Origin of the sequence: Novosphingobium sp. (genome assembly GCF_020852455.1) — a bacterium.
In the GTDB taxonomy this organism is placed as follows: domain Bacteria; phylum Pseudomonadota; class Alphaproteobacteria; order Sphingomonadales; family Sphingomonadaceae; genus Novosphingobium.
On sequence record NZ_JADZAT010000001.1, the window covers coordinates 1 to 57,671 of the forward strand.

General features: G+C 63.5%; 43 protein-coding genes (1 of these 43 running past the window's edge). 13 read left to right on the top strand and 30 right to left on the bottom strand.

Annotation, left to right across the window (positions count from 1 at the left end; genetic code table 11):
- The first annotated feature begins 250 nt into the window (after positions 1 to 250).
- Both IT549_RS00005 and IT549_RS00010 read left to right on the top strand, forming a co-directional pair.
- Positions 251 to 2,440: an alpha-ketoacid dehydrogenase subunit alpha/beta gene (locus IT549_RS00005; RefSeq protein ID WP_292968955.1), complete on the top strand. Its 2,190-nt coding sequence runs from the start codon at positions 251 to 253 to the stop codon at positions 2,438 to 2,440.
- On the top strand, positions 2,437 to 3,465 hold the full coding sequence (locus tag IT549_RS00010) for an ACP S-malonyltransferase (protein ID WP_292968958.1): 1,029 nt from the start codon (positions 2,437 to 2,439) through the stop codon (positions 3,463 to 3,465). The genes IT549_RS00005 and IT549_RS00010 overlap by 4 nt, the downstream gene beginning before the upstream one ends.
- A gap of 2 nt (positions 3,466 to 3,467) precedes the next feature.
- Here IT549_RS00010 and IT549_RS00015 read toward each other — a convergent pair whose 3' ends face one another.
- Both IT549_RS00015 and IT549_RS00020 read right to left on the bottom strand, forming a co-directional pair.
- Positions 3,468 to 5,027 (bottom strand): trimethylamine methyltransferase family protein, encoded by a 1,560-nt coding sequence (locus tag IT549_RS00015; protein ID WP_292968961.1) that lies wholly within the window; start codon positions 5,025 to 5,027, stop codon positions 3,468 to 3,470.
- A gap of 70 nt (positions 5,028 to 5,097) precedes the next feature.
- Entirely contained in the window at positions 5,098 to 6,255 is a 1,158-nt protein-coding gene (locus IT549_RS00020; protein ID WP_292968963.1) for an MFS transporter, read from the bottom strand.
- 72 nt (positions 6,256 to 6,327) lie between these two features.
- On the opposite strand from IT549_RS00020, the gene IT549_RS00025 reads away from it, so the two are divergent.
- Entirely contained in the window at positions 6,328 to 7,662 is a 1,335-nt protein-coding gene (locus IT549_RS00025) for a TauD/TfdA family dioxygenase (protein WP_292968965.1), read from the top strand.
- Positions 7,663 to 7,677: 15 nt separating this feature from the next.
- On the opposite strand, the gene IT549_RS00030 is transcribed toward IT549_RS00025, so the two are convergent.
- From IT549_RS00030 to betB, 6 genes are all read right to left on the bottom strand, one after another.
- Positions 7,678 to 9,222: a trimethylamine methyltransferase family protein gene (locus IT549_RS00030; protein WP_292968969.1), complete on the bottom strand. Its 1,545-nt coding sequence runs from the start codon at positions 9,220 to 9,222 to the stop codon at positions 7,678 to 7,680.
- 20 nt (positions 9,223 to 9,242) lie between these two features.
- Positions 9,243 to 10,943 carry a formate--tetrahydrofolate ligase gene (locus IT549_RS00035; RefSeq protein WP_292968970.1) on the bottom strand — a complete coding sequence of 567 codons (1,701 nt, stop codon included), beginning with the start codon at positions 10,941 to 10,943 and terminating at the stop codon, positions 9,243 to 9,245.
- 183 nt (positions 10,944 to 11,126) lie between these two features.
- On the bottom strand, positions 11,127 to 12,098 hold the full coding sequence (locus IT549_RS00040) for a LysR family transcriptional regulator (protein ID WP_292968971.1): 972 nt from the start codon (positions 12,096 to 12,098) through the stop codon (positions 11,127 to 11,129).
- A gap of 96 nt (positions 12,099 to 12,194) precedes the next feature.
- Positions 12,195 to 13,559 (bottom strand): FAD-dependent oxidoreductase, encoded by a 1,365-nt coding sequence (locus IT549_RS00045; protein ID WP_292968972.1) that lies wholly within the window; start codon positions 13,557 to 13,559, stop codon positions 12,195 to 12,197.
- Positions 13,556 to 15,223 (bottom strand): choline dehydrogenase, encoded by a 1,668-nt coding sequence (gene betA / locus IT549_RS00050; RefSeq protein ID WP_292968974.1) that lies wholly within the window; start codon positions 15,221 to 15,223, stop codon positions 13,556 to 13,558. The genes IT549_RS00045 and betA overlap by 4 nt, the downstream gene beginning before the upstream one ends.
- Entirely contained in the window at positions 15,210 to 17,231 is a 2,022-nt protein-coding gene (gene betB, locus IT549_RS00055) for a betaine-aldehyde dehydrogenase (RefSeq protein ID WP_292968976.1), read from the bottom strand. The genes betA and betB overlap by 14 nt, the downstream gene beginning before the upstream one ends.
- Before the next feature lie 357 nt (positions 17,232 to 17,588).
- Between betB and IT549_RS00060 the strand changes: the two genes are divergently transcribed.
- Both IT549_RS00060 and IT549_RS00065 read left to right on the top strand, forming a co-directional pair.
- Positions 17,589 to 20,042, top strand: a complete 2,454-nt coding sequence (locus IT549_RS00060; RefSeq protein WP_292968978.1) for a TonB-dependent receptor — start codon at positions 17,589 to 17,591, stop codon at positions 20,040 to 20,042.
- A gap of 88 nt (positions 20,043 to 20,130) precedes the next feature.
- Complete coding sequence (locus IT549_RS00065; RefSeq protein WP_292968979.1) at positions 20,131 to 21,750, top strand: APC family permease; 1,620 nt, start codon at positions 20,131 to 20,133, stop codon at positions 21,748 to 21,750.
- Positions 21,751 to 21,754: 4 nt separating this feature from the next.
- Here the strand turns inward: IT549_RS00065 and tdh are convergent, their stop codons facing one another.
- From tdh to IT549_RS00130, 13 genes are all read right to left on the bottom strand, one after another.
- On the bottom strand, positions 21,755 to 22,801 hold the full coding sequence (tdh, locus tag IT549_RS00070) for an L-threonine 3-dehydrogenase (RefSeq protein WP_292968981.1): 1,047 nt from the start codon (positions 22,799 to 22,801) through the stop codon (positions 21,755 to 21,757).
- A 2-nt stretch (positions 22,802 to 22,803) separates the two neighbouring features.
- A complete protein-coding gene (locus IT549_RS00075) occupies positions 22,804 to 24,021 on the bottom strand; it encodes a glycine C-acetyltransferase (protein WP_292968983.1) in 1,218 nt (405 codons plus the stop codon).
- A 124-nt stretch (positions 24,022 to 24,145) separates the two neighbouring features.
- Positions 24,146 to 25,447 carry an FAD-dependent oxidoreductase gene (locus tag IT549_RS00080; protein WP_292968984.1) on the bottom strand — a complete coding sequence of 434 codons (1,302 nt, stop codon included), beginning with the start codon at positions 25,445 to 25,447 and terminating at the stop codon, positions 24,146 to 24,148.
- 4 nt (positions 25,448 to 25,451) lie between these two features.
- On the bottom strand, positions 25,452 to 27,026 hold the full coding sequence (locus tag IT549_RS00085) for a BCCT family transporter (protein WP_292968985.1): 1,575 nt from the start codon (positions 27,024 to 27,026) through the stop codon (positions 25,452 to 25,454).
- A 77-nt stretch (positions 27,027 to 27,103) separates the two neighbouring features.
- On the bottom strand, positions 27,104 to 27,958 hold the full coding sequence (locus tag IT549_RS00090; RefSeq protein WP_292968987.1) for a tetrahydrofolate dehydrogenase/cyclohydrolase catalytic domain-containing protein: 855 nt from the start codon (positions 27,956 to 27,958) through the stop codon (positions 27,104 to 27,106).
- Between the two features lie 13 nt (positions 27,959 to 27,971).
- On the bottom strand, positions 27,972 to 29,507 hold the full coding sequence (locus IT549_RS00095) for a trimethylamine methyltransferase family protein (RefSeq protein ID WP_292968988.1): 1,536 nt from the start codon (positions 29,505 to 29,507) through the stop codon (positions 27,972 to 27,974).
- 13 nt (positions 29,508 to 29,520) lie between these two features.
- A complete protein-coding gene (locus IT549_RS00100) occupies positions 29,521 to 31,470 on the bottom strand; it encodes an ASKHA domain-containing protein (protein ID WP_292968989.1) in 1,950 nt (649 codons plus the stop codon).
- On the bottom strand, positions 31,467 to 31,880 hold the full coding sequence (locus IT549_RS00105; protein ID WP_292968990.1) for a GFA family protein: 414 nt from the start codon (positions 31,878 to 31,880) through the stop codon (positions 31,467 to 31,469). The genes IT549_RS00100 and IT549_RS00105 overlap by 4 nt, the downstream gene beginning before the upstream one ends.
- Positions 31,873 to 32,778: a dihydropteroate synthase gene (locus IT549_RS00110; protein WP_292968991.1), complete on the bottom strand. Its 906-nt coding sequence runs from the start codon at positions 32,776 to 32,778 to the stop codon at positions 31,873 to 31,875. Before IT549_RS00110 ends, IT549_RS00105 begins: the two co-directional genes overlap by 8 nt.
- 10 nt (positions 32,779 to 32,788) lie before the next feature.
- On the bottom strand, positions 32,789 to 33,820 hold the full coding sequence (locus IT549_RS00115; RefSeq protein ID WP_292968993.1) for a methylenetetrahydrofolate reductase: 1,032 nt from the start codon (positions 33,818 to 33,820) through the stop codon (positions 32,789 to 32,791).
- Entirely contained in the window at positions 33,813 to 34,265 is a 453-nt protein-coding gene (locus tag IT549_RS00120; RefSeq protein WP_292968995.1) for a methylenetetrahydrofolate reductase C-terminal domain-containing protein, read from the bottom strand. The genes IT549_RS00115 and IT549_RS00120 overlap by 8 nt, the downstream gene beginning before the upstream one ends.
- Positions 34,258 to 34,974, bottom strand: coding sequence for a DUF1638 domain-containing protein (locus tag IT549_RS00125; protein WP_292968996.1), 717 nt, complete (start codon positions 34,972 to 34,974; stop codon positions 34,258 to 34,260). Before IT549_RS00125 ends, IT549_RS00120 begins: the two co-directional genes overlap by 8 nt.
- The gene (locus tag IT549_RS00130) at positions 34,974 to 35,660 is read right to left on the bottom strand and encodes a corrinoid protein (protein ID WP_292968998.1); all 687 of its coding nucleotides are present in this window, start codon (positions 35,658 to 35,660) and stop codon (positions 34,974 to 34,976) included. The genes IT549_RS00125 and IT549_RS00130 overlap by 1 nt, the downstream gene beginning before the upstream one ends.
- Before the next feature lie 134 nt (positions 35,661 to 35,794).
- Here IT549_RS00130 and IT549_RS00135 point away from each other — a divergent pair, with 134 nt between their 5' ends.
- Entirely contained in the window at positions 35,795 to 36,778 is a 984-nt protein-coding gene (locus IT549_RS00135) for a GlxA family transcriptional regulator (RefSeq protein ID WP_292969000.1), read from the top strand.
- Here IT549_RS00135 and IT549_RS00140 read toward each other — a convergent pair.
- Genes IT549_RS00140 through IT549_RS00175 form a run of 8 tightly spaced genes read right to left on the bottom strand, consistent with a single transcriptional unit; the run spans position 36,775 to position 45,171 of the window.
- Positions 36,775 to 36,981, bottom strand: coding sequence for a formate dehydrogenase subunit delta (locus IT549_RS00140; RefSeq protein WP_292969002.1), 207 nt, complete (start codon positions 36,979 to 36,981; stop codon positions 36,775 to 36,777). The genes IT549_RS00135 and IT549_RS00140 overlap by 4 nt on opposite strands.
- Positions 36,982 to 36,985: 4 nt before the next feature.
- Entirely contained in the window at positions 36,986 to 39,829 is a 2,844-nt protein-coding gene (gene fdhF / locus IT549_RS00145) for a formate dehydrogenase subunit alpha (RefSeq protein ID WP_292969004.1), read from the bottom strand.
- Positions 39,819 to 40,349 carry a molybdenum cofactor guanylyltransferase gene (locus IT549_RS00150; protein WP_292969006.1) on the bottom strand — a complete coding sequence of 177 codons (531 nt, stop codon included), beginning with the start codon at positions 40,347 to 40,349 and terminating at the stop codon, positions 39,819 to 39,821. The genes fdhF and IT549_RS00150 overlap by 11 nt, the downstream gene beginning before the upstream one ends.
- A complete protein-coding gene (locus IT549_RS00155) occupies positions 40,346 to 41,860 on the bottom strand; it encodes an NADH-ubiquinone oxidoreductase-F iron-sulfur binding region domain-containing protein (RefSeq protein WP_292969007.1) in 1,515 nt (504 codons plus the stop codon). Before IT549_RS00155 ends, IT549_RS00150 begins: the two co-directional genes overlap by 4 nt.
- Positions 41,857 to 42,279, bottom strand: a complete 423-nt coding sequence (locus tag IT549_RS00160) for an NAD(P)H-dependent oxidoreductase subunit E (RefSeq protein WP_292969008.1) — start codon at positions 42,277 to 42,279, stop codon at positions 41,857 to 41,859. The genes IT549_RS00155 and IT549_RS00160 overlap by 4 nt, the downstream gene beginning before the upstream one ends.
- 30 nt (positions 42,280 to 42,309) lie before the next feature.
- Positions 42,310 to 43,239 carry a LysR family transcriptional regulator gene (locus IT549_RS00165; protein WP_292969009.1) on the bottom strand — a complete coding sequence of 310 codons (930 nt, stop codon included), beginning with the start codon at positions 43,237 to 43,239 and terminating at the stop codon, positions 42,310 to 42,312.
- A 58-nt stretch (positions 43,240 to 43,297) separates the two neighbouring features.
- Positions 43,298 to 44,677 carry an L-serine ammonia-lyase gene (locus IT549_RS00170; RefSeq protein ID WP_292969010.1) on the bottom strand — a complete coding sequence of 460 codons (1,380 nt, stop codon included), beginning with the start codon at positions 44,675 to 44,677 and terminating at the stop codon, positions 43,298 to 43,300.
- Positions 44,674 to 45,171 (bottom strand): prolyl-tRNA synthetase associated domain-containing protein, encoded by a 498-nt coding sequence (locus IT549_RS00175; protein ID WP_292969012.1) that lies wholly within the window; start codon positions 45,169 to 45,171, stop codon positions 44,674 to 44,676. The genes IT549_RS00170 and IT549_RS00175 overlap by 4 nt, the downstream gene beginning before the upstream one ends.
- A gap of 321 nt (positions 45,172 to 45,492) precedes the next feature.
- Between IT549_RS00175 and IT549_RS00180 the strand changes: the two genes are divergently transcribed.
- The 7 genes from IT549_RS00180 (at position 45,493) to IT549_RS00210 (ending at position 56,929) form a co-directional block, all read left to right on the top strand.
- Positions 45,493 to 48,249 (top strand): TonB-dependent receptor, encoded by a 2,757-nt coding sequence (locus IT549_RS00180; protein WP_292969013.1) that lies wholly within the window; start codon positions 45,493 to 45,495, stop codon positions 48,247 to 48,249.
- A gap of 139 nt (positions 48,250 to 48,388) precedes the next feature.
- Complete coding sequence (locus IT549_RS00185; protein ID WP_292969015.1) at positions 48,389 to 50,413, top strand: tetratricopeptide repeat-containing sulfotransferase family protein; 2,025 nt, start codon at positions 48,389 to 48,391, stop codon at positions 50,411 to 50,413.
- 11 nt (positions 50,414 to 50,424) lie between these two features.
- Entirely contained in the window at positions 50,425 to 51,726 is a 1,302-nt protein-coding gene (locus IT549_RS00190; RefSeq protein WP_292969016.1) for an MFS transporter, read from the top strand.
- A complete protein-coding gene (locus IT549_RS00195) occupies positions 51,719 to 53,152 on the top strand; it encodes an aldehyde dehydrogenase family protein (protein WP_292969018.1) in 1,434 nt (477 codons plus the stop codon). The genes IT549_RS00190 and IT549_RS00195 overlap by 8 nt, the downstream gene beginning before the upstream one ends.
- Positions 53,149 to 54,336: a mandelate racemase/muconate lactonizing enzyme family protein gene (locus IT549_RS00200; RefSeq protein ID WP_292969020.1), complete on the top strand. Its 1,188-nt coding sequence runs from the start codon at positions 53,149 to 53,151 to the stop codon at positions 54,334 to 54,336. The genes IT549_RS00195 and IT549_RS00200 overlap by 4 nt, the downstream gene beginning before the upstream one ends.
- On the top strand, positions 54,336 to 55,949 hold the full coding sequence (locus IT549_RS00205) for a GMC family oxidoreductase N-terminal domain-containing protein (RefSeq protein ID WP_292969258.1): 1,614 nt from the start codon (positions 54,336 to 54,338) through the stop codon (positions 55,947 to 55,949). The genes IT549_RS00200 and IT549_RS00205 overlap by 1 nt, the downstream gene beginning before the upstream one ends.
- A gap of 68 nt (positions 55,950 to 56,017) precedes the next feature.
- Entirely contained in the window at positions 56,018 to 56,929 is a 912-nt protein-coding gene (locus IT549_RS00210; RefSeq protein WP_292969022.1) for a LysR substrate-binding domain-containing protein, read from the top strand.
- Here the strand turns inward: IT549_RS00210 and IT549_RS00215 are convergent.
- Positions 56,916 to 57,671, bottom strand: the 3' portion of a protein-coding gene (locus tag IT549_RS00215; RefSeq protein WP_292969024.1) for an aldehyde dehydrogenase family protein. It continues 738 nt past the right edge of the window; the window shows 756 of its 1,494 coding nt (coding positions 739-1,494); its start codon lies off the right edge, out of view; its stop codon occupies positions 56,916 to 56,918. The two genes, IT549_RS00210 and IT549_RS00215, sit on opposite strands and share 14 nt — an antisense overlap.

Consider the following 57,671-nt stretch of genomic DNA (forward strand, 5'->3'; position numbering starts at 1 on the left):
GGAATTCAGGCGATTCAGGGCGACCGACCGCGAACACGTTACAAGATAAATCGCTGATTTTACAGAGTAGTTGGAGACGCTCTGAAATTGCCTGAGACGAAAGTTATAGCGCCTCCTCCGCTACCATAATTTTTCCATCGAAATTGCTGTCTGCCGTAACGGCCATTGTTGACAAGCGGGCCATTCAAGGTCTTGCACATGATGCTTGTCGTTCACCAACCGGGCTTCCGGCTTCAAGCAGAGTTCTCGCATGCCGCGCGTCGCAATCGTTCACGAAAACCTTGTCCGCAGCCTTGGTGAAGGCGAATTTCCGGACGGACGGGCCCCTTCCGGCCCGCTCGAAAATCACGACGCGATTGAGATATTTCGGTCGCAATGCCTGTCTCGGTCGCTCGACCGGATCAGCCGACCGATGCAGGCCCGGGGCAAGGGTTTCTACACAATCGGTTCTTCGGGACACGAAGGGATGGCGGCCGTGGCGGCGGCACTGCGGCCCAGCGATATGGCTTTCCTGCATTACCGCGATGCCGCGTTCCAGATCCAGCGTTCCAGCCAGGTTCCGGGGCAATCGATAACCTGGGACATGCTGCTGTCCTTCGCCTGTTCATCCGAAGATCCGATTTCGGGCGGGCGGCACAAGGTGCTGGGGTCAAGGGCGCTGAATATCCCGCCGCAGACCTCGACGATTGCCAGTCATCTGCCCAAGGCGGTTGGCGCGGCCTATTCGGTCGGCCTGGCCCGGCGCCATCCGCCTGAGCATCAGGTGCTGGGCGATGATGCGATCGTGGTCTGTTCGTTCGGCGATGCCTCGGCCAACCATGCGACTGCGCAAGGCGCCTTCAACGCCGCGCAGTGGACTTCCTACCAGTCATCGCCGCTGCCCTTGCTGTTCGTCTGCGAGGACAATGGCATCGGCATCTCGACCAAGACCCCCAAGGGCTGGATCAACGCCACCTTCTCCAATCGTCCGGGGCTGAAATACTTCAGCTGCGACGGGCTCGACATTTACGACACGTTCCGCGTGGCGAGCGAGGCGGCAGAATACGTCCGCACCCGCCGCAAGCCGGCCTTCCTGCACCTGGGCTGCATTCGCCTTTATGGCCATGCCGGGGCCGACCTCGCGCTCAGCTATCTCTCGCGCGACGAGGTTGAGGCCGAAGAGGCGCACGATCCGCTGCTGCATTCCGCGCGGTTGCTGATTGAGGCGGGGGCGCTGACCAAGGAACAGGCGCTCGACATCTATCTTGGCACTGAAGCGCGCGTGCAACGCGTGGCCGCAGTCGCCGAAGAGCGCCCCAGGCTGGGCACTGCGGCAGAGGTCATGGCCTCGCTGATCCCGCCCAAGCGGGCCTGCGCACCCACCAACGGGCCCGATCAGGATCAGCGCGCGGCGCTGTTCGGCGATGACCTGAAGGCTATGCAGACGCCGCAGATCATGTCGCGCCTGATCAACTGGGCACTGGCCGACCTGATGCTAGCGCATGAAGAAATTGCACTGATGGGCGAGGATGTCGGCCGCAAGGGCGGGGTCTATGGCGTTACCCAGAAGCTCAGCAACCGATTTGGCCGGGCCCGGGTGATTGATACCCTGCTGGACGAACAGACCATCCTGGGGCTGGCGATCGGCATGGCCCACAATGGTTTTGTGCCGATGCCGGAGATCCAGTTCCTGGCTTACCTGCACAACGCGGAAGACCAGTTGCGCGGCGAAGCGGCGACCTTGCCGTTCTTCTCCAACGGGCAATTCACCAACCCGATGGTCGTCCGGATCGCCGGGCTTGGTTACCAGAAGGGGTTCGGCGGGCACTTCCACAACGACAATTCGGTAGCGGTGCTGCGCGACATTCCCGGGCTGATCCTGGCCTGTCCGTCGAATGGCGCGGATGCGGCGATGATGCTGCGCGAATGTGTCCGGCTGGCGCGTGAGGAACAGCGCCTGGTGGTTTTCCTCGAGCCGATCGCGCTTTACCCGATGCGCGACCTGCATGAGGCCGGCGATGGCGGCTGGATGAACCTCTATCCCGAGCCTGACCAACGCATTCCGCTGGGCCAGGTCGGCCAGTACGGCAATGGGCAGGATCTGGCGATCGTGAGCTTTGCCAATGGCGCCTACATGGCCCGCCAGGCCCTGCCGAAGCTGGCAGAGAAGGGCGTGTCAGCGCGGGTGATCGACATTCGCTGGCTTTCACCGTTGCCGGGCGAGGGGATCATCGACGCGATCAAGGGGTGCAAGAACGTGCTGGTGGTGGATGAAACGCGCCGTTCGGGCGGGGTGGCCGAATCGCTGATGACACTGCTGGCCGAGGCCAAGGTCCCGTCCTTCGCGAGACTTAGTTCGGAAGACAGCTTCATCGCCACGGGGCCGGCCTATGCGGCAACGATGCCGTCAGCTGAAAGTATCGTTGATGCGGCCCTCGCACTGGTGGGAGGCGGCCAATGAAAAGCGCGGTCGTCATCTGCCCGGGGCGCGGCACCTACAACAAGACCGAGCTTGGCTATCTGCGGCAGCATTTCCCCAATGCAGGCATGCTTGCCGATTTCGATCGTCAGCGGAATGAGCGCGGGCAAGTTCCGGTCACTGAACTAGACGGAGCGGAGCGCTTTTCGATGGCGGTGCACACCCGCGGCGACAATGCCTCGGCACTTATCTATGCCTCGTCGCTGGGCGACTTCCTGTCGATTGACAGGAACGAGATCGAAGTGGTTGCGGTAACCGGCAATTCGATGGGCTGGTATACCGCGCTGGCCTGTGGCGGCGCGCTCTCGGCCAGCGACGGGTTCCGCGTTGCGAACACGATGGGCACGCTGATGCAGGCCTCGCTGATCGGCGGGCAGCTGGTCTATCCGTTCAGCGATGAAGAATGGAACCCGCGGCCCGCGCGCCGGGCCGAATTGCTGACCTTGGTCAGCGAGCTGGCAGCCCGTCCGGAATGCGAGCTGTTCGTCTCGATCGAGCTGGGCGGCATGCTGGTGCTGGCCGGCAATGAGGCCGGGCTGGCCGCCTTCGAAACGGCGGTCGAGCCGGTACAACAGCGCTTTCCGATGCGGCTGGGCAACCATGCCGCTTTCCATACTCCGCTGGTCACGCCGGTGGCCGAGGCGGGCCGGGCTGAACTTCCGGCCAGCCTGTTCCGATCGCCAGACCTGCCGATGATCGACGGGCGCGGCAAGGTCTGGTGGCCGCAGGCCAGCGATCCCGCCGCGATCCATGCCTACACGCTCGATACCCAGGTGGTGCAAACCTATGACTTCACGCGCGCCATCACGGTGGCCGCGCGCGAATTCGCGCCGGACCTGTTCATCGTGGTGGGGCCAGGCAACACTCTGGGTGGGGCGGTGGCGCAGTCGCTGGTCCAGGCGGGCTGGCTCGACATGAGGTCGAAGGCGCAGTTTGCCGCGATCCAGCAGGAGCGTGGCCTGCTGGTCTCGATGGGCCTGCCCGAACAACGCGGGCAGGTTGCCTAGGCTTAATAGTTCGCGTCGGGCATCTGCCCCTTGCGCCTGGCGATATAGTCCTTGAGGCCATCGAGCACACCTGGATCGAGCGCCGGATCCTCATGTTCCGCAAGGGTTTTCTTCCAGGCCGCATTGGCGCGCTGCTGGATGTCTTGCGCACCTTCGGCTTCCCACTGTTCCCAGCTGGCATAGTCGGCCAGCGGAGAGCGGTAAAAGGCGGTTTCGAAATTGGCCTGGGTATGCGCGCAGCCGAAGAAGTGCTTGCCCGGGCCGACCTCGCGGATTGCGTCCATCGCCTGGCCGTTTTCGCTCAGGTCATAGCCGTTCAGCAGGACATGCATCATACCCAACTGGTCGCAGTCCATCATGAACTTCTCGTACCCGGTCACCAGCCCGCCTTCGAGCCAGCCGGCCGATTGCAGCACAAAATTGGCCCCACCCAGTACGGTAGTCTGCAAAGTTTGCGCGCTTTCGAAGGCGGCCTGGGCGTCGGCGATCTTGGACGCGCAGAGGCTGCCGCCAGTACGCGAGGGCACGCCGAGCCGGCGGGCGAGCGCCAGCAGCGCGTTCTTCATCAGGCTGGTTTCGGGCGTTCCATAGGTCGGTGCGCCGCTCTGCATCGAGAGTGTGGTGACGAAACTTCCGAAGATGACCGGGGCGCCAGGCTTGACCAATTGGAGGAAGGCCATGCCGGCCATGGCTTCGGCCAAAGTGACTGCTATAGCGCCCGCAAGACCGGTGGGCGCCATGGCACCAGCCATAATGAAAGGGGTGATCAACGTACCCTGATTGGCACGTGCGAGTACCTTCGCGGCACCCAGCATGGTGGCATCGAAGGTCAGCGGCGAGTTGCCGTTGATCACGCCCATCAGGCAGGTGTTGTTCTCACCGGTCAGCGGATCGACGAAGCGGTCGCCGAACAGGATCTGCGCCATTTCGACGCAGTCCTCGCTGCGGCTGGGCTGCGACACCGCGCTGAAGAACGGCTTGTCGGTGTGGACCGCGTTGCCCAGGAACATGTCGAAGTGGCGCTTGTTCACCGGCAGGTCGACCGGTTCGCACATCGCGGTGGCCGAGCTGTGCAGCCAGGGGCTGGCCTGGGTCAGCTTAGCGAAATTGTAGAAGTCCTCGATAGTGCCATAGCGGCGGCCCTTGTCGAGGCAGCGGACGAATGGCGGACCGGCGGTGGGGGCAAAGACCGTGCGTTTACCGCCAATGATGGTGCTGCGCGCCGGATTGCGGGCCTGGTGGGTGAATTCGCGCGGCGCATGGTCCTGGATCAGCTTGCGGCACATGCCGCGCGGCATCCGCACCAGTTCGCCGGTTACTTCCGCGCCGGCAGCCTTCCAGATTTCGAGCGCTTCGGGATCGTCGCGGAATTCGCAGCCGATCTCCGACAGGATCCGCTCGGCATTTTCCTCAATCAGGCTCAGCCCCTCTTCGTCGAGCAGTTCGACATAGGGCAACTTGCGGCTGATGAAGGGGGCGGAAGCGCTGGGGCCGGCCAGGCGCGCGGCCCGCTTGGCCTCACGCCCGCCGCGCCCACGGGAAGGGGGGGACATGTCGTTCATGGCGACTGTCTATCCGAAGCTTTCGCCGCCCCAGCATGTCAAATCTTCATGCTGGCATAACCGGCAGCGCTCAATGCGTTGTCACGGCAGCCTTGCTGCGATCCTTCGCCGGATCCTTGTCGAAACGCCGGGCGAGCGGCCAGGCAACCGCGATTGCGGCGACACAGGTCAGTGCCCCAAGCGGACCGATCGGGGCATAGCCGCCAAAGCCCTGCGCAATCGCTCCTGCTGCAAGCGAACCGAACGACTGGGCGAGCAGCCAGGTGCCGGTGGTCATCACCGCCAGCCGGCCGCTGCTGTCACAATCATAGGCCAGGCCCAGCAACATCGGATAGGTCAGGAACCAGCTGACGTTGTAGCCGATGAAGGCGGCGGCGAAGGCCGGAGCGGTCCCGACTGTGGTCAGCAACGCGCAGGCGATGCCGCAAGCGCCCAGCACGGTGGCCATCGGCACTGCGCGGGTCAGGCGGGTGCTGATCGCGGCCAGGCCGGCCGTGCTCAGCGCAGAGGCGAGCGTGGCAAGCGACTGGTAGCGCCCGAATTCGGTTGCAGGCACACCGATCGCGTTGGCGGTGCGCTCTATGAACGGCCACAGCGCCAGGGTCCCGAACGCAAACAGCGCCATCGCGGTCAGCACCCGCAGACCATCGGCGCCGATCGGCGGGTTTGGCTTGGAAACGTGCTCGCCAGTCAGGTCCTTGCCGCCGGGCAGCAGCAGCGACATCAACCCTAGCAAGGCAGATATACCGCCCAGCGCCAGGAACATGCCGGTCACCCCGTGGCTTGCGCCGACTTGCGGCAGGCCCAGTGCGATAGCGGCGAACAGCACGGTCTGGAATGCGATTCCCAGCGAGATCCAGCGCGCCGGATGCTCGGTGCGGCCGGCCGCGAGGTTGACCGCCGAATTGAGAATGCCAAAGCCCAGCCCGGTGCCGATCCGTCCGGCGAACAGCAGTGCGAAATTGCCGGTCAGCGCCGAACCCGCCTGCGCCAGCACCACCAGTACGCTGGCCACCAGGGCCAGAACGCGGGCATCAAGCTGGCGCGCGCGGGGGGCGATCAGGAACATCGCCGCTGCATAGCTCAGCGTCTCGGCCATGTTCCACGCGCCCATCGCAAAGGGCGTGAACTGGTACCGGTCGATCAGCCCCCCGACCAGGTAGGTGGTGAAATTGTTGCCCAGGTGCGCGGCGGTTGACGCCGCACCAATCCCGATAAGGGTAAACATGAACGGGCGTGAGTCTTCGCCGGAAGGTCTCGTTGCAGCCATGTTTCCCCCCTCAAGTGCCGATCAGATCGCATGTTTGGCAAGGGCATGCAATTGGGGCTCCTTCGCGGTTGCCAGGTGCTGGGCACTCGGTTAGCCTTCCCGCATGGATCGCAAGCTGAGGAACTTCAAGCCTGGGCAGCGTATGCGCGCGTATGCGCATGGCAAGCCGCAGGCGTGGTGGCCGCCGCCGCGCGAGAAATAGCGCGTTTCGCCCCTGCCAATCCAACATCTGTACTGGAATTCCCCATGGCCGCACCTCGGCTGGACCTGCGCGACAACGCGCTGGTCGTATCGTTCGCTGACACCGACGGTGTCACCTATCCCGCCATCTGGCTGCGCGACAACTGCCCTTCGGCTCTGCATCCCGATACTCATGAACGCGTGCTCGACCTGCTTTCGCTTGCTGAGGCGCCGAGGCTCGACGAGGCCCGGATCGAGGGCGATGCTGTGCTTCTGAGCTATGCTGACGGCCATGTAAGCCGCATGCCGCTGGCTCTGCTGGATGCCCATCGCCCGGGCCGCCCTGCGACTGATCCAGCGGCGATCGTGCCAGAGTTGTGGCGTGCCGATCTCGGTGTTTCAGGAATTCCACGCTTTGCCGCAGAAGCTGTCATGGACAGCGATGCCGAGCTTGAGGCCTGGATGCGCGAAACGGCTCGCTTTGGTCTTTCGATCATCGATGGCCTGGCGGACTCGGCCGACGCCGGAATGGCGGTTGCCCAGCGGATCGGCTTTTTGCGGCGCACCAATTTCGGCCAGGAATTTGAAGTGATCAGCGTGCCCAAGCCCAACAATCTGGCCTACACCGCAATTGCCCTGCCGCTGCACACTGACCTGCCCAATCAGGAGGTGCCGCCAGGATTCCAGTTCCTGCACTGTCTTGCCAATGCGGCCAAGGGCGGCGAATCGATCTTTGCTGACGGATTCATGATCGCTGAAGACCTGCGTTCGCTGGACCCGGCTGCATTCGAACTGCTCTCAACAGTGCCGATCCCGTTTCGCTTTCACGATGAGGACTATGACATCCGCGTGCGCGAACCGGTGATCATCCGCGATCGCGCCGGGGCGGTGACCGAACTACGCTACAACGCCCATATCGCCGGGGTTTTCGATATGCCGGCCGAAGTCATGCCCGAGTACTACCGGGCATATCGGGCTTTGATGACCCTTACGCGGGATGCCCGGTATCGCCTGACATTTATGCTGCAACCGGGTGAAATGGTGGTCTTCGACAATCGGCGCGCGCTGCACGGGCGCGAGGCATTCGATCCCGCGACGGGCTATCGTCACCTCCACGGTTGTTATGTTGATCGAGGCGAATTCTTGTCGCGGCTGCGGATCCTTGCGCGCGGACCAGCGGGTTAGCCGGAACCAGTCCGATCAAGCTGCAAACGCGATGTTGAACTTCTCGCGGATCGCTGCATCGATCGCCGGATCGATCACGCAGCGCGCCTCACGCAGGATCGCGCCCATGCGGGCCCGGGCACCATCCAGCAGCATCGGCTTCTGCGCCTCGTTCCATTCCTTGGGGCTCATCCGGTTGCCGACCGTGGGATAGACGTAGTCGGTCTGCATCAGGCTCATCGTCTGCTCAGAGCCGAGGTAGTGACCGGGACCGCCCAGGCAAACTGCCTTCATCACGTCCAGATCCATCTTGTCCTCGGTCACCTCGATCCCGCGCACCGCGCGCTGGGCCTGGCCCAGGATATCGTCGCCCAGGATCAGGCTCTCGAACGAGAAGCCCAGTAGCGAGGCCTGCATGCCTACCGATTCATAGACCATGTTGAGGCCCGCCAAGCCCGCCATGACGTTGATGATGCCCTGTTCCCAGCCGCACTGCATATCGGGCAGCTTGCTGTCGGTCATCCCGCCGGCGGCTCCGCCGGGCAGGCCGTAGAAGCGGTGCATCTGCGCGCAGCCAGCAGTCAGCAGGCCCTGTTCGGCGCTGCCGCCGGACATGGAACCGGTGCGCAGGTCCGAAACGAACGGCCAGGTGCCGAAAATCGCCGGGGCGCCGGGCTGGATTGCATTGACATAGACCACGCCCGCCAGACACTCGGCCACCGCCTGGGTGATCGCCAGCGCGATTGAGGCGGGGGCAGTGGCCCCGGCCTGTCCGGCTGAAAGCAGCAGCATCGGCATACCGGCGCGGACGCAGGCTTCCATCGTGATGCAGCTTTCCTCGGCGAACTTCATCGGCGGGACCACGAAGCAGTTCGAATTGGAAACGAACGGGCGCGCGCGCCATTCGGCTTCGCCGCCGGCGACCATGTGCAGCATCTCGAAGCCCGGAGCGACGCTGATCGGATCGGAGAACGAAGTGCCGACGTGCTTGGTGGTGCCGGACAGGCACGCGTAGAGCGTGTTCATGTCCATATCGACCAGGTCCGTCACATCGCGGCAGACCATCATCCGCTGGAAGAAATGGACGTTGTCGAGATTGTCGACGATCTTGGCGGCGTCGTAGAGGTCCTTCGAGGTTGAATCGCGATAGTCGTTGGTTTCAAGGTCAACCACGTGGACGGCAGCACCGGCGGTGCCGAAATGGACCTTGCTGCCCGACAGGTGCATGTCATGCTTGGGATCGCGGGCGAACAGCGTGATATCGCGCGCGGCAATCGCCAGCATGTCTTCCACCAATGCGCGCGGGAAGCGGATCCGGCCATCATCGCCCAGGATCGCCCCGGCACCGGTCAGGATCTCAACGCCTGAAGCTGGCGCATTGGCCAGCCCGATCTGCTCCAGCGCATCAAGCGCACCCTGGTGGATGCGCTGCACCCCGGCATCGGTCAGCGGCTTGTACCAGCCGCCTTCCAGGCCCGGACGGATCGGGCGCAGATCTTCAGCGAGTGGGGCGGCGCGGAGCGCTTGGCGGGCGGCACGGCCGCCCGCACGGCGAGAGGGGGACGCAGTTTGATCGTTCATTCAGGTCCCCCACTCATTCCTTATGCAAGCCCGACGATGTTGCCGCTGTCGTCGAGGCCGATTTCGTTGCTGGCCGGGCGGCGCGGCAGGCCCGGCATGGTCATGATGTCGCCGCAGACCGCGACGATGAAGCCGGCGCCGGCCGAAAGGCGCACTTCGCGCACTTCCAGCGTGTGCCCGGTGGGGGCACCGGCGTTGGCCGGATCGGTTGAGAAGCTGTACTGCGTCTTGGCGATGCAGACCGGCAGCTTGCCATAGCCCAGCTTCTCATAGTCCTTGAGATTGCTGGCGGCCGAGCTCGACAGTGCGATCCCGTCGGCGCGATAGATTTCGCGCGCCACCGTGGCGATCTTGTCGGCCAGCGGCATGTCGTCGGGGTACAGCAGCTTCACTTCGGCCTGGCCTTCGTCGAGCTGGGCCTTGACCTGGCGGGCCAGTTCTTCCGCGCCCTTGCCGCCTTCGGCCCAGTGCCTGGCCAGCGCAACACGCGCACCGTACTTGGCGCAGACCGCCTTCAGCGCTTCCAGTTCTTCCTCGGTGTCCTTGATGAAGTGGTTGATTGCCACCACCGGGGTCAGGCCGAACTTCTGCAGGTTCTGGATATGGCGTTCCAGGTTGACCGCACCGCGTTCCAGCGCGGCGACGTCGGGCATGCCGAGGTCGTCCTTCTTGACGCCGCCCTGCATCTTGAGCGCGCGGACGGTGGCCACCAGCACCACGGCATCGGGGCGCAGGCCCGAATGACGGCACTTGATGTCGAGGAACTTTTCGGCGCCAAGGTCGGCCCCGAAGCCAGCTTCGGTAACGACTACATCGGCCAGCTTGAGCGCGGTCTGCGTTGCCATGACCGAGTTGCAGCCGTGGGCGATGTTGGCGAAGGGGCCGCCGTGGATGAAGGCCGGGTTGTGCTCGATCGACTGGACCAGGTTGGGCTGGATCGCATCGCGCAGCAGCACGGCCATCGCGCCATCGGCCTTGAGGTCGCGCGCGGTGACCGGGGTCTTGTCATAGGTACGGGCAACGATGATGTCGCCAAGGCGGCGCTGCAGGTCCTTGATGTCGGTCGCCAGGCACAGGATCGCCATGATTTCCGAGGCGACGATGATATCGAAGCCGGTTTCACGCGGCACGCCGTGAGTGACGCCGCCCAGGCCGATCGCGATGTTGCGCAGCGCGCGGTCGTTCATGTCGACCGCCCGGCGCCAGACCACCCGGCGCGGATCGATGTTGAGCTCGTTACCCCATTGCAGGTGGTTGTCGAGCAATGCAGCGAGCAGCGCGTGGGCCGAGGCGATGGCGTGGAAATCGCCGTTGAAGTGGAGGTTGATGTCCTCCATCGGGATCACCTGGGCGCGGCCGCCACCAGCGGCGCCGCCCTTCATCCCGAAGCACGGACCCAGCGAGGGCTCACGCAGGCAGACGATCGACTTGACCCCGATCAGGTTGAGCCCGTCGTTGAGCCCGACCGAAGTGGTGGTCTTGCCTTCACCCGCCGGAGTGGGGGTGATTGCAGTGACCAGCACCAGCTTGCCGTTGGGCTTGTCCTGCAGCGATGCAATGTAATCGAGGCTGACCTTGGCCTTGAAGTGGCCGTACGGCACCAGCGCTTCGGGCGCGATGCCCAGCCGGTCTTCTGCCAGCGGCAGGATCGGCGCCATCTTCGCAGCGCGGGCGATCTCGATATCCGGGGCACCCGGGGGCGGAAGTTGATTCTCTTGCATCCCGTTCTCAAGAGCGCAAAGGCCCTTGCCTCTCAATTTCAGAGTTTTTGCCGACCGGTAAACGACACGCGAAATGCGCCCCGGCGTGGTGGATTTCCGCCATGTGAAACAATTGCACAAGTCGCGTGCGGAAAATGATCGCTACCATGTCTTGCGGTAATACAGTGCTGGTCGCTCTGGCGATCAGTCATCGCCAACCTTGAACGACCCTTCAAGCCAGGGCAGGTGCCCTAAGAGCTGAGGGAACACCTCCTCCTCAAGGATTGCGCGGCATTCATCGACCAGCACCCGCGGCGCGGACCCCAGCATTTGCGGGCGAGCCAGCAGGGTCATGCGCCGCCCGAACTTGCCGCGCAGGATCGGATGGATCGACAGTTGCTCGAACGCCCAGGGCACCTGGAACAGGCACAGCGGCGTGGTGATCCCCCAGCCCAGGCCATAGGAAACCGCCGTGGCATGGCCGACGATCGAATCGAACTCGATGTGCGAGGGGTATTTCAGCTGCAACCGGTTGAGCTGCGCCTCGGTCTGCCGTCCCATCGAACTGCGCAGCGAGAAACGGATGAACGGGCTGTCGGCCAGGTGCGGCCCAAGTTCGGGAGTGAGGCCGAATTTTTTCGGAAAAATAAGCACATAAGGTTCGGTAAACAGGTTGAACCGTTCAACGTCGAGCATGTCCGAGGTGTTGCTTTCCTCGGTGATCATGATGTCGGCGGCGTGGGTGTTGAACTTGGCGCGCTGGTCCGGCATCAACCCGTTCGAAATCCGCCAGTTGCGAGCGATATCGCCCTTGCGGCGATAGAGGCGGGGGCCCAGCACGTTGGCCAGACTTTCGGGCATGGCAATGCTGAGCGAGGCCAGTTCGCCGCTGTCGCTCTCGGTCGCCTCGACGAAGGCGGAATTGAGATCGCCCAGGATCTTCTGGCTCTGGCGCAGCAGCACCTGACCGACCTTGGTCAGTACGATCGGCCGGATCGAGCGGTCGAACAACTGGCGGCCCACCGAATCCTCAAGCCCGGCGATGATCTGCGAAACGCCCGACTGGGTCAGCCCCAGGACCTTGGCGGCCTGGGTCATGCTGCCCTGTTCGGCCGTGACTACAAAGACTTGCAGCGCCCGGAATTCGAAGCTGGAGGGGATCTGACCCTTGTTCATACGCGCGCATCTCCCTCAATCGCGCGGATTGGCGCATATTATTAGCGCTGCTTATACACCACGCGCGCTGGTGCTCAAGCTTGATGATGTGCGATGTCAGTCGATCCGCGCGCCCTGGCGGCGCAATTCAGCCTGGACCCGGACAATATCGACCGATTTGAAGTCGCTGCCGGACTTGATCGCAATAGCCGCCGCCGCACCCGCGCCCTGTCCGGCGACCGCGCAGCACATCATATTGCGCACTGCCGCGTGGCTGACCTTGTCGCCGCCAATCGTCCGGCCGGTAACGATCAGGTTTTTCACCTGCTTTGGCAGCATCGCGCGGTAGGGGACGTGGAAATAGCGTCCGGTGGTCGGGATGATCAGCAGGCCATAACCATCGATGAATTCGGGGAAGATGCCGATCGAATCCTCGAACCGCGCTTCGCCCTGAACATCGGCGGCGGTCAGGTTGTAGGCAGCGTCGATCTTGCGGGTATCGCGGATCCCCAGCGTCATTCCGAAATTGCGCAGTTTGGCGCTTTCACAGCCCGGCTGAAAGCGGCGCAACGCCTCGATCGCCTGCATCGCCTGACGGCGACCTTCGATTTCCCCTTGGGTCAGGTCATCCGGGTCGGTTCCGTCGAGCGTCATGTGAACCATGTTGAGGTAGGTCAGATCGCCCTGATCGCTGACCGTACCCCATGTCCCGGCGATCGTTTTGAGGCTGTCGGGCAGCAGCCCGGCCTTGTGCGCCTGCTGGAACGGTTTGCGCAGGAAGGGCGAGAACATCTCGTCTTCCTTGCCCGATGTCGTCACCGACCATTCGCCGTCCTTGGCCCAGTCAGCATAGGTCTGCGGATCGGCCTTGACCGCATCGATGAACCGGCGCTTTTCCACCCCGCACATCGAGAACATCACCGAGACGCTCATCATCTCGGCCTTGGGGTGCATGTGGGTGGGGGCGCCGGCGCGGTGGGCCAGATCGGCATCGCCGCTGGCATCGATCACGAGCTTGGCCAGGATTGCCTCACGCCCGGCCTTGCTCTCGACAATCACGCCCGTGATGCAATCACCTTCCATGATCGGCGCTACGAACATCCGGTGCAGCATCGGGATCACGCCGGCTTCGGTAACCAGGCAGTCGGCCACGTACTTGAAGGCTTCGGCATCGAGCGCGTGGCTGATCGATTGCGGCTCGGGCAGCGCCGCGCCCATCTCGCGCGCGCGGTCCTCGAACTCGCGGCCAATGCCCTCGCTGTCGATCGTGGCCGGATGACGATACCAGGCAAAGCCTTCAACCCCGACTTGGGTGATATTGCCGCCAAAGCAGCCATAGCGTTCAACCAGCGTGGTTTTTACGCCCGCCCGCGCCGATGCCAGGGCCGCTGCAAGGCCGCCCGGGCCCGAACCGATCACCAGAACTTCGGTTTCGTGGACTACCGGAACCTCGCGGGCGGGTTCGCTGATGGAGCGGATCATCGCTGCGCAGTCTCCCAGTTGGGTGGGATGTAATAGGGCGCGTTCGAAGGCGGCAGCAGGCCCTTGCCAAGGATATGATCGGCACCCTTTTCGCCGATCATGATCGTCGGCGCGTTGAGGTTCCCGGTAGTGATCGAGGGCATCACCGAACTGTCCACCACGCGCAGGCCCTCGACCCCGATGACCTTGAGTTCAGGATCGACCACCGCCATCGGATCGTTGGCCGCACCCATCTTGCAGGTGCATGAAGGGTGCAGCGCGCTTTCGACGTGATCGGCGATGAAGGCGTCGATCTGTTCGTCGGAAATGCAGTCGGCGCCGGGCTGGATCTCGCGCCCGCGCCAGGGGGCAAAGGCATCCTGCTGGAAGATCTCGCGGGTCAGACGCACGCAGGCGCGCATTTCGGCCCAGTCGTCCGGATGGCTCATGTAGTTGAACAGGATCTTGGGATGCTCGCGCGGGTCCTTGCTGCGCAGGGTTACCGTGCCACGGCTCTTGGACCGCATCGGCCCGACATGGGCCTGAAAGCCGTGTTCGGTGGCCAGCGAGGAACCGTCGTAATTGATCGCCATCGGGAAGAAATGGTACTGAATGTCGGGATACTTGATGCCCGCCCGGCTGCGGATGAAGCCGCAGCTTTCGAACTGGTTCGACGCCCCGATCCCGCTGCGCAGGAACAGCCACTGCGCCCCGACCATGGCCTTGCCCAACAAGTTGGCCTTACCGAACAGGGTGATCGGCTGGGTACAGGCCATCTGGAAATAGAATTCCAAGTGATCCTGCAGGTTGGCGCCCACCCCGGGGCGGTCGGCCAGCACGTCGATCCCCACGCTCTTCAGCTCTTCCGCCGGGCCGATCCCTGAAAGCTTGAGCAATTGCACCGAATTGATCGAGCCGCCCGACAGCACCACCTCACGGCTGGCGCGGGCCTGGTGAACCGTGCCGTGCTGCTCGTATTCGATCCCCACCGCGCGCCTGCCTTCGAACAGCACCCGGCTGGCCAGCGCGTGCTGGACCACGGTCAGGTTCGAACGCTTGCGCGCTGGATAGAGATAGGCCTTCGCTGCCGAACAGCGCGTGCCCTTGCGCACGGTCATGTCCATCCGCCCGAAGCCTTCCTGGCGGAAGCCGTTGTAGTCTTCGGTCAGGTCATAACCGGCTTCCCGGGCAGCATCGAGCCAGGCCTGATTGAGCGGATTGGCGAGGGTGCCGTAGGTGGTCGAGAGCGGGCCATCGCCGCCGCGGTATTCGTTGCCACCTTCGGCCCGCGTTTCGGCACGCTTGAAGTAGGGCAGCACATCGGCATAGCCCCAGCCGCGCGCGCCATCCTCGTCCTGCCAGCGTTCGAAGTCGAGCGGGTTGCCGCGCACGTAAACCAGCCCGTTGATCGAGCTTGATCCGCCCAGGCCCAGCCCGCGCGGGCAATGCAGGCGGCGATTGTTGAGGTGTGGTTCGGGCTCGGAATGATAGCCCCAGTTCCACCGCTTGGTGTTCATCGGATAGGCCAGCGCCGCAGGCATCTGGATGAAGATCGACCGGTCAGACCCGCCCGCTTCAAGCAGCAGCACCTTGTTCTGTCCATCCGCACTCAGCCGGTCGGCCAGAACGCAGCCGGCTGATCCGGCGCCGACAATGATAAAATCGTAGGTGTCAGTATGGGGCATCGATCGGCTCCATGGCGACGTAGACGCTCTTGAGCTGGGTGAAATATTCGATCGCGGCCTTGCCGTTCTCGCGGCCCAGACCCGATTGCTTGTTGCCGCCGAACGGCAGTTCGATCGGGGTGATGTTGTAGGTGTTGATCCAGCAGGTCCCGGCTTCAAGCGCGGCAATCACGCGGTGCGCGCGGGTCAGATCGTTGGTAAAGATACCGGCGGCCAGGCCCAGTTCGGTCGCATTGGCGCGGGCGACGACTTCGGCCTCGTCCTCGAAATCGAGCACCGACATGACCGGGCCGAAGATCTCTTCGCGCACGATCGCCATTTCATCGGTGCAGCCGGTAAAGATGGTCGGTTCGACAAAGGCGCCCCTGGCCAGTGCACCCGTAGTTACCCGCTTGCCGCCGGTCAGCAGCGTGGCACCCTGTTGCTGGCCGAGCTGGATATAGCCCAGCACCTTTTCCATGTGATCGTGCGAGATCAGCGCACCCATCTGCGTTGCCGGATCGAGCGGATCGCCCACGATCATTGCCTCGGTTCGGGCCTTCAGCTTGGCGAGGAACTGGTCACGCACCTTGCGGTGGACGAATACCCGCGTGCCATTGGTGCAGACTTCGCCCGCCGAATAGAAATTGGCGAGCAGTGCACCCGCAACCGCCTCGTCCAGATTGGCGTCCTCGAACACGATCAGCGCTGACTTGCCGCCCAGCTCCAGTGTGACCACCTTCAGGGTCGAGGAGGCGTCGGCCATGACCTTCTTGCCGGTGCCGACTTCGCCGGTCAGTGAGACCTTGGCGATCCCGGGATGGCGCGACAGCAGCCGGCCGGTGTCGGCCTTGCCCTGGACCACCTGGAACAGCCCATCGGGCAGCCCGGCGTCGCGATAGGCCTTCTCCAGCTCAATGGCGGTCAGCGGGGTCAGTTCTGCCGGCTTGAACAGCATGGCGTTGCCGCAGGCAAGCGCGGGGGCGCTCTTCCAGCAGGCGATCTGGATCGGATAGTTCCACGCCCCGATCCCTGCGACCACGCCCAGCGGTTCGCGCCGGGTGTACCCAAACGCTCCGGAGCCGAGGTCGAAATGTTCGCCCGAGAGTGTGCGGGCCAGGCCCGCGAAATATTCGATGCAGTCCGCGCCCGACAGGACATCGACCGCCACCGTTTCCTGGATCGGCTTGCCGGTATCCCGGGCTTCGATCCGGGCCAGGTCTTCGTTGCGCTCAACCAGCAGCTGCGCAGCGCGGTTGAGGATCCGCCCGCGTTCGGCGCCCGGCGTACGAGCCCACAGCTTTTGCGCTTCGGCGGCGCGGGCCACGGCCTTGTCGACTTCGGCCTTGCCGTCGATCCGGATCGTGGCCAGCACTTCACCGGTTGCGGGGTTAAGCGTATCGAACGTGCTACTGGCCGCTTGCTGCCCGGCTTCGCCGCGCGGCAGGCGGGCTGCGGCGACTTCGCGGTCGATCACTTCGAAGATCCAGTCAACCGGGATCTGTGCATCGTCCTTCCAGGCCCCGGCCAGCGCGGCGCGCAGCCAGAAGCCATCGATCAGCGCGCCGATCGTTTCGGCGATCCGGGTGACTTCGCCCGGCACGACCATGGCCCTGAGTTCGTGCTTGAGGTTTGAGACCATGCGTTCCTGGTGAACGCGCTGGAGCCGGGCGAGGGCGGGCGTGTAAAGCGCCAGGCCCCAGAATGAGAGCCAGGCGCGCGAGGCTTCGGAGCTGAGCTCGTTGGGATTGAGATGGGCGATGACGAAGGCGCGCAGGCGATCTTCCGGCTCTTCGCCGCCGGCCAGGGCCTTCATTGGCAGGGTGGTGACGCGCTCGACCAGTTGGCGGAAAGTCGCCTCGATCAACCGATCGCGGTCACCAAAGTAGTGGACGATCAGGGCCGGGGAAACGTCGGCACGGCGCGCAACCTCGGCCATGGTGAATTGTTCGATGCCGGTTTCGGCAAGCGCGGCGAGTGCTGCCTTGAGCAGCTGTTCGCGCCGATCCTCAGGTTCGCGTCGCCCCATTAAGCGCGTCCTCTTTCGTTTGATTGAATGGCCGTTCAATAGCATCGCTTCGAAGTGTCGCCTACGGGAAAATTCTCAATGCTGGAGCGATATAAGCCGTTCTGATGGATAGCATTAGCGCCATCCGTTGCGGCAAATATCGCAGAAAAAGTCCTGAAATACTGCGAATTGCGCGCGAATCCTGAACGAACGTAGCGCTGCTGACGGCAACCCGGCGGCCGCGGCGCGGTAAGTTTGTGAGGGGTTGCACGCGCGTTCAATATCGATCATTCTGCTTCGCATCGAAAAAGGTCGATCGGCGGCCACCCAATCGGCGCAAGTCTAGCCAGGGGCCGCCCAATAATCGGGAGGGTTACCATGGCCGTTCGTTTGCATTCACCCCGGTTCGCAGCCTTGCTGCGCGCTACCGCTTCCCTGGCGATCGTTGCGGGAGGCTTGTCCGCCGGTGCCGCCCAGGCCCAGTCCGCACCAGAGGCGAGCGAGGAAGCCAGCGAAGACACCACCGACATCGTTGTCACCGCGCAAAAGCGTGAGCAGAAGCTGCAGGATGTTGGCATCGCGGTATCGGTGCTGGGCAAGGAAGAGCTGAAGAACCGTTCGATCACCAGTGCGATCGATGTCGTTTCGGCCATCCCGAACCTGAAGTACAACGCCTACTCATCGTCGCAGGTCGTGTTCAATATGCGCGGGGTCTCGCAGAACGACTATGGCGACCAGCAGGAGCCGCCGGTCGCGGTCTATCAGGATGACAGCTATGCCAGCTCGATCACCACGGCGAGCTTCCCGGTGTTCGACCTTGCCCGGGTCGAGGCGCTGCGCGGCCCGCAAGGCACGCTGTTCGGACGCAATGCCACCGGCGGCGCGGTTCAGTTCATCTCCAACCAGCCGACCAGCGTAACCGAAGGCTACGTGAAGGCCACCTATGGCCGCTTCAACCAGACCATCCTGGAAGGCGCGATTTCAGGACCGCTTGGCGACACGCTCAGCGCGCGCATCGCCGGGATCTATGATGCCGACGATGGGTATATCAAGAACATCACGCCTGGTGAAAAGGATCGCGGGGCGAACAACCACTGGGCGCTGCGCGGGATTCTGGCCTATGAGCCGTCGAACAGTTTCAAGGCCAAGCTGACGCTGCGCTATTCGCAGGCTGACAAGGAACGCCAGGCGGGCGTTTACAACTATGCCCCCACCTGTCCCAATGCCCAGTTCCAGGGCGAATTCATGTCGCCGACCGATAGCTGCGGCTACTGGGGCACGGTGGGCACCGCGGGTAACGGCTATTTCGATCCCTCGATCGCGGCTTCGCAGGGCGGCAGCCCGTGGAAGACTGCGGGCACCGGACCGGCCTATGTCGATCGCAAGATGTTTGGCGCAACGCTGCGGATTGATGCCCAGCTGGGCTCGCTGGATGTCACTTCGATCAGCGATTACCAGCACCTCAAGAAGTTCTACATCGAAAGCGGCGATGGCCCGCCCGAAATTCCCTATGTCGAGAATGTGACGCCGCCGGCCACCGCACCGTGCCCGTCGCCCAATGCCAGCCTGACCTGCTATGCTTCGGGGACCGTGTTCTATCAGGACGCCAAGGTTGAGCAGTATTCGCAGGAACTGCGCGTGGCCCACACCACTGATCGCAATTTCCTGACTTTCGGTGGTTTCGGGATGATCATCGATGGCGAATACGAGGCGAAGTATGCCGTGCCGTTCATCGCCTATGATCCGCTGGTGAACTTTACCCAGCGGACGGAGAGCTTCGCCTTCTTCGTGCAGGACGAATTCAAGGTCACCGACCAGCTCAAGCTGATCGGCGGCCTGCGGTACTGGCATGACAGCAAGCGGGGCGTCTATGATGCCGTTCACGTGCTGCCGTCCTATGCGCTGTCGCTGCATTTCGGGCCGGACAATGTGTCCTACACCGACCTGACCGGAACCACCGTTCCCGGTTCGTGGAGCTATAACAGCAACCTGCCGTCCGGGGTGACCATCACTCCTGCCGATGCCGAACCGAGCTATAGCGGGGTCACCGCCCGGCTTCAGCTGGACTACAAGCCCAGCGACAACGTGCTGGTCTATGCCAGCTACAACCGCGGTTCAAAATCGGGCGGGTTCACCTTCTCGACCGGCACCCCGTTCCCGGCGGCGCTGACCGACACGCTCAACAATCTGGCCTACAAGCCTGAAACGCTCAACTCCTACGAACTGGGCCTGAAGTCCACGCTTGCACCGGGGACCACTTTCAACGTCGCGGCGTTCTATTACGACTACCAGAACTATCAGGCCTTCGTGCAGGTTGGCTTTACCCAGGTGGTCCGCAACCTGCCGGCGACGGTGAAGGGGATCGAGGCTGACTTTACCGCCAAGCCGGCCAAGGGCCTGACGCTGCAGCTGTCGGGTGCCTGGCAGGACAGCGAGGTCAAGGGCGTGCTGCTGCCTGATGGGGTGACCCTGGTGAACCATGACCTGCCGCAGGCGCCCGAGTTTTCGGGCAGCGCGATGGCGCGGTATGAGTTCGGGCTGGCTGGCGGCACCGCATCGGTCCAGGCCGATGCGATCTTCCAGAGCTCGATGTGCTTCACCGTGATGTGCGCCCCGGTTGAGCAGGAGAAGGGCTATGCCGTGGCCAATGCCCGGATTGGCTTCACCACTGCCGATGACCGGGTTGAGATTGCAGCTTTCGTCAGCAACCTGTTCGACCGGGCTTACCGGGTCTATGCCTTCGACGGCTCGCTCTACTGGGGCGACACGCTGGGGGTTTATGCCAAGCCGCGGACCTGGGGCGTGAGCGTTCGCTACAACTTCGGCAAGTGAGACCGAAGCATAGCTGATTGGCGCGGGCCTGCCTTTGGACGCAATCCGAAGGCGGGCCCGTCGCACGATGGGGGAAGGGGACTGAAAGGTGGCAAGCCAGGCCGAAGCAATTGATGTAACCGACCAGCTGCAGCTGCGGCGCCAGCTGGACTGGAAAGACGCGTTCTGGGCATCCAGCGGGGTTCCGGCCGGCGTGCTGCTGACCATGGGCGGGATCGCGGCGATGATCGGCCAGCCCAGCTGGATTATCTGGATCGCCTCGATCCTGATGGGGTTCATCCAGAGCTTCGTCTATGCCGAGATTGCCGGGCTTTATCCTGACAAGTCGGGCGGTGCCTCGGTCTATGGCGCGGCGGGCTGGCTGCCCTACGGCAAATTTATCGCGCCGATATCGGTGTGGTGCAACTGGCTCGCCTGGTCGCCGGTGCTGGCATTGGGGACGGGCCTTGCCGCGGCCTATGTCACCGTCAGCCTGTTCCCGGCTGATGCGGCCATCCGCACCTGGGAACTGAGCCTGCTCAACCTCGACTTCATCCGTGACGGGCTGCACCTGCGGATCAATCTGATCTCGATCATCGCAACGCTCTTCCTGCTGCTGACCTTCTTCCTCCAGCACCACGGCGCAGCGCGTGCGGCCAACTTCCAGAAAGTGCTGGGGCTGCTTTGCATGACCCCCTTGCTGCTGGTCGGGCTGGTGCCGTTCATCACCGGCGATCTGCCGCGTGAGAACCTGTTCCCCTTGCTGCCGATGCTGCGCGACGCGGCGGGCAATCCCGGTTTCGGAACCTGGGACACTGCCGGGCTGACATTGCTGGCGGGGGCGATGTTTGGGGCGGGTTGGTCAACCTATGGGTTTGAAACCGCGGTCTGCTACACCCGCGAATTCCGCGATCCGGCGCGTGATACCGCCCGGGCGATCATTGCTGCAGGCTTGCTCTGCATCGCAATTTTCGTGCTGGTGCCGCTGGCCTTCCAGGCCTCGCTCGGCCTTCAGGGCATGCTCGATCCAAGCATCAACGACGGTTCGGGCGTGGCCCGGGCGCTGGCGCAGATCGTCGGGGGCGGGGCGGTGATCGGCAACCTGCTGATTGTCATGCTGGTGCTGTCGCTGTTGCTGATCGTGATGACTTCGATGCTGGGATCGTCGCGCACGCTGTACCAGGCGTCGGTCGATGGCTGGCTGCCGCGCTATCTTTCGAAGGTCAACGAACATGGCGCGCCAACCCCGGCGATGTGGACCGACCTGCTGTTCAACCTCTTCCTGCTGCTCGCGTCGGACTACTTCGCGGTGCTGATGATTTCGAACGTCTGCTACTTCGTGTTCAACTTCCTGAACCTGCAGGCCGGCTGGATCCACCGGATCGATCGCAAGGACTGGAACCGGCCCTACCGCGCACCAACCTGGCTGCTGGCGACTGGGGCAGTGTTCGGTTTCGTCAATATGGCCTGGATGGGCGCGGGGGCCGACGTTTGGGGCGAAGGCACGCTGCGCAATGGCTTGTTGGCAGTGCTGCTGATCGTGCCGGTCTTCGCCTATCGCCACTACGTCCAGGACAAGGGCAAGTTCCCGGTCAGCGAGGGGACAGACGAGGATCCGTTCGAGCGGCAGCACATCACGCCGCGCGCGGGTATCCTGCCCTACCTGTCGCTGGTCGCTAGTGCAGCGCTGGTCTGGGGAGCGCACATCTGGGCGCAGCCGCCCGGCTGACCGGTCAGGCGGTGGTCCAGTCCAGGACCACCTTGCCCGATTTGCCGCTGCGCATCACTTCAAAGCCCTGTGCGAACTGCGTGTGGTCAAGCCGCTCGGTAATCAGCCCCGAAACGTCGAGGCCCGATCCGAGCATGGCGAGCATCTTGTACCAGGTCTCGAACATCTCGCGGCCATAGATCGTCTTGATGGTCAGCGCCTTGAAGACGATCTTGCTCCATTCGATCTTTGTTTCGCCCGGCGGGAAGCCCAGCATGGCCACCTTGCCGCCCATCACCATGTTGTCCACGATCTGGTCCAGCGCGGGCCCTGCGCCCGACATTTCCATGGCGACGTCGAACCCTTCGGTCATGCCCAGCTTGTGGCGCACCGAAATCAGGTCTTCCTGGGCGACGTTGACCGGCAGGCAATCAGCAATCTTGCCGGCCAGTTCAAGCCGGTAGGGATTGATATCGGTGATCACCACGTGGCGCGCGCCGACATGCCGGGCCACCGCAGCGGCCATGATCCCGATCGGGCCGGCGCCGGTGATCAGCACGTCTTCACCGATCAGGTCAAAAGCCAGCGCCGTGTGCACCGCATTGCCCAGCGGATCGAGCATCGCCGCCACGTCCATTTCGACGTGATCGGGCAGGGCGATCACGTTGAAGGCCGGAATGCACAGGTACTTGGCAAAAGCCCCGGGCCGGTTGACGCCGACGCCCTGGGTTTCGGGATCAAGGTGGAAGTGCCCGGCACGCACCGCGCGGCTCTTTTCGCCGATCAGGTGGCCTTCGCCCGAAACCCGCTGGCCGATGCTGAGCGGACGCCGGACGTTTGATCCGATCGCCGCAATTTCGCCGCCAAATTCGTGGCCCACGATCATCGGCACGGGAATGGTGCGCTGGGCCCAGTCATCCCAGTTGTAGATGTGGATATCGGTGCCGCAAATCGCGGTGCGGTGGACGCGGATCAGTACTTCATCGGGGCCGGGTTCGGGGATCGGCTGCTGCTGCAGCCAGATGCCGGGTTCGGCCTTGGCCTTGACCAGTGCGGGCATGGTCTGGGTCATGATCAGATCACCTTCAGTTCGCGGCCGACCTTGGTGAAGGCGGCAATTGCCTGGTCGATATGGGCGAATGTGTGCGCGGCGCTCATCTGGGTGCGAATCCTGGCTGCCCCGCGCGGAACCACCGGGAATGAGAACCCGGTCACATAGATCCCTTCATCAAGCAGCGCGGTGGCCATCTGCTGGGCCAGTCGGGCATCGCCCAGCATGACTGGGATGATCGGATGCTCACCGGGTTGCAGGGTAAAGCCCGCCGCCGCCATCCCCGCGCGGAACCGCGCGGCATTGGCGAACAGCTGCTCGCGGAACGGATTGCCGGCCTCCAGCATGTCGAAAACCTTCAGGCTGGCCCCGACCAGCCCCGGGGCGAGCGCGTTGGAGAACAGGTAGGGCCTTGCGCGCTGGCGCAGCAGATCGACCACTTCCTGCCGGGCGCAGATATAGCCGCCCATACCGCCACCCAGCGCCTTGCCCAGCGTGCCGGTGAGCAAGTCGATCCGGCCCATCACTCCGCAATGCTCGATCGTGCCGCGGCCGGTTTCGCCCATGAAGCCGGCGGCGTGGCAATCATCGACCATCACCAGCGCGCCATACTTGTCGGCCAGATCGCAGATTGCGCCCAGCTGGGCGATGTAGCCGTCCATCGAGAAGACCCCGTCGGTCACGATCACCGTGGTGCCGCTGCCTTCGCTGGCGGCCAGTTGCAGCTGCTGCTCCAACGCGGCCATGTCGTTGTTGTCGAACCGATAGCGCCGCGCCTTGCTGAGCCGCACGCCATCGATGATCGAAGCATGGTTGAGCGAATCCGAAACGATCGCATCGTCTGCGCCGAACAAAGGCTCGAACACCGCACCATTGGCATCGAAGCAAGCGGCAAATGTGATGCTGTCATCGAAGCCGAAAAAGCCAGCGATCCGCCGTTCAAGCTGGCGGTGGATGTCCTGCGTGCCGCAGATGAACCGCACCGAAGCCATGCCGAAACCATGGCTGGTGGAATAGTCATGCGCTGCCTGGATCAGGTCGGGGTGGTCAGCCAGGCCCAGGTAATTGTTGGCGCAGAAGTTGATCACACGCTTGCGCCCGGCGGGGGTATCGACTTCAACCTCTACCGCCTGCGGGGAGGTGAGGGGGCGCTCATGCTTGGTCAGCCCCTGGCTGTCGATTTCGCCCAGGGTTTCACGAACCCGTTCGTAGAATGCCGCGCGCATACCAAATGCCTCCATCAGGAGGCCCTGAATTGGCAGTCGTGGACGCCAGGTTCAAGACCATGCGGATTTCATATGAAACCATATCCGCAAGAATCTTTGTTAATCGCCTAATTAAATTTCTCGACGAACGGGTCGTTGGTCAGACCAGTGGCATGTCCCCGATGCCTTTGACGCCGCGCTGGACCAGCGCCGCGACCAGTGCGTCAGAATTGACCTGCTGTACCGTCAGCCCGGCCATGAGTGCCATCGTTGCGGCAATCCCAACCGCCTCGCCCATTGCCATGCACTGCGGCATGCCGCGGACCGAGGCAAAGGCAATCGGATCTGCGCAGATCAGGCGCCCCGCGAACAGCAGGTTGTCGATCGCGGCGGGGACGAGCGTACGGAAGGGAATGGTATAGTAACTGCCAGACGCCACTGCCGCAGCGTGAGTCATCTCGCCTTCGCCGCGCATCACATCGTCGATCGGATTGTCACAGGCGACGATGCCGTCGGGAAACTTGGTAGCAGCGGCGATTTCAGCCCCGGAGATGCGATGCAATGCCTCAAGCCGCCGGGTTTCCCGTACGCCGACGGTTGGCCCGAGTTCGACCATGCGGGCGTTCTCGAACCCAGGAACGCATTCGATCAGGAAACGCGACAGTTGGTGGCAGCGTCTTCGCCCTTCCTGGGTCGCCGCCGTGACTTGCTGAGGATCGGTGCCGTCAACGCCTCGGATGTGCACCGAATTGCAGAACACGCTGTCGGGATGGAAACCGCGCATCAGGTAAAGCTTGGCAAGATCGGGATGAAGCCGGCCCTCAGCCACGCCCACGGCGGCTTCGGCCTGAAAATAGGGGTCGTCCTTGGCAAAGACGCGCACCCACGGTGCATTGATCATGGTGAAGGACAGGGTGACCCCCATCATGTTGCCGTGCCCGTCGCCCAGGCTGTAGGGTACTCCGGCCTTTGCAGAGATATCGCCATCGCCGGAAGCATCGATCACCATTCCGGCCTCGATCACCAGCGGACCGCGGCGGTCATAAAATTCGATCGCCGCGATCCGCTTGCCGTCCATTACCGGCTGTCCGGCGAAGGTGCCAAGGTGGCAGACCACGCCAGCCTCTTCCAGCATCTGGAACATGGCGAAGACTGCGGCTTCGTGATCATAGAGCACTTCGCGCCCGAAGTTTTCCAGTGTGCTGGGGCGAACTTGGGCACAAGGCGGATTCATTCCGGCCAGGCGATCAGTCAATTCCGCAAAAATTCCGCCGATACTGGTGCCCAGGGGATAGCCACCGCCCCACGGCATGCCCGGGCAGAAAGACATTACCCCACCGATCTTGCTCCCGGCTTCAACCAGCCGCACGCTTGCACCCTGGCGCGCGGCGGAACAGGCCGCAGCGAAACCGGCGGTTCCGCCGCCGATCACTACGACATTGCAAGTCTCGCGGCGGGACATGCAATCAGTCCTGGCGTTGGCGGCGGTGGATTGCCAACAACCCCCGCAGGGTTCCCGCGCACATCAACACCAGTACCAGCCCCAACGGCAGACCAGTGGCGATCGATCCGGCCTGGAGCGAATTGAGCCCGCCGCTGAGCAACAACACAACACCGATCCCGCCAACCGCGAACAGCCAGAAGGTCTTCTGCGCAAGCGGGGTTTCGGTCTGACCGCCGGACGTCATCGTGTCGATCACCAGCGTGCCCGAATCCCAGCCGGTCACGAAGAACACCAGGATCAGGCAGATCGCGACGAACGAAGTGATCGGAGCGATCGGCAGTGTTTCCAGCAGGACAAACAGCTGGGTTTCAAGGCTGACCTGGCTGAAGCCCTCAACCTTGCCCGAGACGATCGCTGAAATGCTGGCATCGCCGAAAATCGTCAGCCAGATAATTCCCAGCAGGCTGGGGGCGATCATGGCCCCGGCGATGAATTCGCGCACGGTGCGGCCCAGCGAGATGCGGGCCATGAACATCCCTACGAACGGCGCCCAGCTGATCCACCAGGCCCAGTAATAAACTGACCAGTCACGGTAGAAGCCGCTGTCCTCGCGGCCGACCGGGTTGGCCAGCGCGGGCAGGTTGGCAAGGTAGGTCCACACGTTGCGGACCAGATCACCCAGCAGTTCAACCGCCGGACCCATTGCGAGCACGAACAGCATCAGTGCGAAGGCCATCAGCATGTTGAGTTCGCTGAGGATCCGAATTCCGCGGTCGATCCCGCCGCGAACCGATAGGAAGGTCACCGCCGCCATGACCATGATCAGGCAAAGGATCGAGAAGGGCGTGCTGGTGATGTGGTAGAGAAAGGATATCCCGGCCATGGCCTGCTGTGCGCCCAGGCCGAGCGAGGTGGCGAGGCCGAAGATCGTCGCAAAGACCGCCAGTACCTCGATCCCGTCGCCCAGCCGTCCCCAGACAGCTTTGCCGAACAGCGGGTAAAAGGCCGACCGCATCGACAGCGGCATGCCAAAATCATAGGCAAACAGCGCCAGCGCCAGGCCGGTGACCGCGAACATCGCCCAGGGATGCAGCGCCCAGTCGAAAATCGTCGCGGCCATGGCCAGATCGCGCGCGCCCGCGTGGTTGCCGATAGCACCACCCAGCGGCGCTGCCGGTCCACCCGCCATCGAAGTGGTGAAATGCGAAACCGGCTCTGACACGCCATAGAAGATCAGGCCGATCCCCATCCCGGCGCCGAACAGCATCGAAAACCACGACATCCGCGAATAGTCGGGCGTCGCGCCCTTGCCGCCCAGACGGATCCGGCCGAGCGGAGACAGCGCGATCACGACGCAAAACAGCAGCAGCAGGTTGCCGGCCGACATGAAGAACCAGTCGAAGCTGGTGGTTGCATTGACGCGGACGTCATTGAACAGTTTGGCCGACTGCTCGGGGGCGATCAGCGAATAGACGATCACCGCCAACGAGATCACTGCGGTGGGAAAGAACACCAGCGGATCGACCTGCAGGCCCATGATCGTCCGGGTCGATTTGCCATAGTTGCCCGTATCGATATTGTCTGCCCAGTCGGCCATGCGCTTCTCCCCTTCGAGGGGAGGCTAGACCGCCGCTTCCGAGGTGGCGAGTCCATTGCCGGGATTAATGACAGATATCAGGCCATTCGCGCCTTGGCGGCAATCAGGGTATTTTCCATCAGGCAAGCGATCGTCATCGGCCCGACCCCGCCCGGGACCGGGGTGATTGCCCCAGCCACCTTCACCGCTTCATCAAAATCGACATCGCCCTTGGTCAGCACGGTACCGTCCGGCTGCTCAACCCGGCTGGTGCCGACATCGATCACCACCGCGCGCGGTTTGATCCAGCTGCCCTTGACCAGCCCGGGCTTGCCCACAGCGCTGACCAGGATGTCGGCGCCGCGGCAGATGAACTGGGTGTCGCGGGTGTGGATGTGGGTCTGGGTGACGGTCGCGTTCTCTTCCAGCAGCAAGGCAGCCATCGGCTTGCCGACGATGTTCGACGCGCCGATCACCACCGCATGGCAACCTGTGAGATCGGGAATGACCGACCTGATGATCTTCAGGCAGCCCATCGGCGTGCAGGGGATCAGCGCCCGGCTGCCCTGGGTCAGCTTGCCGGCGTTGAGCGCATGCAGCCCGTCAACGTCCTTGGCAGGATCGACTGTGGCCATCACCCGCAGCGTGTTCAGCTGCGGGGGCAGCGGCAGCTGGACCAGGATCCCGTCGATATCCTCGCGGCTGTTGAGCCAGTTGATCCGGCCCAGAACGTCGGCCTCGCTGGTATCGGCGGGCAGGCGGATGGTTTCCGACTTGAAGCCCACGCGCTCGGCCGTGCGGACCTTGTTGCGCACATAGAGATGGCTGGCCGGGTCATCGCCGACGATGATCACCGCCAGACCCGGCTTGCGCGCCATCGTCGCGACTTCGGCGGCGACGGCATCGGTCACCTCGCGCGCCAGGCGGCGCCCGTCGATTACTTCGGCTTGCATCGATCTGTCCGGTTCAGCTGATGTTCGAATCCGGGAAGCTCGCCTTGGCCGTTTCCATGAACGAGACCAGCTTGGCGTCGATATCGGGATCGAGTTCAGGACCGGTGTAGCTCGCCAGCATTTCCTTGTAGAGCTTCTCAGCGCGCTGTTCGGCGTCCTGCTTGCCGTCTTCCACCCACTGTTCGTAGCTGTTGTTGTCGGCAACGGTCGAGCGATAGAACGCAGTCTTGAAGTTCGCCTGGGTGTGGCTGCAACCCAGGAAGTGCTGGCCCGGGCCGACTTCGCGCATCGCGTCGAGCGCCTGACCGTTCTCGCTCATGTCCACGCCTTTGGCGTAGATCGCCATCATCGCCGCCTGATCGCAGTCCATCACGAATTTTTCATAGCCCATCGCCAGCCCGCCTTCGAGCCAGCCGGCGGTGTGGAGCATGAAGTTGACGCCGGCGAGCAGCCCCTGCTGCAGCGTGTTGGCGCTTTCGTAGGCGGCCTGGGCATCGGGCACCTTCGAGGCGTTGAACCCGCCCGCGCTGCGGAACGGCACGCCAAGTCGGCGGGCCAGCGCTGCACCGACGTTGATGATCAGCGATGCTTCGGGAGTGCCGAAGGTCGGGGCGCCCGACTGCATCGACATTGAGGAGACGAAGTTGCCGTAGATCACCGGGGCGCCCGGGCGGCACAGCTGGGCCAGCGCCATGCCGCACATGCCCTCGGCCAGGCTCTGCGCGGCCACCGCGGCGACCGTCACCGGGCTCATCGCCCCGGCCACGATGAACGGGCTGACCATGGTCGCCTGGTTGTGCCGGGCATAGACCTTGAGTGCCCCCAGCATGGTTTCGTCGAAGGTCATCGGCGAATTGGCGTTGATCAGGTTGATCATCACGCAGTTCTCTTCGACGAAGTCTTCGCCAAAGACGATCTTGGCCATGCTGACCGAATCCTCGGCGCGCTGGGGGTGGGTGACCGAACCCATGAAGGCCTTGTCGCTGTATTTGATGTGCGAATAGACCATGTCGTAGTGGCGCTTGTTGACCGGCAGGTCGACCGGCTCGCAAATCGTCCCGCCCGAATGGTGCAGGCTGTCGGCCATGTAGGCCAGCTTCACGAAATTGCGGAAGTCCTCGATCGTGGCGTACCGGCGCCCGCCTTCGCGGCTGTAGACGAAGGGGCTGCCATAGGCCGGGACCAGCACCGTGTTGTTGCCGCCGATCACCACGTTGTTGGCGCTGTTGCGCGCGTGCTGGGTGAAAATCGAGGGAGCGTTGTTCTGGATGATCTCGCGGCACATCCCGCGCGGGAAACGCACGCGCACGCCATCGGCCGTCGCCCCGGCCGCCACGAACAGCGCGATCGCTTCGGGATCGTCCTTGATGTCGATCCCGATCTCTTCAAGGATCGTATCGGCATTATGTTCCAGGATCGCCAGGTCGGCATCGCCCAGCACCGAATAAGGCGGGATGTTGCGCTTGATATAGGCCTCGCGCGGAGCTGCCTCGGCAGCATTTGCTGCGGCACGGCCACGGCGGCCTCCGGTGCGTCCATCTCTCGACATTGCAGTATCCTTGTTATCTGGCGCGATTGCGGCTGCGACGACCACGACCGGTCGCGGCATCGCCTTCCTGTTTGGGAGCGGTCGGGAATTTCATAGCAGCGACGAAGTAGTCCTGAAACTTGGGCTCGGTAGCAGTCTCAACTTTAATGATATGCTTTACCGCCTCGATGATCCGGGCCTTCTCGGCCTGGTTGTAGAGCGTCATCGCGGCACCCATGCCCGCAGCATTGCCGACCGAGCGGATCTGCGCCGCACTGGCCATCGGGATGATGCCGATATCGGCGACATACTGGCTGTCGAGGTGGGTGCCGAACGCGCCCGCCAGCAGCACTTCGTCAAAGCCCGGGCATTCGAGGAAATCGACCAGCAGGTTGACGCCTGCCGCCAGCGCGGCCTTGGCCAGCTGCACCGCGCGCACGTCGGTCTGTTTGACGTAAAGCGGGTTTTCCGGCCGGTCGAGCAGCACATATTTCCAGCTCTGGCCGTCCTGCATGAAGCGGTGCGGGGCCGCCTCGGGACGGAACAGGCCGCCTTCGTTGATCAGTCCGGCGCTGGCCAGTTCGACCATCACTTCGAAAATCCCCGATCCGCAAATCCCGACCACGCGCTTGTCGGCGATGTCGTCCTGGGCATCGGACAGCCATTCTTCGCCGCCGATTACCCGGAAGCTGGGCTGGAAGGTCTCGCGATCGATCCGCACCCGCTCGATCGCGCCGGGTGTGGCGCGCACCCCGGCGCTGATTTCGGCGCCTTCGAAGGCCGGGCCGGTTGGCGAGGAGCAGGCCGCAACCCTGCCGCCATGGCTCAGCACGATTTCGGCATTGGTGCCGATATCAACCAGCAGGACCGAGCGCCCGGTCATCACGTCAAGCTGGCTCAAGTAGGCGCCGGTGGTGTCCGCACCAACATGCCCGCCGACCAGCGGCAGCATCGAAATCCGCGCGGTCTCCGAAATGCCCAGATTGAAGCGAGGCGCCGGGGCTTCGAACCAATCCTTCACCGCCAGCGTAAACGGCGCCTGGCCCAGCTCGACCGGGTTCAGCCCCAGGAACAGGTGGTGCATGATCGGGTTGCCCACCAGCACCACTTCCAGGATCTGGTTAGGGCCCAGATCCAGCTTGGCGCGGGCGTCCTCAAGCATCTTGGCGATCTGGCCGCGAATTTCGGCGGTGAGCTTTTCCTCGCCGCCCTTGTTCATCATCACATAGGACACGCGGCTCATCAGATCCTCGCCAAAGCGGATCTGCGGGTTCATTGCCGATGCCTGGTGGACCAGCGCGCCGTTGGTGAGATCGTAGAGGTAGAGCGCCACGCTGGTCGAGCCAATATCGATCGCCGCGCCATAGGCATCGAACGGGGCAGGGGGCCAGACGTCGATGATCCACTTGTCATCGCGAACAACCGCGATCAGCTCACGCTCATGCTGGGCCAGGATCGGCTGGAGCTTGGCCAGCGGGCGCAATTCGATCTGGGTATCGACCCCGAATTCACGCAAGGCCGCGATCAGGGCTTCGGTATCGCTGGGATTGTCGTCCAGCTGCGGGACCGGCAGCTTGACCATGAACAGCTTGATCGCCGGGTTCAGCTCTGTTTCGAACCCGGTCGAATCCTTGGAAATGCTGGAAACCTGGTGGCGCGCATCGTCCGGAACATTGACGACGACATCGCCCAGCACCTGCGCCCGGCAGGCCAGGCGGCGACCCGGCTTGAGATCGCCGCGCTTGACCGCCTTTTCCTCGCTGTCGGTCCAGCCCGACAGGCTGCCGTCCTCAACCTTGATGCCGAACTTGGAATAGTCACCCGGTTCGAATTCGATCTGGCAGCGCCGGCAAAGGCCCTTGCCGCCGCAGATCGAGAGGATGTCCACGCCCGAGGCGAGCGCGACGTTATAGACGCTCTGGCCCGGTTCTGCCGTGGCGCGGATCCCCGATGGGGTGAAGATGACCTTGTGCTTGCCGCTCATTGGCCTTGCATTCCTCCTTCGGGGTAGCCGGCATACTGCGGCAACCCGTCAGCGATTTCGTAGTAGTCGCCCTTTTCGGCAACGAAGATGTGCCCGCAGGTTTCGATCCCTCGGGTATGGTCAAGCGAACCGGCCAGCACGCTCATATTGGGGCTGTGCTCGGTCGACCAGAACAGCGGGCTGGAGCAGCTGGCGCAAAACCCGTGTGAGCTTTGCTCTGAAACTGCGGTCCAGCGCAATTCTCCCGCGATCTGATAGTTCTCGCGGCCAGTGCGGCAAGCTGCGATGTAATGCCCGGTCAGGCTACGGCACTGGCGGCAGTGGCAGAACCAGATGTCGCGCAGCGCTGTGGCGCGGTATGTGACCGCGCCGCAGAAGCATCCGCCGGTATGGACCCGATCGTCAGCCACGCCGACGCCGACCCTCGCGTCCGCCGCGCCCGCCGCGACCTTCGCCTTCGGGGCTGGGTTCGCGGAACATGCGGATCCAGTTGGCGCAGTTGGGATCGACCCCGTTCAGCGTGTCGGCGGCCTTGATCGCCGGGACCAGACCTTCGTGACAGGGGTTGAGGATCGCGCTGGTCATGCCCGAACAGGCCGCCATCGGCAGGAAGCTGTTGTTGATCGCGTGGCGATTGGGCAGACCGAAACCGATGTTCGATGCGCCGCAGGTGGTGTTGACGCCCAGCTCTTCACGCAAACGGCGCACAAGGCGGAACACGTCGTTTCCGGCCTTGTTGATTGCGCCGATCGGCATGACCAGCGGATCGACCACGACGTCTTCCTTCTTGATCCCGTGATCGGCTGCGCGCTCGACGATGCGCTTGGCGATCTCGAAGCGCACATCGATATCTTCCGAAATCCCGGTGTCGTCATTCGAAATCGCGACCACTGCGGCGTCGTACTTCTTAACCAGCGGCAGGACGCGTTCCATCACTTCATCTTCGGCTGTGGTCGAGTTGACCAGCGCGCGGCCCTTATAGACTGCAAGGCCCGCTTCAAGCGCTTCGATGATCGAGCTGTCGATGCACAGCGGCACATCGGTGACCGACTGGACCAGCTGGACCACTTCGGCCAGGATTTTGGGTTCATCCGCCAGCGGGATGCCGGCGTTGACGTCAAGCATCTGGGCGCCTGCTTCGACCTGGGCCAAGGCATCGGCAACCACGCGATCGTAATTACCTTCCTTCATTTCCGCAGCCAGCAGCTTCCGCCCGGTCGGGTTGATGCGTTCGCCGATCATCACGAAGGGCTGGTCGAAGCCGATGATGACTTCCTTGGTGGCGGAACTGAGTACGGTTCTGGACATCGGCTATTCCTCAGGCTGAAGCGGGTTGCTTGATATGGGTAAGGTGGGTGGGGGCCCAGGGCTTGCGCCCTTGCAGCACGCCGGACTGGGTGACGATTTCGCCGATCCATTCCTCCTGCTTGTAGGCCATGACGTGAATGCCGCTGATCCCCTCGATCTCGGCCAATTGCTGCATCAGCTCAACCGCGATCCGGCGGCCTTCGGCCTTGGGCTTTTCGGCCTGCTCGAGCCGCTTGATGATCGCATCGGGGATATGGACCCCGGGGATCGCGCTCTTGAGCCATTTGGCGGTCTTGGCCGAGGCGAGCACGCCGACCCCCATCAGCACATAGCACTGCTCGGTCAGCCCCAGATCGCGTGAGCGAGCCATGAATTCGCGCGCCATGTCCACATCGAAGCAATACTGCGACTGGACGAATTGCGCGCCGGCCGCGACCTTCTTGGCGAACTGATCGACCCGGTTTGCATAGGGCGGGGCGAAGGGATTGATCGAGGCGCCCAGGAACAACCGAGGCGGCAGATCGAGCTGGCGGCCCGACAGGAACCGACTTTCGTCGCGCAGGGTCCGGACGGTCTGCAAAAGCGAGACGCTGTCGAAATCGAACACTGGCTTGGCTTCGGGGTGGTCGCCCACCGAGACGTCGTCGCCAGAAAGGCACAGCACCGAACAGACGCCCAGCGCGGCTGCGCCCAGCAGATCGCCCTGGATGGCGATCCGGTTGCGGTCGCGGCAGCTGACCTGGATGATCGGCGAATAGCCCTCGCGGGTCAGCAGCGCGCAGACCCCCAGGCTCGACATGTGGCAGTTTGCGCCCGATCCGTCAGTGGCGTTGATCGCATCGACATAACCGTCGAACAGCGAGGCGCGGCGCAGCACTTCTTCTGGATCGGCGGAGTCAGGCGGTGCGATCTCAGTCGAAACGGCAAAGTGCCCGGCCCGCAGCACGCGTTCGAACCGGCCATGGCTGACATGGTCCGGCAGCCGCGGCAGCGGATCGCCGGGGTTGAGCCCTTCGGCGTCGATCACCGCGCGCTCAGTCATGGCCCAGTTCCTCACGCGCCATTTTTAGCCACGAAGAGGTTCCCTTGCCGCGATTGTCGACCGCGAAGTTCACCGACTTGATCGCATCGCCGCCCTTCATGCGCGATGCCCCGTCCCAGGCCGCGACCCAGACGCAGCGCATTTCGGGCTTCACCTCGCAGTGACCGTTCTCGCGCACGCCGCCGCAGGGGCCGTTGCGGATCGTCTTGGGGCAATTCATCGGGCAGGACATGCCGGTCTTCGACAGTGCGCAGTCTCCGCACATCTTGCAGTCGAAGAAGAAACCCTTGGCCACCGCTTCGACCTTGGTGATCGGCTTGTCGAGCCTGGTCCCGAACAGCTTCACGGTCCCGCGCAGCAGCTTCACCAACAGCGGGTTGAAGGTGCCATAGATCCATTCCAGCTGGCGCGAATGGCGCACCGACCACAGGCGAACCCTATACATTGACAGTTCCTGCAATTGCTTGGGTGAGATCGCCGTAGCCGACCTTGTGATAGACGTAGCGGAGGCCCAACCGCTCGGCGGCTTCTTGCGCCTTCGCCTGCAGATCCGGACTGTCGGTCTGGGCAAGGTAGACCAGGTCGCGGTAATTGCCGAAATAGGTTTCGAGCATTTCAGGCCGCTGGTCGAGCCCGCAGCCCTCCCACACCAGACGGTCGAAATGCCGGACCAGGAAATCGGTTACGAAGTAGCTGCCAATCTCGGCTTCGGAGATTTCATTGAAACGCGGTGTCGTGGCGAAGAATTCATAGCAGTGCGCGTGGGGAAGCCGCTTGGCATCGTGACGCTCGAGCACCTTGTCGAGCGCACCGCCGGTGCCGCAATCGCCATAGCCCAGGATCACCCGTGAATACTTGTGGCGGTGTTCGCTGAGGTAGGCATCGACCCGCGGCGCGATCTGACCCGGACGGTTGTGCAATTCGGCCGGCAGACATTGCAGCACCATGGCATCATCGGCGATGCCAAGCTGCTCGCGCAGGGCAATGATTTCGTTGGCAATGGCCCCGCAGGCCAGCACCAGCACTGGCCCATCGGGGTTGGCGCTGGTGGTGACGAGCGATTCCGGTGCGGGTGAGGCCGCTTCCTGTGGCCGCGCCCGGCGGCCCAGCCTGGCCTGGCGGCCACCGGTCCGTCGGGCAGCGGTGTCGGACATTACCGGTTCTTGCCAACCAGGGCCTTGGCCAGCTCAGCACTGACGGCAGCGTCACGGCCATAGCTGGTTGCGCCGATCGCGTCGGCGAATTCCTGGTTGAGCGGCGCACCGCCGACCATAACCGGCAGGTTCTTGAGGATCCCGCGCTTGTCGAGTTCCTCGATCACCACGCCCATGTAGGGCATCGTGGTGGTGAGCAGCGCCGACATGCCCAGGATCGCCGGGTTGTGCTTGTCGATCGCGGCCAGGTAGTTATCGACCGGGTTGTTGATTCCCAGGTCGATCACTTCGAACCCGGCGCCTTCCAGCATCATGCCGACCAGGTTCTTGCCGATGTCGTGAATGTCGCCCTTGACCGTACCGATCACGTAAGTGCCCAGGCTGGCCTTCGAATCGCTGTTGGCCAGGATCGGGCGGAGCAGTTCCATCCCGCTTTTCATGGCGCCGGCGCACTGCAGCACTTCGGGCACGAACAGGATGCCGTCGCGGAAATCGATCCCGACGATCCGCATGCCTTCGACCAGCGCTTCGGACAGCACGTCGTTGGCATCCCAGCCGCGTTCGAGCAGGATCGTGGTTCCTTCGTGGACCTCGTCGGCCAGGCCGTCGTAAAGGTCGTCCTTCATCTGCTCGACCAGGTCGGCATCGTTAAGGTCACGCAGGATGATATCTTCGCCGTCGGACATGGGCACCCCTCATTATTTCAGGCCCTTGCCAGGGCCAGGCTAGCGGTGCGGAGCATGCGGCATGCGGCTTGAGTTGTGTTTTTCAAAAACGACATTTTCTTGCATTTTTGCGACATGACAATTAGGCATCTGACGTGCCTGAGCAGACATATCGTTCCCGATCCCAATGGCCGCGCAGTTTCGGCTTCGTACTGGTCCCGGATTTCTCGATGATGCCGTTTACCGCGGCTATCGAACCGCTGCGTGCGGCCAACCGGATGGCAGGCACTGCGCTCTACCAGTGGACCACGCTGAGCAAGGATGGCGGCCCGGTTCGCGCGAGTAACGGGACGCTGGTCCAGGTCGATGGCATGCTGCGCCTGATCGGGCTGCCCGATGCGGTGGTAGTCTGCGCCGGGATCAACGCTTACGATCATCGCGACGCGGAACTGGCCGCGCAGCTGCGCCGCGTCTCGCGCCAGAGCGCGATGATCGGATCGGTCTGTTCGGGCAGCATTATCCTGGCCGATGCCGGGCTGCTTGATGGGCGCCGCTGCACCGGGCACTGGGAAGACCTTGAATCACTTGCCGAAAACTATCCGTCGCTGGAAGTCACGCAAAGCCTTTACGAGATCGATGGCCAGCGTTTCACCTGTTCGGGCGGCACCGCGCCGCTCGATCTGATGATCCATTTCATCGCGCAGGATTTCGGGCGTGAGCTGGCCGCACGGGTGGCGGACCAGATGCTCCATCAGTCTTCGCGCAAGCCAGGAGAGCCGCAGCGGCTCGATCTGTCTGAACGGACAGGTGTGCGCAATCCGCGCCTGCTCGAAGCGATCGCGCTGATGGAGGCCAACCTTGAGGCGCCGCTGGCGCTGGAACAAGTGGCCGAACGGGCCGGGCTTTCGCTGCGCCAGCTAGAGCGTTTGTTCGCCCTTGAGGCGGCGATGTCACCGGGTCGCTATTATCGCACCCTGCGGCTCAAGCGCGCAAGGCAGTTGGTTCAGCAGACCGGCATGTCGATGATGGAAGTGGCGGTGGCGACCGGCTTTGGCTCAGCCGCGCACTTCACCAGCGAATATGGCAAGGCCTTCGGCTTGCCGCCCAGCCGCGAGCGCGAGAGCGCCCGACAAGGCTAGGCGAGTTCGGCCAGCTTCTCCACCGCGACCCTGGCGATCGGATCGAGCCCTGCGCGGTTCCCGCCCAGCATCGCCGTCTTCATCCGCGGGTCCCAGAAATCGCGCAGATGCTGGAATGTCAGCTCGATCGCCTCCTCTTCGCCCTGCGGGGCAAGGTTGCGGGCGATCTGGTTGGCCATATAGGTCAGACGGTCGATTTCCATGGCCTTACTCCGCCGGAACGCGCGCCACTCGGCGGCTCTTTTCGGACCAGCTGGCATAGGTTTCCTGCCATTCGCTGGGGCCGTTCGAAGGCAGAACCTGCACTGCGGTCACCTTGTATTCTGGGCAGTTGGTGGCCCAGTCCGAATAGTCGGTAGTGACCACATTGGCCTGCGTCGCGGGGTGGTGGAAGGTGGTATAGACCACGCCCGGGGCAACCCGGTCGGTCACCGTTGCGCGCAGCGTGGTTTCGCCGGTGCGGCTCGCCAGGCGGATCCAGTCGCCGTCCTTGATTCCCCGGTTTTCGGCGTCGAGCGGATGGATTTCGAGCAGGTCTTCGGGATGCCAGGCGGTGTTGTCGGTCCGCCGGGTCTGCGCACCGACATTGTACTGGCTGAGCACACGGCCAGTGGTCAGCAGCAGCGGATAGCGCGGCCCGGTCCTTTCGTCGGTCGGGATATAGTCAGTGACGATGAACTTGCCCTTGCCGCGCACGAACCCGCTCACGTGCATGATCGGGCTACCATCAGGATTGGCATCGTTGACCGGCCATTGCAGCGAGCCTTCGGCCTCCAGACGGGCATGCGAAACGCCGGTAAAGGTCGGGGTCAGCCGCGCGATTTCGTCCATGATCTCGCTGGGATGGCTGTAGTTCCAGCCCAGGCCCATCGCCTTGGCCAGTTCCTGCGTCACTTCCCAGTCGGCATAGCCGTTGGCGGGCTCCATCACCTTGCGCACCAGCTGGATCCTGCGTTCGGCATTGGTGAAGGTGCCGTCCTTCTCGAGGAAGGTCGAACCCGGCAGGAAGACATGCGCGTAGTTGGCGGTTTCGTTGAGGAACAGGTCATGGACGATGACCAGTTCCATTGCCTTGAGCCCCGCCGCGACGTGATGGGTGTTGGGATCGCTCTGCAGGATGTCCTCACCCTGCACGTAGAGCGCGCGGAAAGACCCATCGAGCGCGGCGTCAAGCATGTTGGGAATGCGCAGGCCGGGTTCGGGATCGAGCCGGGTGCCCCAATCGGCTTCGAACTGGGCGCGGACGTCGGCGTTGGAGATATGGCGATAGCCCGGCAGTTCATGCGGGAAGCTGCCCATGTCGCAGCTACCTTGCACGTTGTTCTGCCCGCGCAGCGGGTTCACGCCCACGCCGCGGCGGCCGATGTTGCCGGTGACCATCGCCAGGTTGGCGATGCTCATCACGGTCGAGCTACCCTGGCTGTGTTCGGTTACCCCCAGGCCATAGTAGATCGCGCCATTGCCGCCGGTGGCGAACAGCCGTGCGGCCGCGCGCAGTTCGCTGGCGGGGACGCGGGTGACGGGCTCGAGCATTTCGGGGCTGTGGCGTTCCTCGGCAACGAAGCGTGCCCAGTCCTGATATTCGTCCCAGTCACAGCGTTCCTTGATGAACGCCTCGGCGGCAAGGCCTTCGGTAACGATCACGTGCGCGAGCGCGGTCATGACCGCGACATTGGTGCCCGGCTGCAGCGCCAGGTGATGCGCGGCCTTGATATGCGGGCTCTTCACCAGATCGATCCGGCGAGGATCGATTACGATCAGCTTGGCGCCCTGGCGCAGCCGGCGCTTGAGCCGACTGGCGAAGACCGGATGGCCATCGGTGGGATTGGCCCCGATTACCAGGACTACGTCGGCTTCCATCACGCTGTCGAAGTCCTGCGTGCCGGCGCTGGTGCCGAAGGTCTTCGACAGGCCATAGCCGGTCGGCGAGTGGCAGACGCGCGCGCAGGTATCGACGTTGTTCGAACCGAAGCCCGAGCGGACCAGCTTCTGCACCAGGAAGGTTTCTTCGTTGGTGCAGCGGCTTGAGGTGATCCCGCCAAGCGCGCGCGGGCCATGCTGGGCTTTGATCGCGTTGAGCTTGTCAGCAGTGTACTTCAGCGCCTCTTCCCAGCTGACTTCGTGCCAGGGGAGGTCCACGCTTTCGCGGATCATCGGGTTCAGGATCCGGTCCTGGTGGTTGGCATAGCCCCAGGCAAAGCGGCCCTTCACGCAGCTGTGGCCGCGGTTGGCCTTGCCGTCTTTCCACGGCACCATCCGGACCAGCTGCTCGCCCTTCATTTCGGCGCGGAAAGTGCAGCCGACACCGCAATAGGCACAGGTGGTGATCACCGCACGTTCGGGCTTGCCCAGTTCCTTGACGCTCTTTTCCATCAGTGCCGAAGTCGGGCAGGCCTGGACGCAGGCGCCGCAGCTGACGCAGTCGGACGAGAGGAAGGTGTCTTCCAGCTGGCCCGCGCCGATCTTCGAGCCGAAGCCGCGTCCGTTGACCGCCAGCGCCAAAGTGCCTTGAACTTCGTCACAGGCGCGCACGCAGCGCGAGCAGACGATGCATTTGTCCGCTTCGAAGGCGAAATAGGGGTTCGACGTATCGTCGGCCTGGCCCATGTGGTTCTTGCCGTCATAACCATAGCGCACATCGCGCAGGCCCACTTCGGCAGCGGTATCCTGCAGCTCGCAGTCGTTGTTGGCGCTGCAGGTCAGGCAGTCGAGCGGGTGATCGGAAATGTAGAGTTCCATCACCGACTTGCGGATCCGGGCGAGCCGGTCGGTCTGGGTGTGGACCACCATGCCCGGCGCGACCAGAGTGGTGCAGCTGGCCGGGGTGCCGCGCATCCCTTCGACCTCAACCAGGCACATCCGGCATGATCCGAAGGCCTTGACGCTGTCAGTTGCGCACAGGCTGGGGATCGAGCCGCCACACTGGCCGGCCGCGCGCATCACGCTGGTGCCGGCGGGCACGGTGACCTCGCGCCCGTCGATGGTCAGGGTTACCTGTTGATCCGAAAGGACCTCGGGCGTGCCAAAATCGGCCTGCCGTTCATAGCCCATGACGCTTCTCCGCTTCCGCCAGATCGGCTGGCGTGTTGATGTTGATAGAGGCCCGGGGCTGGCTGACGGCGCGCGCGCCGATGGCTTCGGCCAGCGCGCGCATCGAATGGCGACCTTCGCCGCGCAGGATTGCTTCGACCGGTGCAACCGCGCTGACCGGCCAGAGCCCCACCACCGGCTGGTCGGTCAGATAGGCAGGGGCGGGGGCCAGCAGGGCGGGCAGGTTTTCGGGCAGATCGAACGAGTCGACACCGCAGGTCAGCACTTCGTCATAGCCCTCATCGCGCGCATCGCGCAGTGCGGCGGCGATCCCGCCCAACGGGCCCATTCCGGGGCGGGGCCAATCGGGCAGGGTCGGGGCAGGGGCCTCTTCGCGCCCGATCACCACGACCTTTTCGCACCAGCCCGAAAGCAGGTCCACCGCGCGGGCGATCAGTGATTCGCCGCCCAGCACGGCCAGCGCCTTGTCGCTGCCGAACCGGCTCGATTGCCCGCCTGCGAGGACCGCGCCGAGGATCAACCGAAGTCCTCCGGCCAGTGCTTCAGCGCCGATCGCACCGGATAGGGGGTGAACCCGCCCAGCGCGCAAAGTGAGCCGAATTGCATGGCTTCCATCAGGTCATTGAGCAGTGCCAGCTCTTCCTCGCGAGTGCGGCCGGTTTTGCGGGCGTTGTGCATCTGGGGCAGTCCTTCGACCGCGTCGGCCATGACTTTGCCGCCGGTGCGGATCCGGTCGATCAGTTCGACACCGCGGGTCGAGCCGATCCGGCACGGAGTGCATTTCCCGCAGCTTTCCGCCGCGCAGAACTGGAAGGCGAAGCGGGCCATCGCGCCCATGTCGGCGCTGTCGTCGAACACCGTGATGCCGCCATGGCCGATCAGCGCGTCGGCACCGGCATAGGCCTCGTAATCGAAAGGCAAATGGAACTCCGAGGGGTGCAAATAGGCACCAAGCGGTCCCCCAACCTGCACCGCCTTGACCGGCCGGCCGCTGGCCGTGCCGCCACCGATGCGATTGACCAATTCGTCGAGCGAAATCCCGAACGCAGTCTCGTACAGTCCGCCGTGTTTGATGTTCCCGGCCAGCTGGATCGGCATGGTGCCCTTCGAGCGATCGATCCCGAGCCGGACGTAAAGCCCTGATCCACCCTCGGCCATGATGTGCGGCACGGCGGCAAGGGTCAGCACGTTGTTGACCACGGTCGGCTTGCCGAACAACCCTTCGAGCGCGGGCAGCGGCGGCTTGGCTCGCACTTCGCCGCGCTTGCCCTCGATCGAGTTGAGCAGCGAGGTTTCCTCACCGCAGACATAGGCCCCGGCACCAACGCGGACTTCAAGCTGGAACGGCGCAATATGCTGCGCCGCCAGTTCGATCGCCTTGTCCAGCTTGGCAATGGCGTGCGGATATTCGCTGCGGACGTAGATGTAGCCCTGTCCGGCGCCGACAGCGTGGGCGGCAATCGCCATGCCCTCGATCAGCTGGAACGGATCGCCTTCCATCAGCATCCGGTCGGCAAAGGTGCCGCTATCGCCTTCATCGGCGTTGCAGACCACGTACTTCTCGTCGCCTGCGGCTTCCATCACGGTGCGCCACTTGATCCCGGCGGGAAAGCCCGCGCCGCCGCGGCCGCGCAGGCCGCTTTCGATCACTTCGGCGACCACGTCGGCGCGGTCCATCGCCCGGGCGCGGGTGAGGGCCGACCAGCCGCCGGTCGCCTGATAGTCCTCAAGGCTCAGCGGACGGGTCTTGCCCGCGCGGGCAAAGGTCAGGCGCTGCTGGCCCTTGATGAAGGGATGATCGGCAATCGCGCCAATGCCCTTGTCGCTGGTGCCGGCCAGGATCGCGGGCACATCGGCGGGCGTGGCGGGGCCGAAGCCCATGCCGTCCACCTCAACCAGTGGCTCAAGCCAGTGCATGCCCCAGCTTGAGGTACGCTCAACCGTCGCACCGGCCTGTTCGAAGGCGGCGGCAAGCTCATCGGCACCCAGCGCAATGGCCAGTGCGTCGTCGGAAATGCGAACCGTGCTCATGCCGTTGTCACCAGTTTGACCAGTTCAGCCTCATCAAGCCCGGCGTAGAGCTTGCCGTGCACCCGCGCGCTGGGCCCCATCGAGCACAGCCCGAGGCAATAGACTTCCTTGAGGTTCACGCGTTCCCCTGCTGCCGCTTCGGCTGCCGCGACCAGTGCTTCGACGCCGCGCGCCTTGCAGGCTTCGGCGCGGCACAGTTCCACCACCGGGCGCGGATCGGGTGCTTCGGTGAAATCGTGATAGAAACTGACCACCCCGTGCACTTCGGCGCGGCTGAGGTTCAGGGCTTCGGCAATCGCCTTTTCAGCCTTGGCGTCGATGCAGCCATAGGCCTGCTGGACCGCGTGCAGCATCGGCAGCAAGGCGCCCTTGCGGCCGCTGTGCTCGGCGATGATCGCGTCGAGTTCGCTCGTTTGCATGCCGCCCAGTGCTGTGGCGGGCGGCTGCGGTCAAATCGAATGATTTGAAGGGTGATAGAAGTTTTCTATCACATCGTGATCGCCAAGCTGCTGCGCCACGGTCAATCCGGCCCGCGCCATCGAGCCGAGCGGGTCACGATTGACCACCACCAGGCCCATCCGCCGCACCGGGGCCTGGGGCTCGATCGGCACGAAGCGGCACCATTCGACCCCTTCAAGCAAACCGGCATAGGCATCGGGCACGATCGAGACGAAATGCCCCGACCGAACCAGCGAAAACAACGAGATATAGTTGTCGGCAATCGATTTCGGACTGAGCGAAAGCCCGTGCCGCACAAATTGCGCGTCCAGTATCCGGCGATACTGCATGCCCTGGTGCAGCAGGCACAGCGGCAGCGCCGCAGCCTCTTCCCAGCTTATTCCTGAGCGATCATCGAACCCGGTGCCGTGCCGCGCGATCAGGCGGTATTGCTCATCATGCAAGGGCGCGATCAGCATGTTGGTGGGCGGTTCGTGGTCAAGATAGGTCAGCCCGGCATCGACCTCGTTGGCGTGCAGGGCATGCTCGATCTCGCGCGAAGTGCCGGCAGTGACCGCCAGGGTAAGCCCTGGATAGGCCTTGAGAAGCGCATCGCCGAACGGGCCGACCAGCGGCTGCGCCGAAGGGATCACGAACAGCCGGAATTCGCCGCTGAGCGCCTGTGCGCTGGTCTGCGCGGCCTGCGCGATCCCGCGCACCGCGCCCAGCGCCTGCTCGGCCCAGGGCAGGATCGCCAGGCCTTGCTCGGTCAGGCCAATGAACCGCCGGTCGCGTTCGACCAGCCGCTTGCCCAGTTCCTGCTCCAGCGCGGCCAGCCCGGCTGACAGCGTCGGCTGCGAAACGCCGCATTCGCTTGCGGCGGCCGCAAAGTGGCGCGTGCGGGCCAGGGCGACGAAATAGCGCAGGTGCTGGAGTTGCATCGGATCGCTCCTTTAAGAGAAATCCTCTATCAAAATTGCTAACGCGCGCGAAGCGCAATCAGCATTCGACGACGTTGACCGCCAGCCCGCCGAGCGAGGTTTCCTTGTACTTGTCGCGCATGTCGAGCCCGGTCTGGCGCATCGTTTCGATCACCTTGTCAAGGCTGACCATGTGCGTGCCATCGCCCAGCATGGCCAGCCGTGCGGCATCGATTGCCTTGACCGCGCCCATCGCATTGCGCTCAATGCAGGGGATCTGGACCAGCCCGCCGACCGGATCGCAGGTTAGCCCCAGATTGTGCTCCATGCCGATTTCGGCGGCATTCTCGATCTGGGCGTTGGTCGCGCCCATTGCCGCTGCAAGGCCCGCCGCTGCCATCGAACAGGCGACGCCGACTTCACCCTGACAGCCGACTTCGGCGCCAGAGATCGAGGCGTTCTTCTTGTAAAGCGCGCCGATCGCCGCTGCGGTCAGCAGGAAGGTGCGGCGGGTTTCGGCGGTGCCGCGATAGCAGCGATCGTGGAACCGCATCACCGCCGGGATGATCCCTGCCGCACCATTGGTTGGCGCGGTGACGACCCGGCCGCAGGCGGCATTTTCTTCGTTCACGGCCATCGCCCACAGGTTGATCCAGTCCAGGATCGCCAGCGGATCGCCCAGATTGGCGCCGTGATTGGCGGCGAGCTCGGCGGCCAGGGTGGGCGCGCGGCGGCGAACATTAAGCCCGCCCGGCAGCACGCCATGTTCGCGGCAGCCGCGATCGATCGAATCCGCCATCGCCTTGGCAATCGCGTCGATCCCTTCAAGCACTTCGGCTTCGCTGCGGCGTGCGCATTCGTTGGCCATCACCAGTTCGGCAAAGGTTTTGCCGCTGTCCCCGCCCATCCGCAGCAATTCCTCGCCCGAACGGAAATCATAGGGCAGGGCAATGTCTTCCGGACTGCCGCCGCTGTTGCTGCCGGCCTCATCCTCATCGACCACGAAGCCGCCGCCGATCGAATAGTACATCCGCCGGGCCAGGATTTCGCCCTCTGCGTCGAGCGCGGTGATCGCCATCGCGTTGGAATGGAACGGCTGCCGCTCACGTTGGCGGAAGACCAGATCCTGCTCCGGATCGAATGCGACCGGATGTGTGCCGGCCAGAGTAACCGACTTGCTTTCGGCCACGCGGGCCAGGATCGCGGACACTTCCTCGACATCGACTGTTGCGGGCAATTCTCCGCACAGGCCCAGGATCGTTGCAGTATCAGTGGCGTGGCCCCGGCCGGTCAGCGCCAGCGAGCCATAGAGATCGACCCGCACCCGCGCGGTACGATCGAGCAGACCGCAGGCCGCCAGCCATTCGCCAAATCGCCGCCCCGCCACCATCGGACCAACCGTGTGCGAGCTTGACGGGCCAACCCCGATCTTGAACAGTTCGAACAGGCTGATGCTCATGCGCGGGCCGGCAGCAGGACGACCTGCGGTTCATGGCCGTGCGCGGCAAGGAAACGCACCAGATCTGCGCCCGAAAGCCCCAGCGTTGCGGTGTTGCGCAGCGGGTGGACGTTGACCGTGCCGGCTTCGGCTAGACGCTGGTCGATCACCACTTTCACCGCGCCGGCCTTGTCGTTGAACGCCGCCAGCGGGGTAACCGATCCGGGCGAGACGCCCAGCAGTTCCTCCATCGCTTCGCCCTTGCCGAAGCTGACCTTGCGGCAGCCGATCGCATCGGGCAGGGCCTTGAGGTCAATCGAGGCATCGTGCGGCGCGCTGACCACCCAGAACTGGCCGCCCGCATCCTTGAGGAACAGGTTCTTGGTGTGCGCGCCGGAGATCTCCTCATGCAGGCGTGCGCTGGCTTCCACTGTGAACACGGCTTCGTGTTCGTGGATGGTCCAGGCAATTCCCTGAGAATCGAGGGCGCTCAGCAGTTCGTGTTCGGCAGACATGACGGGTTTGGCTCGTAATCGGATGGTTGACCGGGCGCAACCTTCGCTGGGCCGCAGCGGCTAGGGGCTCGCGCGGTAAGGGTCCATCCTGCAGCGCAGCACATTAGGAGCTTTGATCGAGACCTGCAGTTGTTCTGATCCGGGCCGAATTTACTTACCTTGCCATCCAAAAAAGGCATTTTACCGGTCTGGCAAAATTCCTCAGTTGTGAGTGTGGGGGGGTGGGATCAGCCTGATCATCGAGGATCTGCCCCCAGGCCAGACAGACGCGGGTTCGCGCAGTGGCCACGGTTGGGTTTGGGTTTAAATAGGGAGGGATTGGTGAAAGGATCACTGAAGCTATCAAGCGCGATGATCGCGCTTTCGATGTTGGGGGCCGGCAGCGGCACCGCCTTGGCGCAGACCGCGCCGGCGGCCGACGAGGACCGGATCAGCGTTGACGATATCGTCGTGACCGCGACCCGGCGTGAGGAATCGGCCAACAAGATCCCGGTTGCGATCAAGGCAATGGGCGGCGAACAGCTGGGCCAGCTGAATGTCACCAACTTCGAAAAGCTGGTTGAATACCTTCCGAACGTCCGCACCGCTTCGCGTGGTCCGGGCGTTTCGTCGATCTACATCCGCGGCCTGTCAACCGATACGGCCGGTTCGCAGATCCTGGGCGTGGCCGGGGTTCAGCCTAACGTCGCTCTCTATGTGAACGATGCCCCGGCTTCGACGCCGGGCCGCAACCTTGATATTCATGCGACCGATCTCAGCCGCGTTGAAACGCTGGCCGGGCCGCAGGGCACGCTGTTCGGCGCCAACGCGATGGGCGGGGCAATCCGTTACATCACCAACAAGCCAAACCTGGGTGAATTCGATGCCGGGTTCACGGCCCACGCTTCAAGCACCCGGCATGGTGCTGCCAGCTTTGGCGTTGATGGCTTCGTCAACGTGCCGATCATCAAGGACACGCTGGGCATTCGCCTGGCCTTCTACAGCGATCACCAGGGCGGCTACATCGACAACGTGGCCGGCACCTATCAGATGCCCTGGAACCCGGGTGGTCCCGGCGTGCTGCCGACCGGCAACCCGCTGCTGGTTGCCCAGGCGATCGAAAGCTGCGTTGGCGTTGTCAACTGCGTGGCAACCCCGACCGGGACCAGCGCCGGCTGGCGTGCGCCACTGCGCCGCTCGATCAGCAACACCGCCTTCATCCAGGACGATTACAACGACGCCAACTACAACGGCGGTCGCGGTACGGTAACCTGGCAGCTCAACGAAGACTGGTCGGTTGAAGCGATGGGGCTCTATCAGGAGCTCGAAACCGACGGCGTGTTCGACTATTCGCCGGCGGTCGGTGACCTCAAGGTCCAGCAGTACGGTCCCAACACGCTGAAGGATACGATCACGCTTGGCACCCTGACGCTCAAGGGGCGTCTGGGCATGCTCGACCTGATCTATACCTCGTCGTATCAGGATCACCACTCGGTCCAGCAGTCTGACTATGCGCGGTACGCCAACATTGGTCTGTACATGCCGTATTATAACTGCGACCGCGGCGTCTATTACGCCGGTTATGGCACCTCGGCGGCGCAGGGCCAGACCTGCTATGCACCGAACAACAGCTACAAGGTCAACGATCGGAACCGCCGCTGGACGCAGGAACTGCGGCTTACCACTCCGGCCGACAAGCCACTGCGGGCAACCCTGGGCCTGTTTTATGACGTCAACCGCATCTATGACGTCACGCAGTGGAACTACGTCCTGCGCGACGCCGGGTTCATCTATGACCTTGCGCCGCATCCGTCGGTCAACGTCCTCAACGTCGGGCCGCTGCCCGGGGCCGGGTTCGTCAACACCATCCTTCGCCGCGACCGCCAGTTCGCGATCTATGGCGAAGCTTCGTATGACGTCATTCCCGACAAGCTGACCATCACCGGCGGCGCCCGCTATTACAGCGAAAGCGCGGGGATGTACGGCGGGTCGAGCACCAGCTTCACCAGCCTGGTGCGCGCCAACTGCGCTACCGTCAGTGTGGATCCGGGTTCGGGCCTGACGACCTGTAACTACATCCCGTTGGTCACTCCGCCGTCAACGCTGAATGCCAGCGCGGTGCTGTCGAACAACCTCGCCGGGATCAACCCCGCGAAGTATTCGGGCGTGATCTTCAAGGGCAACGTGACCTACAAGTTCAACCCGGACTCGCTGGTCTACTTCACCTTCTCGGAAGGCTTCCGTCCGGGCGGCTTCAACCGCAAGGGCTGCAATGGCGGTGTTGCAGCAAATCCGACCTATACGGCGGCTTGCTCAACCAACCGGGCCTATGAACCCGACAAGGTCAAGAACTTCGAAATCGGTGCCAAGCTGGGCCTGTTCGATCGCAAGCTGCAGATCAATCTTGCCGCTTACAAGATCGACTGGAAGGAAATCCAGATCGCGGCGTTCAACCAGAACATCTCGAACCAGACCTTTGTCAGCAACCTGGCCAACGGCAAGATCCAGGGCATCGAAGGCGACATCACCGCGCGGCCCAGCCGCGGGCTGACGCTGAGCGCGGGCTTCTCGTACAACGACAGCGAACTGACCGGCTGCACCAACAACGCGATTGCCCAGCTGCTGTGCAGCCAGGGGGTCGTGGTGCCGGTTGGCAGCCCGCTGGCGCTGAGCCCCAAGTTCCAGGGCAACATGCGCATCCGTTACGAGTGGGAGAACGAAAACGGCCTCAAGCCGTTCGTTCAGGTGGGCTTCCACCATGTTGGCAGCTCGATCTCTTCGGTGGTCGACAACACCAACATCCTCTACACCGGCTGTAATTCGCCCTATGCGGTCTGCGGCCAGACTTCGGTGATCAACGGCGTTACGGTCAATCCGGGCGATCCGATCCAGCTGCAGCAGCAGTCGTTCACCCAGGCCGGCTACAACACCTTCGAAGCCTCGATCGGGGTCAGCAAGGACAACTGGTCGGTCACGGTCTATGCCGAGAATATCGGTGATGAACGGCCCGAGCTGTTCATCAGCGCCAACGACGGTGAAAAGCGTATCACCACCATGCGTCCGCGGACCATCGGGATGCGCGTTTCGTACAAGATGTAATGAGGGGTCGCCCCATCCGTTGCGGGGTGGGGCAGAGCCTTCGGGTCCGGCCGGGGGCAGCGCCTGCAAAGCGCTGCCCCCAGTCGCAGGGAGCGTACATTGCTATTGCCAATGCCGCGTTTCCATCCAGACTGACTTCATGACAACCGAGACCACTGCCAGCCTTGCCAGTCCCGATCTTGCCGGTGAAGCCGACAAGCTGGTTGAAGCCGCCAAGGCGGCCCTGCAACGCGGATCGCTGGGCGATGCCGAAGCACGTTGCAATGATGCCCTGAACCTCAAATCCGATCACCGTGAAGCGCTTTATGTGCTGGCCGCGGTGCAGCGTTATGCCAAGCGTCCGGTCGATGCGCTGGCTACGATCGCCCGGCTCATCGACGCCGATCCGGGCTATGGCCGGGCCTATCAGGAACGCGGCCATTGCCTGCGCGCCTTGGGCCGCGATGCCGAGGCGCTGGCCGCTTATCAGGCAGCGGTCGAACATAACGTCGGTCTGCTGGCCAGCTGGCGGATGCTCGCTGAAATGCAGGCGCGGGCGGGGCAGCATGAAGCGGCGGGCTTTGCGCGCAGCCAGTGTGCCTATCTGGAAAGCCTGCCGGGCGAGCTTCAGGCGGTGATCAGCCTGATCCAGGAACGCCGCATCCTGAAAGCCGAAAACCTGTGCCGGGCCTTCCTGCAACAGCACGGCCACCACCCCGAGGGGATGCGCCTGCTGGCCGAGATCGGCGTGCACTTCAATTCCTATGAAGAGGCCGAATTCCTGCTCGAAAGCTGCATGGTGCTGGATCCCGGCAACATCAATGCGCAGTTCGACTATGTCAATTTGCTGCACAAGCGCCAGAAATATGGCGAGGCTCTCGATCAGGCCAAGGCGCTGCTGGGCAAGGCGCCCGCCAATGGCCAGTACGAACTGCTCTATGCCAACCAGGCCATTGCGGTCGGTGAATTCGAGGAAGGCCTGGAAATCTATCGCAAGCAACTTGCGACCATGCCCGATAACCCGACCCTGCATCTGTCGGTTGGCCACGCACTGAAGACGATCGGCAATCAAGCCGAGGCGATCGACGCGTACCGGCAGGCCTATCATGTGCGCCCCGATTTCGGTGATGCCTATTGGAGCCTGGCCAACCTCAAGACCTACCGGTTCGAGGCTGGCGAAATCAAGCGGATGCGCGAGCTCGAGGATCACCCACGAACCCGGCTCGCCGACCGCTATCATCTCTGCTTCGCGCTGGGCAAGGCGCTGGAGGATCGCGAGGATTTTGCCGATAGCTTCGCCTATTATGATCGCGGTAACCGCCTGAAACGCGAAGAACTGCGCTATGACTGGCGGCGGATTACCGCCGAGTTGGAACGGCAACACCAGCATTGCGGTGCAGAGCTGTTCGACCGCTTCAAGGGCGCCGGCTGCCCCGCGCCCGATCCGATCTTTATCCTGGGCCTGCCGCGCGCGGGCTCAACCCTGCTGGAACAGATCCTGTCTTCGCACAGCCAGGTCGAAGGCACGCTGGAACTGCCGAACATCCTGAGCCTGGCACACCGGATCGATGGCCGCCGCCGGGTGGGTGAAGAGGCCAATTACCCGGGCAACCTGACTGAGCTTACCGCCGAACAACTGACCGAATTCGGCGAGGCATTCCTGCGCGATACGCAGATCCACCGAAAGCGCGGCACGCCGTACTTCATCGACAAGATGCCCAACAATTTCCGGCACATCGCGCTGATCCGGCTGATCCTGCCCAATGCCAGGATCATCGACGCGCGGCGCGGGGCGATGGGGTGCTGCTTCTCGGGCTTCAAGCAACTGTTCGCCGAAGGGCAGGACTTTACCTACGGGCTTGAGGAAGTAGGCCACTATTACAGCGACTATGTGCGGCTGATGGACCATTGGGACCAGGTGCTGCCAGGCCAGGTTCTGCGGGTACGCTATGAAGAGGTCGTCGCCGATCTTGACGGCCAGGTCCGCCGGCTGCTCGATTTCTGCGGACTGCCGTTCGAGGCGGCCTGCCTCAATTTCCACGAGACCGAGCGCGCGGTGCGAACCGCCAGCAGCGAACAAGTTCGACAGCCGATCTTCAGAAGTGGCGTCGATCAATGGGAGAAGTTTTCGGAATTCCTCGATCCGCTGCGCGCGGTGCTGGGGCCGGAACTGGCTAACACCTGAAAGGAATGCACATGGCAACGACTGCGCCGATAGCACAGGATACCGGCCCAAGCCTGGCACAGCGCTGGTATGTGCTGTTCATGATGATGCTGGCCTACACCATCAACATTGCCGATCGCTATGTCATGTCCACCGTGCTCGAACCGATCCGGCTGGAATTGCAGTTGTCCGATGCCGGGATCAACTTTCTGACCGGTGTCTCACTGGCACTGTTCTATGTTACGATGGGTATTCCGCTGTCGTGGATCGCGGATCGCTATAACCGCCGCAACCTGCTGGCCTTTTCGATGATCGTCTGGTCTGCGATGACCACGGCCTGCGGCTTTGCCAAGAATTTCACGCATCTGCTGCTGGCCCGGATCGGGGTGGGGATCGGCGAGGCGGGGGGAACTCCGGCCTGCAACACGATCATTTCGGACTATTTCCCGGCTGATCGAAGGGCTATGGCAATGACGATATTTGCACTTGGCGCGCCGATCGGGGCCTGGTTGGGGGCAGATCTGGCGGGGGCGGTGGCCGGTGAGCATGGCTGGCGTTCGGCCTTCTACGTGCTGGGTATTCCCGGCGTGATCCTGGCCCTGTTGATCCTGTTCACGATCAAGGAACCGCCGCGCGGACGCTATGATACCGCACCCAAGGACGTGGCGCCGGGCGTGCTGGAAACCATGCGCTACCTGTTGTCGCAAAAGGGCGCGGTCCACGTCATGATGGGCAGCGGGGTTTCCGCGTTGTGGGGTTGGGGATTGATGTGGTTCACGCCCACCTTCCTGCAACGCTTCCATCATCTTGATGTTGGGCAGGCCGGGGCGGTTGTTGGCCCGATCCATCTGGTCATGGGCATCGCGGCGTCATTGCTGACTGCATGGTTGTTTGCCAAGCCATCCTACACCGATCCGCGCAAGATCGTGACGGTGCTGGGTGGGGTCACCCTGCTGTCTACGGTTCCTTCAATCGTGGCCTACTGGACCAGTTCGCTCAGCCTGGCCACTGCCATGCTCTGGTTGTTCATTCCGGCGATCTACTTCTACATCGGACCTTCAATGGCGCTGTGCCAGAATCTGGCACCGCCGCGGATGCGCGCGATGTTCATCGCGATCACGCTGCTGATCGCCAATGTCTTCAACCTGATTGTCGCCCCGCAGGGAGTTGGCTTGCTGAGCGACTGGTTTGCGGGTGGGGGTGAGCCGACTGCGGCATCGTTGCGCTCGGCCTTGCTGGTGCTGGCACCGACTGGTTTCTGGGCTGCCTATCACTACTTTGCGGCCATGAAGTACCTGGTTGACGATCAGAAGAAGGCGATCGGGCATGTCTGATCTGCTCAAGTCCTATATCGCCGGGCGCTGGACCGTGCCCGGCGGCGCCAATGGCGTTCATGCAGCGATCAATCCCGCCACCGAGGAAGTCTGCGCCCGCATCGCGCTCTGCGGCCCGGCCGAAGCTGATGCTGCAGTGCGCGCCGCGCGGGCGGCGTTCATCGATTGGAGCACGACCCCGCTCGAAGTGCGTCTGGCGCTGATCGAGCGGCTGATTGCGGTGTTCGAAGCGCGCTATGACGAGATGGTCCGCGCGATCACTACCGAAATGGGCGCGCCGCACGACCTGTCGCACAATTCGCAGGCCGAATGCGGACCGGGTCACCTCAAGGAAACCGTGCGCGCCGCGCGGGAGTTCGAATGGGAGCGCCCGATCGGCAGCGGCGCGCTGCTGAGCCATGAGGCGGTTGGCGTCTGCGTGCTGATCACGCCGTGGAACTGGCCGATCAACCAGCTGGCGGCCAAGATCGGCCCGGCACTGGCGGCGGGTTGCACCATGGTGGTCAAGCCCAGCGAAGTGGCACCGCTGTCTGCGCAGCTGTTCGCCGAATTCGTGGATGACGCGGGCTTCCCTGCGGGCGTGTTCAACCTGGTCCATGGCACCGGCGCCGGGGTGGGGCCGACGCTGACCGGGCATCCCGAAGTCGATATGGTCTCATTCACCGGCTCCACCGCTGCCGGGATCGTGGTCAGCAAGACTGCGGCCGAAACGGTCAAGCGGGTCGCGTTGGAACTGGGCGGCAAGTCACCCAATCTGGTCTTCGACGATGATGGGTTGGAAGCGGCAGTGGCGCGCGGGGTGCGGCATTGCTTCAACAACACCGGCCAGTCATGCAACGCGCCGACGCGGATGCTGGTTCAGGCCAGCGGTTACGACCGCGCGGTTGCCGCCGCGCGCGAAGTGGCGGCAACGGTCAAGCTGGGCGATCCGGCGCAGCCCGGCGCGCATCTGGGCCCGGTGGTCAACAAGGCCCAGTTCGACAAGATCCAGCGCCTGATCCAGGCCGGGATCGACGAGGGGGCCGAGCTCGTCTGCGGCGGCACCGGGCGGGCCGATGGCTTCAATCGCGGCTACTTCGTCAAGCCGACGATTTTCGTCGGGGTCACCAATCAGATGACCATCGCCCGCGAAGAGATTTTCGGGCCGGTGCTGGTGATGATTCCCTTTGCCGATGAAGGCGAAGCGGTGCGGATCGCCAACGATACGCCCTATGGATTGGCCGCCTATATCCAGAGCCAGGACCTGACGCGGGCCCGGCGGGTGGCGCGGCAGATCCGGGCGGGCTCGGTCTATCTCAACGGGGCGGGGCAGGACTATTGCTCGCCCTTTGGCGGGTTCAAGCAATCAGGCAACGGGCGTGAGTGGGGGGTATGGGGTCTCCATGACTTCCTCGAACTCAAGGTCATCAACGGATACGGGGCATGAAGCTCACCGCAATCGAGACCTTCGTGGTCGGCAATCCGCCGCCGCATTTCGGCGGGCGCTATTTCGTCTTTGTGAAGCTCAGCACCGACAACGGCTCGACCGGGCTTGGCGAAGCCTATTGCGTGCCGTTCTCGCCGCATCTGGTGGCGCAGATGTGCGAGGATGTCTTTGCTCGTTACATGGAAGGGCAAGACCCGCATGACATCGAGAAGATGTGGCGCCGGGTCTATTCCAGCGGCTTTACCCAGCATCCCGACCTGACCCTGATGGGGGTGATGAGCGCGCTGGAAATGGCCTGCTGGGATATCGTCGGCAAGGAAGCCGGGCAGCCGGTTTACAAGCTGCTGGGCGGGCAGGTGCACGAGGCGCTGCGGTCCTACACCTACATCTACCCGCGCCCCGGCGACCAGAGCGACGTCTATCACGACCCCGATCTGGCCGCCGAACGCGCCGCGCTCTATCTCGACATGGGCTTTACCGCGCTGAAGTTCGATCCGGCGGGACCCTATTCGGCCTTCGACGGGCGGCAGCTGAGCCTGGAAGCGCTCGACCTGTCCGAGCGGTTCTGCAAGGCACTGCGCGAAGCGGTGGGCAGCAGGGCAGACCTGCTGTTCGGCACCCATGGGCAGATGACCGCCGCAGGCGCGATCCGGCTCGCCAAGCGGCTGGAGAAATACGATCCGCTGTGGCTGGAAGAACCGGTTCCGCCCGACGCGCCAGAGGAAATGGCCAAGGTCGCCCGCGCCACATCGATCCCGATCGCGACTGGTGAGCGGTTGACCACCAAGTACGATTTCGCCCGCCTGCTCGATTGCGGCGCGGCGGCGATCCTGCAGATGAACCTGGGCCGGGTCGGCGGCTTGCTTGAAGCCAAGAAGATCGCCGGAATGGCCGAAGTGCGCCACGTCCAGATCGCGCCGCACCTCTATTGCGGGCCGGTGGTCGGCGCGGCCAATGTCCAGCTGGCCACCTGTTCGCCCAATTTCCTGATCCTGGAAAGCATCGAGGACTGGAGCGGATTCCATGCCCAGATCCTCAAGACGCCGATGCACTTCGAACAGGGCCACGTGATCCCGCCGAACGCGCCGGGTCTGGGGATCGAGCTCAACGAAGAGGTGGCGCGCGCCCATCCCTATACCGGGGACATGCTCCACCTCGAGATGACCCAAAACCCGGTCCGGTGATGGAAGAGTTCGACTATGTGATCGTCGGCGCGGGAACGGCGGGCTGCGTGCTGGCCAGCCGGCTCAGCGAAGATGGCAAGGCCAGCGTGCTGGTGCTTGAGGCCGGCGGCAGCGACCTGTCGATCTGGATCCAGATGCCGATCGGCTATGGCCGGACCTTCTTCAACAAGCGCATCAACTGGATGTACGATACCGAACCGGTCGAAGCGCTGGGCGGACGGCGCAGTTATTGGCCGCGCGGCAAGGTTGTCGGCGGGTCGGGATCGATCAATGCGATGGTCTATGTTCGCGGCCAGCCCCGCGATTTCGATGACTGGAAGGCGCTGGGCAATCCGGGGTGGGGTTGGGACGATGTCCTGCCGTACTTCAAGAAGAGCGAGGATTTCGACTGGCACAGCGCCCACCACGGGCGCGGCGGGCCGCAGCACGTTACCGACATCAGCCCGCACGTCCACCCGGTCTGCCACAGCTTCATCGAAAGCGCCGAGCAACTGGGCTTTCCCGTGACCAGCGATTTCAACGGCAGCCATCCCGAAGGCGTCGGGATTTATCAGATCAACACCCGCGGCGGCTGGCGCGCTTCGACTGCCAATGCCTTTCTCCATCCGGCGCTGAAGCGGAGCAACCTGAAGCTGCAGACCAAGGCGCTGGTCCGGCGGGTGCTGTTCGAGGGCAAGCGAGCCTGCGGAGTGGAGTACTCGCTTGGCGGTACAGTGCGCCAGGTCAAGGCACGGCGTGAGGTGATCCTGAGCGGCGGAGCAATCAGTTCGCCGCAGTTGCTGATGCTCTCGGGGATCGGCGATCCCGAACGGTTGAAGAAGCACGGCATCCAGCCCATGGTGGCGGCACCGGCGGTGGGCCGCAATTTGCAGGATCATCTGGCGGTTTCCTATTTCTACAAGACCCGCACGCCGACCTTGAACGATGTTCTGCACCCGCTGATCGGCAAGGCCATGGCGGGCCTGCGCTACTTGTTCGACCGGGGCGGACCGTTGTCACTCAGCGTCAATCAGAGCGGTGGATTCGTGCGCAGCGATCCGGGGCAGGAGCACGTCAACCTGCAACTCTATTTCAGCCCGGTGAGCTATACCAACACCCCACTGTCTGAGCGCAAGTTGCTCAACCCCGATCCGTTCTCCGCATTCCTGCTCTCGTTCAACGCTTGCCGACCGACCAGCCGCGGCGAACTTGAGTTGGCGTCCGCCGATCCTGCCGCGCACCCGTTGATCCGTCCGAACTATCTTGCGACCGAACACGACCTGGCCGAGGTCAAGGCCGGCAACCGGTTGCTGCGCCAGATTGCCGGCACGGCGCCCTTGGCCGACATCATCACCGAGGAAATCATCCCTGGTCCGGGCGTGGAGGGTGAAGCGGCCCAAATGGAAGATTTCCGCAAGCGCGCTGACACGGTCTATCACCCGACCTGCACTTGCATCATGGGTCCGGATCCCGCCTCCGCAGTGGTCGATGCACGCCTGCGCGTCCATGGGACTGAAGGCCTGCGAGTGATCGATGCCTCAGTCTTCCCGACGATCACGTCCGGCAACACCAATGCGCCGACTGTGATGGTCGCCGAAAAGGGTGCTGCGATGGTGATCGAAGACTGGCGCTAACCCAAAGAAATCTTACCGATGCAGCGATTCCGTGCTATCCATCAAAAAAATGGACCAATGGGTGAGCGATGGCAGGGAAGATCGATCTCAGGCGGTTACCGCCGCTCAAGGCGCTTCGCGGGTTTGAGGCAGCAACTCGGCACCAGTCGATCCGCGACGCGGCCGAGGAATTGTGCCTGACCCACCCGGCGGTCAGCCACCAGGTTCAACTGATCGAAGAAGCGCTGGGGATCGCCCTGTTTGCCCAGGAAGGCCGCCACATCGTTTCGACCGAGGAAGGGCGCGTGCTTTACCCCTATGTCCGCAGCGCGTTTGAATCGCTGCTTGAAGGGGTGGAGGCGGCGCAGCGCCATGCGCTCGACAAACCGCTCCGGATCCAGACCTATATCACCGCCTCGATCCGCTGGCTGGCCAAGCGCGTGCCCCAGTTCATGGAGCAGCATCCCGAGGTCAAGCTGACCCTGGCGACCTGCGCTGTGGAGTGGGAATTCGACGACAAGCACGCCGATGTCGGGCTGGTCTATTGCGAAAGCCCGCCCGATCCCGCCCAGTTCCACTGGCAGCCGGTGTTCGACTATACGCTCTACACCGTCTGCAGCCCGCAGTTCCTGGCCGAGCATGGCGGCGAACTGACCGTGGCCGAACTGATGGCCAAGCCGCTGATCGCGATCACCACCGAAGAACAGAACTGGGAGGGCTGGTTCGCCTCGGCCGGGTTGGAATTCGCCCCGCAGATCCCCAGCATCATGGTCGATACCTGCGCGATGGCGCTGGAAATGGCGCTGGCCGGGCGCGGTGTGGCGTTGATCAACGGACCCTTTGCCGAAGGCGAACTGGCCGATGGCAGCCTGGTGATGCCGGTGCCGCACCGCGAGGTTTGCCCCGGATCATGGGGCCTGATCTGCCGCAGGGACATGCGCGACAACGTGCGCGTGAAGACCTTCATCGACTGGGTGGCGGATCACGCTAGCCCAGGCTGATCCAGCTCGACTTGCTCTGCATATAGCCGGCCAGGCTTTCCAGCGATTTGTCGCGCGTATTGCCCGATTGCTTGAAGCCGCCGAACGGCTGGGTCATGTCGCCATCGCCGAAGCAGTTGACCCAGACCACGCCGGCCTCGATCGCCTTGACCATGCGGTGCGCCGTGGCAAGGTCGCTGGTCCAGACCGAAGCGGCCAGGCCATAGATGCTGTCGTTGGCCAGCCGGATTGCCTCTTCCTCGCTTGAGAAGGTCAGCATGGCGGCGACCGGTCCGAAGATCTCCTCGCGGCCGATGGCCATTTGCGCGGTTACGCCGGTGAACAGCGTCGGCAGCACATAGGCGCCATCGGGGCGCGACGGATCGGCACCGCCACCCAGTGCGACAGCGGCGCCTTCGGCCTTGCCGCTTTCGATCCAGCCCAGCACCTTGCCCTGCTGTGCGCTGGACACCAGCGGGCCCAGTGTGGTCGCCGGATCGAGCGGGTCGCCGGGGTTATAGAGCTCCTGCGCCTTGCGAGTGAAGGCAGCGATGAATTGATCGCGGATCGCCGCATGGACCAGCAAGCGCGAACCAGCGTTGCAGACCTGACCGGCATTGTCGAAGATCCCGCGCACGGCATATTCTGCGGCGCGGTCCAGATCGGGCAGATCGGGCATGAACACCTGCGGGCTCTTGCCGCCGGTTTCCAGCGAAACCCGCTTCATGTTGCTTTGCCCGGCGTAGACCAGCAACTGCTTGCC

Excerpts from the sequence above, each read along its gene's own strand:
- IT549_RS00005 (WP_292968955.1), top strand. The coding sequence starts at position 251 with ATGCCGCGCGTCGCAATCGTTCACGAAAACCTTGTCCGCAGCCTTGGT.
- IT549_RS00010 (WP_292968958.1), top strand. The coding sequence starts at position 2,437 with ATGAAAAGCGCGGTCGTCATCTGCCCGGGGCGCGGCACCTACAACAAG.
- IT549_RS00015 (WP_292968961.1), bottom strand. The coding sequence starts at position 5,027 with ATGAACGACATGTCCCCCCCTTCCCGTGGGCGCGGCGGGCGTGAGGCC.
- IT549_RS00020 (WP_292968963.1), bottom strand. The coding sequence starts at position 6,255 with ATGTTTACCCTTATCGGGATTGGTGCGGCGTCAACCGCCGCGCACCTG.
- IT549_RS00025 (WP_292968965.1), top strand. The coding sequence starts at position 6,328 with ATGTTTGGCAAGGGCATGCAATTGGGGCTCCTTCGCGGTTGCCAGGTG.
- IT549_RS00030 (WP_292968969.1), bottom strand. The coding sequence starts at position 9,222 with ATGAACGATCAAACTGCGTCCCCCTCTCGCCGTGCGGGCGGCCGTGCC.
- IT549_RS00035 (WP_292968970.1), bottom strand. The coding sequence starts at position 10,943 with ATGCAAGAGAATCAACTTCCGCCCCCGGGTGCCCCGGATATCGAGATC.
- IT549_RS00040 (WP_292968971.1), bottom strand. The coding sequence starts at position 12,098 with ATGAACAAGGGTCAGATCCCCTCCAGCTTCGAATTCCGGGCGCTGCAA.
- IT549_RS00045 (WP_292968972.1), bottom strand. The coding sequence starts at position 13,559 with ATGATCCGCTCCATCAGCGAACCCGCCCGCGAGGTTCCGGTAGTCCAC.
- betA (WP_292968974.1), bottom strand. The coding sequence starts at position 15,223 with ATGCCCCATACTGACACCTACGATTTTATCATTGTCGGCGCCGGATCA.
- betB (WP_292968976.1), bottom strand. The coding sequence starts at position 17,231 with ATGGGGCGACGCGAACCTGAGGATCGGCGCGAACAGCTGCTCAAGGCA.
- IT549_RS00060 (WP_292968978.1), top strand. The coding sequence starts at position 17,589 with ATGGCCGTTCGTTTGCATTCACCCCGGTTCGCAGCCTTGCTGCGCGCT.
- tdh (WP_292968981.1), bottom strand. The coding sequence starts at position 22,801 with ATGACCCAGACCATGCCCGCACTGGTCAAGGCCAAGGCCGAACCCGGC.
- IT549_RS00075 (WP_292968983.1), bottom strand. The coding sequence starts at position 24,021 with ATGGAGGCATTTGGTATGCGCGCGGCATTCTACGAACGGGTTCGTGAA.
- IT549_RS00080 (WP_292968984.1), bottom strand. The coding sequence starts at position 25,447 with ATGTCCCGCCGCGAGACTTGCAATGTCGTAGTGATCGGCGGCGGAACC.
- IT549_RS00085 (WP_292968985.1), bottom strand. The coding sequence starts at position 27,026 with ATGGCCGACTGGGCAGACAATATCGATACGGGCAACTATGGCAAATCG.
- IT549_RS00090 (WP_292968987.1), bottom strand. The coding sequence starts at position 27,958 with ATGCAAGCCGAAGTAATCGACGGGCGCCGCCTGGCGCGCGAGGTGACC.
- IT549_RS00095 (WP_292968988.1), bottom strand. The coding sequence starts at position 29,507 with ATGTCGAGAGATGGACGCACCGGAGGCCGCCGTGGCCGTGCCGCAGCA.
- IT549_RS00100 (WP_292968989.1), bottom strand. The coding sequence starts at position 31,470 with ATGAGCGGCAAGCACAAGGTCATCTTCACCCCATCGGGGATCCGCGCC.
- IT549_RS00110 (WP_292968991.1), bottom strand. The coding sequence starts at position 32,778 with ATGTCCAGAACCGTACTCAGTTCCGCCACCAAGGAAGTCATCATCGGC.
- IT549_RS00115 (WP_292968993.1), bottom strand. The coding sequence starts at position 33,820 with ATGACTGAGCGCGCGGTGATCGACGCCGAAGGGCTCAACCCCGGCGAT.
- IT549_RS00120 (WP_292968995.1), bottom strand. The coding sequence starts at position 34,265 with ATGTATAGGGTTCGCCTGTGGTCGGTGCGCCATTCGCGCCAGCTGGAA.
- IT549_RS00125 (WP_292968996.1), bottom strand. The coding sequence starts at position 34,974 with ATGTCCGACACCGCTGCCCGACGGACCGGTGGCCGCCAGGCCAGGCTG.
- IT549_RS00130 (WP_292968998.1), bottom strand. The coding sequence starts at position 35,660 with ATGTCCGACGGCGAAGATATCATCCTGCGTGACCTTAACGATGCCGAC.
- IT549_RS00140 (WP_292969002.1), bottom strand. The coding sequence starts at position 36,981 with ATGGAAATCGACCGTCTGACCTATATGGCCAACCAGATCGCCCGCAAC.
- fdhF (WP_292969004.1), bottom strand. The coding sequence starts at position 39,829 with ATGGGCTATGAACGGCAGGCCGATTTTGGCACGCCCGAGGTCCTTTCG.
- IT549_RS00155 (WP_292969007.1), bottom strand. The coding sequence starts at position 41,860 with ATGAGCACGGTTCGCATTTCCGACGACGCACTGGCCATTGCGCTGGGT.
- IT549_RS00160 (WP_292969008.1), bottom strand. The coding sequence starts at position 42,279 with ATGCAAACGAGCGAACTCGACGCGATCATCGCCGAGCACAGCGGCCGC.
- IT549_RS00165 (WP_292969009.1), bottom strand. The coding sequence starts at position 43,239 with ATGCAACTCCAGCACCTGCGCTATTTCGTCGCCCTGGCCCGCACGCGC.
- IT549_RS00170 (WP_292969010.1), bottom strand. The coding sequence starts at position 44,677 with ATGAGCATCAGCCTGTTCGAACTGTTCAAGATCGGGGTTGGCCCGTCA.
- IT549_RS00175 (WP_292969012.1), bottom strand. The coding sequence starts at position 45,171 with ATGTCTGCCGAACACGAACTGCTGAGCGCCCTCGATTCTCAGGGAATT.
- IT549_RS00185 (WP_292969015.1), top strand. The coding sequence starts at position 48,389 with ATGACAACCGAGACCACTGCCAGCCTTGCCAGTCCCGATCTTGCCGGT.
- IT549_RS00190 (WP_292969016.1), top strand. The coding sequence starts at position 50,425 with ATGGCAACGACTGCGCCGATAGCACAGGATACCGGCCCAAGCCTGGCA.
- IT549_RS00195 (WP_292969018.1), top strand. The coding sequence starts at position 51,719 with ATGTCTGATCTGCTCAAGTCCTATATCGCCGGGCGCTGGACCGTGCCC.
- IT549_RS00200 (WP_292969020.1), top strand. The coding sequence starts at position 53,149 with ATGAAGCTCACCGCAATCGAGACCTTCGTGGTCGGCAATCCGCCGCCG.
- IT549_RS00205 (WP_292969258.1), top strand. The coding sequence starts at position 54,336 with ATGGAAGAGTTCGACTATGTGATCGTCGGCGCGGGAACGGCGGGCTGC.
- IT549_RS00210 (WP_292969022.1), top strand. The coding sequence starts at position 56,018 with ATGGCAGGGAAGATCGATCTCAGGCGGTTACCGCCGCTCAAGGCGCTT.